The 57,671-nt window shown below is 58.7% G+C and carries 50 protein-coding genes (2 of these 50 cut by a window edge); 21 read left to right on the forward strand and 29 right to left on the reverse strand.

Annotation, left to right across the window (positions count from 1 at the left end; genetic code table 11):
• The 3 genes from xdhB to guaD form a co-directional block, all read left to right on the forward strand.
• A protein-coding gene (gene xdhB, locus JFT91_RS23165; RefSeq protein WP_201233959.1) for a xanthine dehydrogenase molybdopterin binding subunit crosses the window boundary here: on the forward strand, positions 1–1,572 show its 3' portion. 828 nt of this gene lie to the left of the window's left edge; 1,572 of the gene's 2,400 nt are visible here — the last part of the coding sequence; its start codon lies beyond the left edge, outside the window; it ends in the stop codon at positions 1,570–1,572.
• 140 nt (positions 1,573–1,712) lie between these two features.
• Positions 1,713–2,570 carry a xanthine dehydrogenase accessory protein XdhC gene (xdhC, locus tag JFT91_RS23170; protein WP_201233960.1) on the forward strand — a complete coding sequence of 286 codons (858 nt, stop codon included), beginning with the start codon at positions 1,713–1,715 and terminating at the stop codon, positions 2,568–2,570.
• Positions 2,571–2,583: 13 nt separating this feature from the next.
• Complete coding sequence (gene guaD / locus JFT91_RS23175; RefSeq protein ID WP_201233961.1) at positions 2,584–3,888, forward strand: guanine deaminase; 1,305 nt, start codon at positions 2,584–2,586, stop codon at positions 3,886–3,888.
• A 175-nt stretch (positions 3,889–4,063) separates the two neighbouring features.
• Here guaD and JFT91_RS23180 read toward each other — a convergent pair whose 3' ends face one another.
• Entirely contained in the window at positions 4,064–4,828 is a 765-nt protein-coding gene (locus JFT91_RS23180; protein WP_007918375.1) for a GntR family transcriptional regulator, read from the reverse strand.
• Between the two features lie 355 nt (positions 4,829–5,183).
• Between JFT91_RS23180 and JFT91_RS23185 the strand changes: the two genes are divergently transcribed.
• A complete protein-coding gene (locus JFT91_RS23185; RefSeq protein ID WP_201233962.1) occupies positions 5,184–6,380 on the forward strand; it encodes a benzoate/H(+) symporter BenE family transporter in 1,197 nt (398 codons plus the stop codon).
• Between the two features lie 36 nt (positions 6,381–6,416).
• Here the strand turns inward: JFT91_RS23185 and JFT91_RS23190 are convergent, their stop codons facing one another.
• Positions 6,417–6,761 (reverse strand): YggL family protein, encoded by a 345-nt coding sequence (locus JFT91_RS23190; protein WP_007916365.1) that lies wholly within the window; start codon positions 6,759–6,761, stop codon positions 6,417–6,419.
• A gap of 233 nt (positions 6,762–6,994) precedes the next feature.
• On the opposite strand from JFT91_RS23190, the gene dacB reads away from it, so the two are divergent.
• A complete protein-coding gene (dacB, locus tag JFT91_RS23195; RefSeq protein WP_201233963.1) occupies positions 6,995–8,455 on the forward strand; it encodes a D-alanyl-D-alanine carboxypeptidase/D-alanyl-D-alanine endopeptidase in 1,461 nt (486 codons plus the stop codon).
• 119 nt (positions 8,456–8,574) lie between these two features.
• Here the strand turns inward: dacB and JFT91_RS23200 are convergent, their stop codons facing one another.
• Together JFT91_RS23200 and rlmKL are read right to left on the reverse strand one after the other, a co-directional pair.
• The gene (locus tag JFT91_RS23200; RefSeq protein WP_201233964.1) at positions 8,575–10,956 is read right to left on the reverse strand and encodes a sensor domain-containing diguanylate cyclase; all 2,382 of its coding nucleotides are present in this window, start codon (positions 10,954–10,956) and stop codon (positions 8,575–8,577) included.
• A gap of 144 nt (positions 10,957–11,100) precedes the next feature.
• Positions 11,101–13,371: a bifunctional 23S rRNA (guanine(2069)-N(7))-methyltransferase RlmK/23S rRNA (guanine(2445)-N(2))-methyltransferase RlmL gene (gene rlmKL, locus JFT91_RS23205; protein WP_201227255.1), complete on the reverse strand. Its 2,271-nt coding sequence runs from the start codon at positions 13,369–13,371 to the stop codon at positions 11,101–11,103.
• A 531-nt stretch (positions 13,372–13,902) separates the two neighbouring features.
• On the opposite strand from rlmKL, the gene batR reads away from it, so the two are divergent.
• Positions 13,903–14,118, forward strand: coding sequence for a BatR family protein (gene batR / locus JFT91_RS23210; RefSeq protein WP_003223300.1), 216 nt, complete (start codon positions 13,903–13,905; stop codon positions 14,116–14,118).
• A gap of 352 nt (positions 14,119–14,470) precedes the next feature.
• On the opposite strand, the gene JFT91_RS23215 is transcribed toward batR, so the two are convergent.
• The 9 genes from JFT91_RS23215 to ppsA form a co-directional block, all read right to left on the reverse strand.
• Positions 14,471–15,490, reverse strand: coding sequence for a quinone-dependent dihydroorotate dehydrogenase (locus tag JFT91_RS23215; protein ID WP_201148859.1), 1,020 nt, complete (start codon positions 15,488–15,490; stop codon positions 14,471–14,473).
• Between the two features lie 166 nt (positions 15,491–15,656).
• Positions 15,657–16,688: an OmpA family protein gene (locus JFT91_RS23220; RefSeq protein ID WP_201227264.1), complete on the reverse strand. Its 1,032-nt coding sequence runs from the start codon at positions 16,686–16,688 to the stop codon at positions 15,657–15,659.
• A gap of 107 nt (positions 16,689–16,795) precedes the next feature.
• Positions 16,796–17,386 carry an RNA polymerase sigma factor SigX gene (sigX, locus tag JFT91_RS23225; RefSeq protein WP_201149100.1) on the reverse strand — a complete coding sequence of 197 codons (591 nt, stop codon included), beginning with the start codon at positions 17,384–17,386 and terminating at the stop codon, positions 16,796–16,798.
• A gap of 90 nt (positions 17,387–17,476) precedes the next feature.
• Entirely contained in the window at positions 17,477–18,301 is an 825-nt protein-coding gene (locus tag JFT91_RS23230; protein WP_007916401.1) for a mechanosensitive ion channel family protein, read from the reverse strand.
• 2 nt (positions 18,302–18,303) lie between these two features.
• Positions 18,304–18,552: a hypothetical protein gene (locus JFT91_RS23235; protein ID WP_008076827.1), complete on the reverse strand. Its 249-nt coding sequence runs from the start codon at positions 18,550–18,552 to the stop codon at positions 18,304–18,306.
• A gap of 63 nt (positions 18,553–18,615) precedes the next feature.
• Positions 18,616–19,611 (reverse strand): divalent cation transporter CmaX, encoded by a 996-nt coding sequence (gene cmaX / locus JFT91_RS23240; RefSeq protein WP_201227265.1) that lies wholly within the window; start codon positions 19,609–19,611, stop codon positions 18,616–18,618.
• Between the two features lie 22 nt (positions 19,612–19,633).
• The gene (gene rraA / locus JFT91_RS23245; RefSeq protein WP_201233965.1) at positions 19,634–20,125 is read right to left on the reverse strand and encodes a ribonuclease E activity regulator RraA; all 492 of its coding nucleotides are present in this window, start codon (positions 20,123–20,125) and stop codon (positions 19,634–19,636) included.
• Positions 20,126–20,351: 226 nt separating this feature from the next.
• Positions 20,352–21,341: an alpha/beta fold hydrolase gene (locus JFT91_RS23250; RefSeq protein WP_201227267.1), complete on the reverse strand. Its 990-nt coding sequence runs from the start codon at positions 21,339–21,341 to the stop codon at positions 20,352–20,354.
• Between the two features lie 98 nt (positions 21,342–21,439).
• Positions 21,440–23,815 (reverse strand): phosphoenolpyruvate synthase, encoded by a 2,376-nt coding sequence (ppsA, locus tag JFT91_RS23255; protein WP_201227268.1) that lies wholly within the window; start codon positions 23,813–23,815, stop codon positions 21,440–21,442.
• A 174-nt stretch (positions 23,816–23,989) separates the two neighbouring features.
• On the opposite strand from ppsA, the gene ppsR reads away from it, so the two are divergent.
• Entirely contained in the window at positions 23,990–24,808 is an 819-nt protein-coding gene (gene ppsR / locus JFT91_RS23260; protein WP_129391417.1) for a posphoenolpyruvate synthetase regulatory kinase/phosphorylase PpsR, read from the forward strand.
• 122 nt (positions 24,809–24,930) lie between these two features.
• Here the strand turns inward: ppsR and JFT91_RS23265 are convergent, their stop codons facing one another.
• A complete protein-coding gene (locus JFT91_RS23265; RefSeq protein ID WP_201233966.1) occupies positions 24,931–26,340 on the reverse strand; it encodes an aminotransferase-like domain-containing protein in 1,410 nt (469 codons plus the stop codon).
• 90 nt (positions 26,341–26,430) lie between these two features.
• Here JFT91_RS23265 and JFT91_RS23270 point away from each other — a divergent pair, with 90 nt between their 5' ends.
• Positions 26,431–27,351: a DMT family transporter gene (locus JFT91_RS23270; protein WP_201233967.1), complete on the forward strand. Its 921-nt coding sequence runs from the start codon at positions 26,431–26,433 to the stop codon at positions 27,349–27,351.
• 66 nt (positions 27,352–27,417) lie between these two features.
• Positions 27,418–28,146, forward strand: a complete 729-nt coding sequence (locus tag JFT91_RS23275) for an alanyl-tRNA editing protein (protein WP_201233968.1) — start codon at positions 27,418–27,420, stop codon at positions 28,144–28,146.
• 3 nt (positions 28,147–28,149) lie between these two features.
• On the opposite strand, the gene prpD is transcribed toward JFT91_RS23275, so the two are convergent.
• From prpD to JFT91_RS23305, 6 genes are all read right to left on the reverse strand, one after another.
• Positions 28,150–29,634, reverse strand: coding sequence for a 2-methylcitrate dehydratase (prpD, locus tag JFT91_RS23280; protein ID WP_201233969.1), 1,485 nt, complete (start codon positions 29,632–29,634; stop codon positions 28,150–28,152).
• 176 nt (positions 29,635–29,810) lie between these two features.
• On the reverse strand, positions 29,811–31,013 hold the full coding sequence (prpF, locus tag JFT91_RS23285) for a 2-methylaconitate cis-trans isomerase PrpF (protein WP_201233970.1): 1,203 nt from the start codon (positions 31,011–31,013) through the stop codon (positions 29,811–29,813).
• A gap of 54 nt (positions 31,014–31,067) precedes the next feature.
• Positions 31,068–33,662 (reverse strand): Fe/S-dependent 2-methylisocitrate dehydratase AcnD, encoded by a 2,595-nt coding sequence (gene acnD, locus JFT91_RS23290; protein ID WP_201233971.1) that lies wholly within the window; start codon positions 33,660–33,662, stop codon positions 31,068–31,070.
• Between the two features lie 195 nt (positions 33,663–33,857).
• Complete coding sequence (gene prpC, locus JFT91_RS23295; RefSeq protein WP_201233972.1) at positions 33,858–34,985, reverse strand: bifunctional 2-methylcitrate synthase/citrate synthase; 1,128 nt, start codon at positions 34,983–34,985, stop codon at positions 33,858–33,860.
• Positions 34,986–35,134: 149 nt separating this feature from the next.
• Entirely contained in the window at positions 35,135–36,025 is an 891-nt protein-coding gene (gene prpB, locus JFT91_RS23300; protein WP_007916432.1) for a methylisocitrate lyase, read from the reverse strand.
• Positions 36,022–36,744: a GntR family transcriptional regulator gene (locus JFT91_RS23305; protein WP_181429361.1), complete on the reverse strand. Its 723-nt coding sequence runs from the start codon at positions 36,742–36,744 to the stop codon at positions 36,022–36,024. Before JFT91_RS23305 ends, prpB begins: the two co-directional genes overlap by 4 nt.
• Before the next feature lie 291 nt (positions 36,745–37,035).
• Between JFT91_RS23305 and rloA the strand changes: the two genes are divergently transcribed.
• From rloA to pabB, 4 genes are all read left to right on the forward strand, one after another.
• Positions 37,036–37,572 (forward strand): retropepsin-like aspartic peptidase RloA, encoded by a 537-nt coding sequence (gene rloA / locus JFT91_RS23310; protein ID WP_008081000.1) that lies wholly within the window; start codon positions 37,036–37,038, stop codon positions 37,570–37,572.
• A 5-nt stretch (positions 37,573–37,577) separates the two neighbouring features.
• Positions 37,578–39,113, forward strand: a complete 1,536-nt coding sequence (gene rloB, locus JFT91_RS23315; RefSeq protein WP_201227276.1) for an osmotic stress tolerance membrane protein RloB — start codon at positions 37,578–37,580, stop codon at positions 39,111–39,113.
• Positions 39,113–40,099 (forward strand): alpha-L-glutamate ligase-like protein, encoded by a 987-nt coding sequence (locus tag JFT91_RS23320; protein ID WP_201233973.1) that lies wholly within the window; start codon positions 39,113–39,115, stop codon positions 40,097–40,099. The genes rloB and JFT91_RS23320 overlap by 1 nt, the downstream gene beginning before the upstream one ends.
• A 215-nt stretch (positions 40,100–40,314) precedes the next feature.
• Positions 40,315–41,658: an aminodeoxychorismate synthase component I gene (gene pabB, locus JFT91_RS23325; protein ID WP_201233974.1), complete on the forward strand. Its 1,344-nt coding sequence runs from the start codon at positions 40,315–40,317 to the stop codon at positions 41,656–41,658.
• A gap of 87 nt (positions 41,659–41,745) precedes the next feature.
• Here the strand turns inward: pabB and thrH are convergent, their stop codons facing one another.
• Positions 41,746–42,363 (reverse strand): bifunctional phosphoserine phosphatase/homoserine phosphotransferase ThrH, encoded by a 618-nt coding sequence (thrH, locus tag JFT91_RS23330; RefSeq protein ID WP_201233975.1) that lies wholly within the window; start codon positions 42,361–42,363, stop codon positions 41,746–41,748.
• 164 nt (positions 42,364–42,527) lie between these two features.
• On the opposite strand from thrH, the gene JFT91_RS23335 reads away from it, so the two are divergent.
• The 3 genes from JFT91_RS23335 (at position 42,528) to JFT91_RS23345 (ending at position 46,157) form a co-directional block, all read left to right on the forward strand.
• A complete protein-coding gene (locus tag JFT91_RS23335; RefSeq protein WP_201227280.1) occupies positions 42,528–43,262 on the forward strand; it encodes a phosphoadenylyl-sulfate reductase in 735 nt (244 codons plus the stop codon).
• A gap of 573 nt (positions 43,263–43,835) precedes the next feature.
• Positions 43,836–45,374 carry an NCS1 family nucleobase:cation symporter-1 gene (locus JFT91_RS23340; RefSeq protein ID WP_201233976.1) on the forward strand — a complete coding sequence of 513 codons (1,539 nt, stop codon included), beginning with the start codon at positions 43,836–43,838 and terminating at the stop codon, positions 45,372–45,374.
• A 54-nt stretch (positions 45,375–45,428) separates the two neighbouring features.
• The gene (locus tag JFT91_RS23345) at positions 45,429–46,157 is read left to right on the forward strand and encodes an aspartate/glutamate racemase family protein (protein WP_201233977.1); all 729 of its coding nucleotides are present in this window, start codon (positions 45,429–45,431) and stop codon (positions 46,155–46,157) included.
• A 119-nt stretch (positions 46,158–46,276) separates the two neighbouring features.
• Here JFT91_RS23345 and JFT91_RS23350 read toward each other — a convergent pair whose 3' ends face one another.
• Positions 46,277–47,203, reverse strand: coding sequence for a LysR family transcriptional regulator (locus JFT91_RS23350; RefSeq protein WP_201233978.1), 927 nt, complete (start codon positions 47,201–47,203; stop codon positions 46,277–46,279).
• Between the two features lie 126 nt (positions 47,204–47,329).
• Between JFT91_RS23350 and JFT91_RS23355 the strand changes: the two genes are divergently transcribed.
• Entirely contained in the window at positions 47,330–48,076 is a 747-nt protein-coding gene (locus tag JFT91_RS23355) for a 3-oxoacyl-ACP reductase family protein (protein ID WP_201233979.1), read from the forward strand.
• A gap of 81 nt (positions 48,077–48,157) precedes the next feature.
• Here the strand turns inward: JFT91_RS23355 and JFT91_RS23360 are convergent, their stop codons facing one another.
• A complete protein-coding gene (locus JFT91_RS23360) occupies positions 48,158–48,853 on the reverse strand; it encodes an HAD-IA family hydrolase (RefSeq protein ID WP_201233980.1) in 696 nt (231 codons plus the stop codon).
• A gap of 244 nt (positions 48,854–49,097) precedes the next feature.
• Here JFT91_RS23360 and JFT91_RS23365 point away from each other — a divergent pair, with 244 nt between their 5' ends.
• From JFT91_RS23365 to JFT91_RS23375, 3 genes are all read left to right on the forward strand, one after another.
• The gene (locus JFT91_RS23365; RefSeq protein ID WP_201233981.1) at positions 49,098–53,897 is read left to right on the forward strand and encodes an RHS repeat-associated core domain-containing protein; all 4,800 of its coding nucleotides are present in this window, start codon (positions 49,098–49,100) and stop codon (positions 53,895–53,897) included.
• A 2-nt stretch (positions 53,898–53,899) separates the two neighbouring features.
• Positions 53,900–54,295, forward strand: a complete 396-nt coding sequence (locus tag JFT91_RS30305; RefSeq protein WP_201233982.1) for an Imm50 family immunity protein — start codon at positions 53,900–53,902, stop codon at positions 54,293–54,295.
• A gap of 273 nt (positions 54,296–54,568) precedes the next feature.
• Positions 54,569–54,943 (forward strand): UCP019853 family protein, encoded by a 375-nt coding sequence (locus JFT91_RS23375; protein ID WP_201233983.1) that lies wholly within the window; start codon positions 54,569–54,571, stop codon positions 54,941–54,943.
• Between the two features lie 12 nt (positions 54,944–54,955).
• Here the strand turns inward: JFT91_RS23375 and JFT91_RS23380 are convergent, their stop codons facing one another.
• The 5 genes from JFT91_RS23380 to JFT91_RS23400 all read right to left on the reverse strand — a co-directional run bounded on the left by JFT91_RS23380 (position 54,956) and on the right by JFT91_RS23400 (position 56,915).
• Positions 54,956–55,102, reverse strand: a complete 147-nt coding sequence (locus JFT91_RS23380) for a hypothetical protein (protein WP_201233984.1) — start codon at positions 55,100–55,102, stop codon at positions 54,956–54,958.
• A gap of 86 nt (positions 55,103–55,188) precedes the next feature.
• Positions 55,189–55,356, reverse strand: coding sequence for a hypothetical protein (locus JFT91_RS23385; protein ID WP_201202045.1), 168 nt, complete (start codon positions 55,354–55,356; stop codon positions 55,189–55,191).
• A gap of 120 nt (positions 55,357–55,476) precedes the next feature.
• Positions 55,477–55,896 carry a YMGG-like glycine zipper-containing protein gene (locus JFT91_RS23390; RefSeq protein WP_201202043.1) on the reverse strand — a complete coding sequence of 140 codons (420 nt, stop codon included), beginning with the start codon at positions 55,894–55,896 and terminating at the stop codon, positions 55,477–55,479.
• 136 nt (positions 55,897–56,032) lie between these two features.
• Positions 56,033–56,404: a glycine zipper domain-containing protein gene (locus tag JFT91_RS23395; RefSeq protein ID WP_122594861.1), complete on the reverse strand. Its 372-nt coding sequence runs from the start codon at positions 56,402–56,404 to the stop codon at positions 56,033–56,035.
• Between the two features lie 325 nt (positions 56,405–56,729).
• Positions 56,730–56,915: a hypothetical protein gene (locus tag JFT91_RS23400; protein WP_201227290.1), complete on the reverse strand. Its 186-nt coding sequence runs from the start codon at positions 56,913–56,915 to the stop codon at positions 56,730–56,732.
• A gap of 221 nt (positions 56,916–57,136) precedes the next feature.
• Here JFT91_RS23400 and JFT91_RS23405 point away from each other — a divergent pair, with 221 nt between their 5' ends.
• Entirely contained in the window at positions 57,137–57,490 is a 354-nt protein-coding gene (locus JFT91_RS23405) for a YceK/YidQ family lipoprotein (RefSeq protein WP_201233985.1), read from the forward strand.
• Here JFT91_RS23405 and JFT91_RS23410 read toward each other — a convergent pair whose 3' ends face one another.
• Positions 57,491–57,671: the 3' portion of a YbjQ family protein gene (locus JFT91_RS23410; protein WP_201227291.1), read on the reverse strand. The gene runs 140 nt beyond the window's last position; 181 of the gene's 321 nt are visible here — the last part of the coding sequence; its start codon lies beyond the right edge, outside the window; it ends in the stop codon at positions 57,491–57,493.

The following is a 57,671-nucleotide window of genomic DNA, read 5'->3' on the forward strand; positions in this document are numbered from 1 at the left end:
AAGATGCGCCTGCCACGTGTCGAAGACATGCTGATGACCGGCAAGCGTCACCCGTTCTACGTCGAGTACGACGTCGGCTTCGACAGCACCGGGCGCCTGCACGGGATCAACATGGACCTGGCCGGCAACTGCGGCTGCTCGCCGGATTTGTCTGCTTCGATTGTTGACCGGGCGATGTTCCACTCGGACAACTCGTACTACCTGGGCGACGCGACCATCCACGGTCACCGCTGCAAGACCAACACCGCCTCGAACACCGCTTACCGTGGTTTCGGTGGCCCGCAAGGCATGGTCGCAATCGAAGAAGTGATGGACGCGATTGCACGTCACCTGCACCTCGATCCGCTCGCCGTGCGCAAGGCTAACTACTACGGCAAGACCGAGCGCAACGTCACCCATTACTACCAGACCGTCGAGCACAACATGCTCGAAGAAATGACTGCCGAACTGGAAGAAAGCAGCCAGTATCACGAACGCCGCGAAGCGATCCGTCGCTACAACGCCAACAGCCCGATCCTGAAAAAAGGCCTGGCGCTGACGCCGGTAAAATTCGGCATTTCCTTCACCGCGAGTTTCTTGAACCAGGCCGGTGCGCTGATCCACATCTACACCGACGGCAGCATCCACTTGAACCATGGCGGCACGGAAATGGGTCAGGGCCTCAACACCAAAGTTGCGCAGGTCGTGGCCGAAGTGTTCCAGGTGGAAATCGATCGCGTGCAGATCACCGCGACCAACACCGACAAGGTGCCGAACACCTCGCCAACCGCGGCGTCGAGCGGCGCCGACCTCAACGGTAAAGCCGCGCAGAATGCCGCCGAGATCATCAAAAAACGCTTGGTCGAATTCGCCGCACGTCACTACAAAGTCAGTGAAGAAGATGTCGAATTCCACAACGGCCATGTGCGTGTTCGCGACCACATCCTGACCTTTGAAGCGCTGATCCAGCAGGCGTATTTCAATCAGGTGTCGCTGTCGAGTACCGGGTTCTACAAGACCCCGAAAATCTTCTACGACCGCAGCCAGGCGCGCGGTCGTCCGTTCTACTACTTCGCCTTCGGCGCGGCGTGCTGCGAAGTGATCGTCGACACCCTCACCGGCGAGTACAAGATGCTGCGTACCGACATTCTTCATGACGTCGGCGCCTCGCTGAACCCGTCCATCGACATCGGTCAGGTCGAAGGTGGCTTCATCCAGGGCATGGGCTGGCTGACCATGGAAGAGCTGGTCTGGAACAACAAAGGCAAGCTGATGACCAATGGCCCGGCCAGCTACAAGATCCCGGCCGTGGCGGACATGCCGCTCGACCTGCGGGTGAAGCTGGTGGAAAACCGCAAGAACCCGGAAGACACGGTGTTCCATTCCAAGGCTGTCGGTGAACCGCCGTTCATGCTCGGGATTGCGTCGTGGTGCGCGATCAAGGATGCGGTGGCGAGCCTGGGTGATTACAAGCATCAGCCGCAGATTGATGCGCCGGCGACGCCGGAGCGAGTGTTGTGGGGTTGCGAGCAGATGCGTCAGCTCAAGACCGTGAAAGCGGTCGAGGCTGAAACAGAGCTGGCTCCGCTCTAAAGACCGAGGTGCGGCCATTCGCGAGCAGGCTCGCTCCCACAGGGATTTGTGCTAACTGTTGGACTTGTACAAATCCAAATGTGGGAGCGAGCCTGCTCGCGATGAGGCCCGAACAGACAACGATGTTGTAGGGGTGAACTATGTACAACTGGATCGACGCCCTCGCCGACCTGCAGAACCAGGGCGAGCCCTGCGTTCTGGTGACGATCATCGAAGAACTCGGCTCGACGCCACGCAACGCCGGCTCGAAAATGGTCGTCAGCGCCCGCCAGACGTTCGACACCATCGGTGGCGGGCATCTGGAATACAAAGCCATGCAGATCGCTCGCGAGATGCTCGCCAGCGGTAAGCAGGACACGCATCTGGAGCGCTTCAGCCTCGGCGCCAGCCTCGGCCAGTGCTGCGGCGGCGCCACCGTGTTGCTGTTCGAACCGATGGGCCAGGTACAGGCGCAGATTGCCGTATTCGGTGCCGGCCACGTTGGCCGCGCATTGGTGCCGTTGCTCGCCAGCCTGCCCTGCCGCGTGCGCTGGATCGATTCGCGGAAAGAGGAATTCCCCGAACAGATTCCTCACGGCGTGCGTAAAATCGTCGCCGAAGAGCCTGTCGATGAAATCGATGACCTGCCCGCCGGCAGTTACTGCATCGTCATGACCCACAACCATCAGCTTGATCTGGAGCTGACCGCCGCGATTCTCAAGCGCAACGATTTCACCTGGTTCGGCCTGATCGGCTCGAAGACCAAACGCGCCAAATTCGAACACCGTTTGCGTGATCGCGGTTTCGACGCCAGCGTCGTGCAACGCATGCGCTGCCCGATGGGCATCAGCGAAGTCAAAGGCAAATTGCCTGTGGAAATCGCCATCTCCATCGCCGGCGAAATCATCGCCACCTATAACGCCAATTTCGGCCAGCACACCGCCAGCGCCGAACCGATTGCCAAACTGTTGCCGCTTTCCCGGCGCAGTCAGGCCGCCAAACTCAAAGCCTCAAACTGATTAGAGAACCCTCATGCCTCTGACTCGCAAAGCCTACCGCGCCGCCATCCTGCACAGCATCGCCGACCCCGCCGAGGTCGGGATCGAAGCCTCCTACGAATATTTCGAGGATGGCCTGCTGGTGGTCGATGGCGGCAAGATCAGCGCCCTCGGCCACGCCAGCGATCTGCTGCCAACCCTGCCGGCGGACATTGAAATCGAGCACTACAAAGACGCCCTGATCACCCCAGGCTTCATCGACACGCACATCCACCTGCCGCAAACCGGCATGGTCGGTGCCTACGGCGAGCAACTGCTCGACTGGCTGAACACCTACACCTTCCCTTGCGAAAGCCAGTTCGGCGACAAGGCTCACGCCGATGAAGTGGCGGACATTTTCATCAAGGAACTGCTGCGTAACGGCACCACCACGGCGCTGGTATTCGGCAGCGTGCACCCGCAATCGGTAAACTCGTTCTTCGAAGCGGCCGAGAAGCTCGACCTGCGGATGATCGCCGGCAAGGTGATGATGGATCGCAACGCGCCGGACTATCTGACCGACACCGCCGAATCCAGCTACGTCGAGAGCAAAGTGCTGATCGAACGCTGGCACGGCAAGGGCCGCTTGCACTATGCGGTCACGCCACGTTTCGCACCGACCAGCACCCCGGAACAGCTGACCCTCGCCGGCCAATTGCTGACTGAATACCCGGATCTGTACATGCAGACCCACATCAGCGAGAACCTCAAGGAAATCGAGTGGGTCAAGGAACTGTTCCCGGAGCGCAAAGGCTATCTGGACGTTTACGATCACTACCAACTGCTCGGCGAGCGCTCCGTATTCGCCCACGGCGTTCACCTGTGCGACGACGAGTGCGCGCGCCTGGCGCAAACCGGCTCGGCCGTTTCGTTCTGCCCGACGTCGAACCTGTTCCTGGGCAGCGGCTTGTTCAACTTGCCGATGGCCGAGAAGCACAAGCTCAATGTAGGCCTGGGCACTGATGTGGGCGGCGGCACCAGTTTCTCGTTGCTGCAAACGCTGAACGAAGCCTACAAGGTGATGCAACTGCAAGGTGCGCGGTTGAGTCCGTTCAAGTCGCTGTATCTGGCGACTTTGGGCGGTGCGCGGGCGCTGCGTCTGGAAGACCGGATCGGCAACCTGCAACCGGGTTCCGACGCCGACTTCCTGGTGCTGGACTACAACGCCACGCCACTGTTGAGCTATCGCTTGAAGCAGGCCAACAACATTGCCGAGACGCTGTTTGTGTTGATGACGCTGGGGGATGACCGCACGGTGCAGCAGACGTACGCGGCGGGTGCGTTGGTGCATCAGCGCTAAGTTTTCACAGGCACAAAAAAATCCCCCGGTGGTGTTCACCCCGGGGGATTTTTTGTTGCCCGTCAGATCGCCTTCGCGAGCAGGCTCGCCCCCACAGTTAACCTCATTTCCTCTGACAGAATGCGGTTGAATGTGGGAGCGAGCCTGCTCGCGAAGGGGTCGACTCGGTATCAGCTTAGAGCTTGGCCGCAGGGCGACCCGGCTTCTTGGTCTGCAACAAATGCGAGAACACCGCATGCAGATCGTCCGAAGCGCCTTCTTCATCGAGGTTGAGCTTGCTGTCGATGTGATCCATGTGATGCATCATCAGGTTCACTGCCAGCTCGCCGTCGCGCTTTTCGATGGCGTCGATCAACTGGGTGTGTTCGTCATAGGAACAGTGCGAACGGTTGCCGCTTTCATATTGGGCAATGATCAGCGAGGTTTGCGACACCAGGCTGCGCTGGAAGCTGATCAACGGTGCATTCATCGCCGCTTCGGCCAGTTTCAGGTGAAACTCGCCCGACAGACGAATACCGGCGCCGCGATCACCGCGCGAGAAGCTGTCGCGCTCGTCGTTGACCATCTGGCGCAACTCGGCGATTTGCTCGGCGGTAGCGTGCTGCACAGCCAGTTCGGTAATCGCACGCTCGACCAGACGGCGGGCGAGGAACACCTGACGCGCTTCTTCGACGCTCGGGCTGGCGACTACGGCGCCACGGTTCGGCCGCAACAGCACGACGCCTTCATGGGCCAGACGCGACAACGCGCGGCGAATGATGGTGCGGCTGACCCCAAAAATCTCCCCCAGCGCTTCTTCGCTCAACTTGGTGCCTGGCGCCAGACGCTGTTCGAGGATGGCCTCGAAGATATGCGCGTAGACAATATCGTCCTGGGTTCCGCTGCGGCCGGCTTTGCCTGCTCGCGGTTGTTTCTTGAGGGGTTGCAACTGTTCGTTCATGGGCACTCGAGTCGGGAGAACTGCGGCGAATAGACCGTGACTGTAATACGGCACAGTAGGTCGCTGGCAAGTATCGCGTAAAAAACACCGCGATTGTACACAATGGATGGTGGCAACACGACTGTATGGCTGTTTGTGACCGCGGCTGTATTGCAACGATCCGTTACGATTGAGTTTAGGCTTGATCGCAGAATCCGCCTTCAGCGCACAACCCCTGTAGGAGTGAGCCTGCTCGCGATGGCGGTGTGTCATTCGAATTATTGTTGAATGACACACCGCCATCGCGAGCAGGCTCACTCCTACAAGGGTTTGCGTCAAAGGGGACATCTTCATTGGTATAAGGAACACCGCCGTCATGAATGACGCTACGCACACTCAACTGCGTCCCTTTTCCGACACATCGCCTTCGGCCATCGTCGCCGGGTTCATTGCGATGATGACCGGCTATACCAGTTCGCTGGTGCTGATGTTCCAGGCCGGGCAAGCGGCGGGCCTGAGCAGTGGGCAGATTTCTTCGTGGATCTGGGCGATTTCGATTGGTATGGCAGTGTGTTCGATTGGCCTGTCGCTGCGCTATCGCACGCCGATCACCATCGCCTGGTCGACACCCGGCGCGGCGTTGCTGATCACCAGCCTGGGCGGTGTCAGCTACGGTGAGGCCATCGGCGCCTACGTCACTTGCGCGGTACTGGTGACCATTTGCGGCCTGACCGGCAGCTTCGAACGGCTGGTGAAAAAGATTCCGGCGTCGCTGGCGGCAGCATTGCTGGCGGGCATTCTGTTCAAGATCGGCAGCGAGATTTTCGTCGCCGCGCAACACCGTACCGGTCTGGTGCTGGGCATGTTCTTCACTTATCTGGTGGTCAAGCGCCTGTCGCCACGCTATGCGGTGCTCGCGGCCCTGCTGATCGGCACTGCGCTGTCGGGCTTCATGGGACTGTTGGACTTCAGCGGCTTTCATCTGGAAGTGGCGACACCCGTGTGGACCACTCCGCACTTCTCGCTCGCCGCGACCATCAGCATCGGCATTCCGTTGTTCGTGGTGGCGATGACTTCGCAGAACATGCCTGGCATCGCCGTATTACGCGCTGACGGCTACAACGTCCCGGCCTCGCCGCTGATTACCACCACCGGTATCGCCTCGCTGCTGCTGGCGCCATTTGGCTCGCACGGGATCAACCTCGCGGCGATCAGCGCGGCGATCTGCACCGGGCCGCACGCCCATGAAGATCGCAACAAGCGCTATACGGCAGCCGTGTGGTGCGGGATTTTTTACGGGATTGCCGGAGTGTTCGGCGCCACGCTGGCCGCATTGTTCGCAGCGCTGCCGAAGGAACTGGTGCTGTCGATTGCGGCATTGGCGTTGTTTGGCTCGATCATCAATGGCTTGAGCATTGCCATGACGGAAGTGAAGGAGCGTGAGGCGGCGTTGATAACCTTTATGGTGACGGCGTCGGGGCTGACGCTGTTTTCCATTGGTTCGGCGTTTTGGGGGATTGTTGCGGGGGTGTTGACGTTGGTGATTTTGAATTGGCGCAAAGCGCAGGCATAAAAAAACGGCGACCCGAAGGTCGCCGTTTTTTCAGTATCACTTAGCCGCGTTGATCGGCTTTTCCGGATACCAAACGTCCAGCAGCGGGCTGACTTCATACTTGGTCAGCTCGGAGCGGGTTTTCAGCCAGGCTTCAACGGCAGCACGCTGCTCTTCGTTGACCGAGCCACGCTTCTGCAGGCAAACCAGACCGAAGTCATCGCCGCCAACATAACCCAGACCATTGGCTTCCATGGCTTCTTTGATGAAGGCTTCGAGGAAAGCGTCAATGGCTTCTTCGGACAAGTCTTCTTTGAAGTCCAGGTTCAGCTCGAAACCCAGCTCTTGAAATTCATCAACGCACAGTTTTTTGCGCAGACGCTGGGAACGGTTAGTCGCCATTGGAACAATCCTCTTAAGTAAATACGGCCGGCACTTTACCAGTTTAAGCAATCGATTGCCCGACTCTCTGGACATACAGCCCGACCGCCTGTAAAAAATCAGCGAATCGCCACCCCGGGGAAGGCACAATCGGTTACACCTTGGGGCATAATGCCGACACTTTCGTGACCACTGAGGGCTTTTTCATCCATGTCCTCGTCTTTTTCCCCCTCGGCTGTAGGGTTTTATTTCATATGATCAAATCGTTGCGTCCACTGTTTCTCGCCGGCCTTCTTCTGCCTCTGGCGCTGCCTGTTTCTGCTGCCACCATCAATACTTCCCTGACCCCCAACGTCGAAAAGGCCCTCAAGGCGAGCAAATTGCAGCCTAATGCCCTGTCGCTGGTGATGATCCCGCTGGACGGCCCGGGCACGCCAACCGTGTTCAACGCCGACGTCTCGGTCAACCCGGCCTCGACCATGAAGCTGGTCACCACTTACGCGGCGCTGGAAATGCTCGGCCCCAATCACCAGTGGAAAACCGAGTTCTACACCGACGGCGACCTGAATGGCGGCATCCTCAACGGCAACCTCTACCTCAAGGGTGGTGGCGATCCGAAACTGAACATGGAAAAACTCTGGCTGCTGATGCGCGACCTGCGCGCCAACGGCGTCACCCAGATCACTGGCGACCTGATCCTCGACCGCAACTTCTTCGTGCAGCCGCAGTTGCCGGAGTTCAACGATGACGGCAACGACGAGAACAAGCCGTTTCTGGTCAAACCCGACTCGTTGCTGGTCAACCTCAAGGCCCTGCGCTTTGTCGCCCGCAACGATAATGGCCGGGTGCTGATTTCGGTGGAGCCACCGATTGCCAGCGTGCGCATTGAAAACACCGTTAAAGCCCTGCCCTCCAAACAATGCACCGGCGGCGTGCGCTACAACCCGGTGCCAGAGGCTGATGGCAGCGTGACCGTGACCGTGGCCGGCCAGTTGGGCGAAGGTTGCAGCTCGCAGACTTATCTCTCGCTGCTCGACCACGCCACCTACACCGCCGGCGCCGTGCGGGCGATCTGGAAAGAACTCGGCGGCAGCATCCAGGGCAAGGATCGTCTGGCCGCAACCCCAAGCAACGCCAAACTGCTGGCGCGTGCTTATTCGCCGGATCTGGCGGAAATCATCCGCGACATCAACAAATACAGTAACAACACCATGGCTCAGCAACTGTTCCTGAGCCTCGGACAAAAATTTCGCAACGACGCCGATGGTGACGACGCCAAGGCAGCGCAGCGCGTGGTGCGTCAGTGGCTGGCGAAGAAAGGCATCACCGCGCCGCACCTGGTGATGGAGAACGGTTCCGGCCTGTCCCGTGCCGAACGCGTCAGCGCGCGTGAAATGGCCGGCATGCTGCAGGCCGCCTGGCACAGCCCGTACGCCGCCGAATACATCAGCTCGCTGCCGATTGCCGGCACCGACGGCACCATGCGTAAACGCCTGAAGACCACCGCGATGCGCGGCGAAGCCCACGTCAAGACCGGCACTTTGAATACCGTACGCGCGATTGCCGGCTTCAGCCGCGATGTGAATGGCAATACCTGGGCGGTGGTGGCGATCCTCAACGACAAGGCGCCGTTTGGTGCATCGTCGGTGCTGGATCAAGTACTGCTGGATCTCTACAAACAGCCGAAGACAGCACAAACCGCTTCGGTCCTCTGATCACCGCTACCCTGTAGGAGTGAGCCTGCTCGCGATTGCGTCAGTTCAGATGAATCAATTTGACTGACACACCGCAATCGCGAGCAGGCTCACTCCTACAGGGGGAATAGCGTCGCGGTTTAGCTCATCTGCTCGACGCGATCACGACCGTGCTGCTTCGCTGCGTAGACGCCTGAGTCCGCGCGCAACAGCAACGCATCTGCGCCCTCCCCCGGCCGCCAACTGGCGATGCCAAAACTTGCCGTGACCACGCCCACCACATCCACCGGTGAACTGCGCAAACCCTGCCAGAGTTCGACCGCCAGCATGTATGCGTGCTCGCCATCGATGTCCGGGCACAGCACCATGAATTCCTCACCGCCCAAGCGGCAGAACACATCAGTGCGCCGCAGACGATGGCCAATGCGCTCGCACACCGCTTGCAGCACCCGGTCGCCCACTGCATGGCCGTGCTGATCGTTGATCCGTTTGAAATGGTCGATGTCGAGCATGATCACCGACAACTCGCCACCGCCGCGCTCGACCCGGGCCATTTCGGTGGTCAGACGCTCCTGAAAATAGCGTCGGTTGTGAATTCCCGTCAGTGAGTCGGTCACCGACAGGGCCCGCAATTCTTCCTCCACACGCTTCAGATCGGAAATATCCGAGATATAGCCGTGCCACAGCACGCCGCCGCCCGGCAACTCTTCCGGCGACGCTGCGCCACGCACCCAGCGCAAACCGCGCTGGGGCAGTAGCACCCGGTATTCTTCGCGCCATGCGCTGAGATTGTCCGCCGAGGCACGAATCGAGGTGCGCACGCGCGTGATGTCTTGCGGATGGATGCGGGTGAAAATGGCTTCGGCGTCGAGCAGCAGTACATCGGGCTCCAGCTCGTAGATCTCGCGAATGCCATCGCTGGCGTAGATCACGCTGAAGCGACCGTTGAATTCCATCTTGAATTGATAGATGCCGCCCGGCACGTGCGCGCTGAGTTTCTTCAGCAGCACATCGCGCGCGGCCAGCACTTCGTGCACGCGCTTGCGTTCAGTGATGTCGATACAGATCGCCAGATGCCCGACCCACAAACCCTGTTCGTCGAGCACCGGGGTGGCGAGCATGTTCACCGGAATATGGCTGCCATCGCTGCGCACCAGCGTCCATTCGCGCGCTTCGTGACCGCCGACTTCGCCGCCCTCGACCAACATCGCATGGCACGTCGGGATACTTTTGCCGTAACGCGCGCTCAGTTCTGCCGAACGCGCGGTCAACTCACGGGGCAGGTGCAGGTTTTCCAGGGTCATGCGGCCGACCACGTCGGCGCTGCTGTAGCCGAGCATCTGCTCGGCGCCGGGGTTGAAGGTGTTGATCACGCCACGCAAGTCCGTGGCAATGATCGCGACTTGGGTCGCAGCGTTCAGCACCCCGCGCAATTGGCCGTGGGTGCCGCGCAACTCCTTTTCACGCTCGTGCAACTCCTGAGTACGCAACTCGACCAGACGCAAGGCGCGCTGGCGTTGACTCACCAACACATAGAGCAACGCACTGAGCAGCAGGCTGAGCAACCCACCGAGGATGACCACGCTGCCGACCGACGAATGATTGGCCTGCATAAAGGCCTCGCTGGGCAGAATATCGACCTGATAATCGTGATCGGCCATGCGCAGCAAACGCGTGGCTGACAGATCACTCGGCACCGGCTCGTTGGCCGATTCGAACAACACCTCGTGCTGATCATTGGTCGACAGATCGAGAATGCTCACCGATAGATAGTCGTGAAACGCATCCGGCAAGCCGTCCGCCAGCAACTGACGCATGCTGATTACCGCCATCACGTAACCGAACGGACGCGACTGGGCATCGCGGCTCACCGGCGCCACCAAGAGCACGCCACGCGCATAGGATGGCTCGATGCTGACCAGATGCATCGGTTGCGACACGGCCAGCCCGCGTAGTTTATCGGCGCGCTGCAGGGTGTCGCGACGCAACGGTTGCGCCAGCAGGTCATAGCCCAGTGGCGAGCCGAGACGACTTTGGGTCTGGCTGTACAGCACCGGTACGTACTCATCGCGAGGCGCAGCCAGTTGCAGTTCGCCTTGCGCATTCAGTTCACGGATGGTGAAGGTGCTCAATCCCTCGTCACGCACGCGTTGCTCGAATGCGGCGCGCTCGGCACCACTGACTCGTACGGCATAGGAATAGGCTTGGGTACGCAGTAATAAAGGTTGGGTGTAACCGTCGAATTCGGCGCGGGACACCGATTCTGAGTTGGCGAAGAAGCGGCGCAGACCGTCGAGGCGTTGCTCCTGATCCTGAAAGCGCTCTTCGATGCGACTGTAGCGTTCGTTGGCCAGCAGTTGAAAGCGCTGACGCAACTGTTGCTGAAACTGATTGAGGGTAGCCCAGGCGAGCAGCCCCGTGAGAATCCCGCCGGCGAGCAATACCAGCAGCGCGACCAGCCAGGCCGAGACTTCTTCGCTGATAAAACCCAGGATCTTTGGGCGCACGGGGTGCAACGACATAAAGGCAACTCACTACGCCAGTGTTCCGGGGAAGCCCCATTGGCCATGAGTGAGTTATAGCTATTAGCCATTAATTTGGCTAGCACTGAACGGATCCAAGAGCCGTTAAAAATCAAGGCTCTGTGGATCCAGTGCTGTGCAGTGTCAACGAGCCGTGATTTTCCAGGCGCGGTGGATCTTGGTATTGCGGGCAAAATCCGGATCAATGGTCTGCGCGCTGATTTCCTCGACCGCGTACCGCTCGGCCAAGTTTTCTTCCAACTGGAACTTGCGGAAGTTGTTGGAGAAGTACAACACGCCCCCCGGTGCCAGGCGGGCCATGGCCAGGTCGATCAACTGCACCTGATCACGCTGCACGTCGAAGATGCCTTCCATGCGCTTGGAGTTGGAGAAGGTTGGCGGATCGATGAAGATCAGGTCGTACTCTTCACGGCAGCTTTCCAGCCACACCATCACATCGCCCTGCTCCAGACGGTTCTTGTCCGAAAAACCGTTCAGCGACAGGTTGCGACGCGCCCAGTCGAGGTAGGTTTTCGACAGGTCGACGCTGGTGGTGCTGCGCGCGCCACCCTTGGCCGCGTGCACGCTGGCGGTCGCGGTGTAGCAATACAGATTGAGGAAACGCTTGCCCTCGGCCTCTTTCTGAATGCGCATGCGCATCGGACGGTGATCGAGGAACAGGCCGGTGTCGAGGTAGTCGGTGAGGTTGACCAGCAACTTCACGCCGCCCTCGCTGACTTCGTTGAACTTGCCCTGCGCGGCCTGACGCTCGTACTGCTTGGTGCCGCTCTGACGCTCGCGGCGCTTGACCACCACGCGGCTCTTGTCGACGTTCAGCGCCTGCGGAATGGCTGCCAGCGCATCGAACATGCGCGCCGAGGCCTTTTCCGGGTCGATGGACTTCGGCGCGGCGTATTCCTGAACGTGCACCCAGTCGTGGTACAGATCGATAGCCATCGCGTATTCAGGCATGTCGGCATCGTAGACGCGGTAGCAATCAATGCCTTCGCGCTTGACCCACTTGCCCATGGCCTTGAGGTTCTTTTGCAGACGGTTGGCAAACATCTGCCCGCCTTCGCTCAAGCGTGGCTGCTCGATCACCGGTGCCGGGGCTGGCGTCGGTTTGATCGGGTTGCCGTTCTTGTTGAACTTGCGCTCTTGCGGCTCGTCCGGGGTCTGATCGTAAGCCGCTTGCTCGCGCTCGGCCTGACGCTGCTCAGGTGTGCGACGTTCGCCGGTGACGAACTGATCCGGCAGCACTTTGATCAACAGCAGCTTGCACGGCAACGCGCCGTTCCAGAACGAATACTGTTTGTGGCTGCGAATGCCCATGCGCTTGCCCAGATCCGGCGCGCCAGTGAATACCGCCGCTTCCCAGTTCAGACAGGCCTGACGCAGACGCTCGCCAAGGTTCTGATAGAGGTACAGCAAGCTGGCTTCATCGCCGAGACGCTCGCCGTACGGCGGGTTGCAGATGACCAAGCCTTTCTGGTTCTGATCCGGGCGCGGCTCGAAGGTCGCGACTTCGCCCTGATAGATCTTGATCCACTCGCTCAGGCCCGCACGCTCAACGTTGTTGCGGCCCGGCTGAATCAGGCGTGGATCGGCTTCGTAACCGCGAATCCACAGCGGCGGCTTGGCCAGACCGGCAGCGGCACGTTCAACGGCTTCTTCGTGAAGTTTTTTCCACAGCGCCGGCACGTGACCGAGCCACGCGGTAAAACCCCACTGCTCACGACGCAGGTTCGGCGCCATGTCGGCGGCGATCATCGCAGCTTCGACGAGGAACGTACCGACACCGCACATCGGGTCAGCCAGCGCGCCGCCTTCAGCGGCAATACGTGGCCAGCCGGAACGGATCAGGATGGCGGCTGCGAGGTTTTCCTTCAGCGGCGCTGCGCCCTGCTGCAAGCGATAGCCGCGCTGGTGCAGGCTGTGGCCAGAGAGATCGAGGGAGAGAATCGCTTCGCCGCGATCCAGGCGCAGGTGAATGCGCAGGTCCGGATTGAGTTTGTCGATCGACGGACGGTCGCCTTGCGGGGTACGCAGTTTGTCGACGATGGCATCTTTGACTTTCAGGGCGCCAAAGTGCGTGTTGTCGATGCCCGAGCCATGGCCGCTGAATTCAACGGCAAGGGTGCCGTCGTTGAGCATGTGATCTTGCCATTCGATGTCGAGCACGCCGTGGTACAGGTCTTCGGCGTCTTTCATCGGGAAACGCTTGAGCACCAGCAGCACTCGGTTGGCCAGACGCGACCAGAGGCATAGGCGATAAGCAGTTTCCATGGTCGCCATGCCACGCACAGCGGAAGTGTGCTCGCGCGCTTCTTCAAGGCCAAGCCCGACGGCTTCCTCGATGAGCAGGCCTTCAAGGCCTTTAGGGCAAGTGAGGAAGAGTTCAAAACGGTCGGACATGGTATTTCCAGAGCCTTTGGCTAGTGAATCGGCAACGCATTGCCGATCCGGTTTTCAATCAGGCGCTTTTCTTAAAGAGCGCCCGCGTGGCACGAAGGTGTGCCGTTCCATCCCCGCTGCTCGGGTTAAAAGAGCTTAGATGCAAGGACAGATAAAAAAGTTGATGAAACAAAAAGTCTTAAAGCGACCCTTCGTCGCTTAGTACCCCAGCGTAAACGTGGGTCATTCTCACTAAAGAATTAAACCCATCATCCAGCGCGGGGCCGATCATACCGGGGTTTGCTGAAAAAACACTCATGAAACCCTCAGTTACTTATGGCTGTAGCACTACTTTCGTTACGTCCTTATGACAAAACGATCATTCCCTCGGTGTGACTCATTGGTTAGAACTGAACACAGGTTGACGTCGCAACGGCGTCAACACCTTGGCTCGCCACGCCGGCAGCGAGCCGCAGCACGGCAGGTTTTTTCTGCCAGACCTCGATTGAGGTCGACGCGACACAAACAGTCAACAAGTGAGGGAAACACCCTATGAGAAGACTTAAGCGTGATCCGTTGGAAAGAGCATTTTTGCGCGGATATCAATATGGCGTTGGTGGCAAATCCCGTGAGCTTTGCCCATTTACTCTACCGTCGGTACGCCAAGCCTGGATTAACGGCTGGCGAGAAGGACGCGGCGACAACTGGGACGGTATGACCGGCACTGCGGGAATCCACAGACTCAACGAACTTCACGCCGTCGGCTGACACAGGGCATTTATTCCGACACGACAATCTGAATTTGTAACGACTTACCATGCACGTCCTTCCCGGACGGCGGGCTGCGGCCCAGGGGCTCCTTCGAGGAGCCCTTTTTTATGCCTGAAAATACCGGAGCATGCAGATTATTGTGATTACTGGATTTTCAGAAATTACTGGATCCTGTGGCGAGGGGATTCATCCCCGTTGGGCTGCGAAGCAGCCCCAAAACCTTCCACCTCAGTGTGTCAGGTAGATTGAGGATTCTGACTTTACGACTGCTGCGCAGCCGAACGGGGATAAATCCCCTCGCCACAAAGCCCTCTCCACAAAGCCCCTCACAACAAGCCTTCGGCAAGCCTCAGCGCAGGGCGGCGATGGCGTCTACCGATTCGCGGATCAGTGCCGGGCCTTTGTAGATGAAACCAGAGTAAATCTGCACCAGGCTCGCACCGGCGAGGATTTTCTCGGCCGCGTGTTTGCCTTCGGTGATGCCGCCAGCCGCGATGATCGGCAGACGACCAGCCAGTTCGCCCGCCAGCACCTTCACGGTATTCGTGCTCTTCTCACGCACAGGCGCGCCCGACAGACCGCCCGCCTCGTCACCATGCTCCATGCCTTCAACACCGACACGGCTCAGGGTGGTATTGGTTGCGATCACCGCGTCCATGCCCGTTTCGATCAACGCCTGAGCCACTTGCGCGGTTTCTTCGTCGGTCATGTCCGGGGCAATCTTGATTGCCAGCGGCACATGTTTGCCATGACGCAAGGCCAGTTCAGCGCGGCGCGTGGCCAGATCGGCCAGCAACTGCTTGAGCGAATCACCGAACTGCAAACTGCGCAGACCCGGGGTGTTCGGCGAGCTGACGTTGACCGTAATGTAGCTGGCGTGGGCGTAGACCTTGTCCAGGCAGATCAGGTAATCGTCGACGGCGCGCTCGACCGGCGTATCGAAGTTCTTGCCGATGTTGATACCCAGCACGCCTTGGTATTTCGCCGCAGCGACCCGCGCCAGCAGGTTATCGACACCGAGGTTGTTGAAACCCATGCGGTTGATGATCGCCTCGGCTTCCGGCAAGCGGAAGATCCGTGGTTTCGGGTTGCCCGGCTGTGGACGCGGGGTCACGGTGCCGATTTCGACAAAACCGAAACCCAGTTGCGCGAAACCGTCGATGGCCGCGCCGTTCTTGTCCAGACCCGCAGCCAGACCCACAGGGTTAGGGAATTCCAGGCCCATGACCGTCACCGGCACACTTGCCGGTTTCTTGCACAGCAAGCCGTTGAGGCCCAAACGCCCACCCGCGCCGATCAGATCCAGCGACAGATCGTGGGAGGTTTCCGGGGAAAGTTTGAACAACAGCTGACGGGCCAGGGTGTACATGGGCGGCGATGACTCGGGCGGCGAAAAGAGGCGGCGATTATAGCCGGGCATGGGCCTGCGGCGCGAGGCGCACGCGTAAATCGACGCAAAACCGAATGTCCATTTACCAAATCGCAGACAAAGAAAAGCCCGGCCTAAGCCGGGCTTTTCTCGGAGCGGCAGCTAATTACTTAGCTTGAGCTTCAACCTGCGCTTCTACGCGACGGTTAACAGCACGGCCAGCTTCAGTTTTGTTGTCAGCAACTGGGCGGGATTCGCCGTAGCCAACAGACTGAACGCGGGACGATTCAACACCGTACTGGTTGGTCAGAACTTGTTTAACGGCGTTTGCACGACGCTCAGACAGTTTCTGGTTGTAAGCGTCAGGACCGACGGAGTCAGTGTGACCTTCAACAGTAGTGGTGGTGGATGGGTACTGCTTCATGAAGTCAGCCAGGTTTTTGATGTCGCCGTAGCTGTTTGGCTTCACAACCGACTTGTCGAAGTCGAACTTAACGTCCAGCTCAACACGAACAACTTCAGCAACTGCTGGGCAGCCGTCAGCGTCAACAGTTACGTTGGCTGGGGTGTCTGGGCACTTGTCAACGTTGTCGCATACGCCGTCGTTGTCGCTGTCGGAGCAGACTTCAGCTGGTGCTGGAACTGGAGCAGCAGCAGGCTTGGAGCCGCCACCGAAGTTCACACCGATACCAACGCTAGGAGCCCACTCGGTGTCGCCCTGGTCGATGTTGTACTGAGCTTCAACGCCAGCACGGGCGTAGAAGTTGTCGGTGAAGTACAGCTTGGCACCAGCGCCAACGTTGGCGAAGGTGGAGCGGTTACGACCGGACTCGTTCTGACCGATGCTTTGATCGGAGAAACCAGCCGACACGTATGGACGCAGCATGTCGCCCGGGTTGTTGAAGTGGTACAGAGCGTCCAGAGCGGTGTTGGCGCCCTTGATGTTACGGCCGTTGTCGGCACGCACGTTGTGCACTTCGTCGTAGCCCAGACGCAGTTCAACGTCGTCGGTCAGGAAGTAACCGATCGAACCGCCGAACAGGTTGCCGTTGTTCTTGAAGTTACGAGCGCTGTCGAATTGTTCTTTCTTTGCGAAGCCTTCGATTTCAACTGCGCCTTGGCCTTGTGCCAGAGCGCCGAACGAAGTGGCGGCAATCAGAGAACCAATGGCCAAGCCCAAGGTGTTTTTCAGTTTCATCCGTTAAATCCCCATCTGGTGATTGTGAAGCAGTCCCGCAAACCGGGGGACAACTCGGCGGCAAGTCTATCAGAACTTGCCTACACGTAAGAGATATTTGCGCTGAACTAAGTTTCAGCAATGCCTGCAAATTTCTCACGCAATTTATCTAGAGCACGTTTGTAACGCATTTTTGTCGCACTCAAACCCATGTGCATGATGTCTGCGATCTCTTGAAATTCCAGCTCTGCGACAAATCGTAGCACCAGAATTTCGCGGTCGATCGGGTTCACATACACCAGCCAGCGATCAAGTCCGCCCTTCTCTTCGGGTTTTGGCGTCTTTTCTTCGGACGCTTCCTCAAGAGGGTCAAGACTCAATGCGTCCATCAAGCGACGCTTTCGCCGTTCCTTCCGATACTGCGTAATACATTCGTTGTACGTGATGCTGTACAGCCACGTTTTGAACTTCGATTTCCCCTCAAAGTTCTTCAGGCCATACAGCACCTTCAACATGACTTCCTGACAGACATCGTCTGCGTCGCGATCGTTCCCAAGATATCTCGCACAAACGTTAAATAATGTTCGCTGGTAACGCCGCATCAGTTCTTCATAGGCGCGCGTTACGTGAAAAAGCTCGGTATGCGAGCGCGCGACCAACTCCTCATCAGAGAGCTCGCGGGGGTCGTAGCGCGTGGATAGCGTATGGGCTTTATTCAAAACAAGTCGTGCCGACAGTCAGGTCAATGTCCGCCGCAACCAGCATCAGCTGGCATTTTGCGGCGGCATACATTAGCAGGGTTTGCCGGATTAGCGGCTACTCACATGCTGTTCCAGCAGGATCCGATTGGAGAGTGAGACTAGCTCACCCTCATCGGTCAGCAATGTGGTTTTAACCGTGCCGATCTCTTCGATCTGGCCTTCGACCTCGCCAACACGCACTTGTTGCCCAACCTGATACAACTCACGCACATAGATTCCCGCAAGAATCTGACCGGCAATTTCCCGGCTTCCCAAACCCATGGCCAGCGCAACGGCCAGACCAACGGTAATCAAAACAATGACGATCACATGGTTCAGCAGGTCGGTCTTGACCTCAAGCTGACTGATCGCAACCGAGATGCTGATGATGATCACCAGCCCCTGGGCAATCCGCCCAAGTCCCGAAGCGTAGTCCAGGCCTACACCTTCTGCCGCCCCGCGCACCAGCCCATTGGCCAGCTGTGCGAGCAAAACCCCTACCAGCAACACCAGCGCGGCGCCGAATACTTTCGGCAAATAGAGCGCCAACATATCGAGCGTAGCTGAAACTCGCTCAAGGCCAAGGGATTCTGCTGCAGAAACCAGAAAAATCAGAAGAACGAACCAGTAGACGATCTTGCCGATCAGGGTCGAGATCGGCACTTGCAGCCCTGCACGCGACATCAACTTGGTCAGTCCGGTGCCGCCCATCAGGCGATCGAGGCCCAGTTTGGCGAGCAATTTGGACAGCAAGGTATCGAGCAGCTTGGCCACGACAAAACCCAACAGCAGCACCACCAGTGCGCCGAACAGGTTCGGAATGAAATTAGCGACTTTGGTCCACAACGCAGTCATTGCAGTGACGAGGCTCTGAGTCCAGAGATCAAGTTCCATATTCAATCAGCCTTATCAGCAGTGCGAGCAGTAGGTTTACGAAGGCGGGAAACCGGCGAGACGTGGGCCGAGCCGTTATTCAGGGCGATCATCAGCGCGGGCAGCCAGCGGCCCAGCAGGCTGAACAGATCGCCGGCGCCAACCTGGCGGTTGGCGGTTTTGAGCACGCGGCCCAAACACGCATCGTCGTCGCGGCTGGACGGCGAAGCGTTGAGCATGTCGCGCAAAGACTGTTCAAACGGATCGTGCATACGCACCTCTCGTGATGTCTGTGAAAGACGCGGGCAAATTTGGTCGGGTCACATGCGCCATGTTCACACCCAGCGCAAACGACGGAATAACCACCACTGACCGAAGGCCAGAGCGAGCACCGTCAAGCAGGCGATCAGGAAACCGTAAGGGCTGCTGGAGAAGGGAATACCGCCAACGTTGATGCCCAGCAGGCCGGTGATAAAACTCATCGGTAAAAAGATGCAGGTGATGATCCCGAAGCGGTACATCGTGCGATTCATGCGCTCGCTCAAACGCCGGTCTTCAGCCTCCAGCACAAGCCCCACGCGCTCTCGGGTCAATTCGAGCTCTTCGAGGTAACGGGTCAGGCTGTTATTCAATTCGTTCCAGTAGTCGGCGTCATCGTCGACAAACCACGGCAGTTTTATCCTTGTCAGTTGTCCGAAAATATCCCGTTGCGGAGCCAGGAAACGTTTCAGTCCGGCAGCCCTTCGCCGGATGTGCAAAATGGCGCCATGCTCGGGGGTATACCGTTCGTCGGCATCCATCTTTTCTTCTTCCTCATCGGCGATTTCCGAGAGGCAAGTGACCAGATCCTGCACCTTGTTGGTGAGGAACTGCGCCAGATAAAGGATGAGTTCGGATGCCGTTTTAGGGCCGTTGCCGTCCGCCAATTGCACCAACAATTCATCGGTGGCACGCAATGGGCGCAAACGCAGAGAGATCACGCGCTGGGCAGAGGCAAAAATCCGTACCGAGACCATGTCTTCCGGCTCGGCACCTGGATTAAGGTTGACCCCGCGCAAAAACAGCAGCAACTCGCAATCCGGCAACGGCAACAGGCGCGGACGAGTGTTCTCTTCCAGCAGCAGATCGCAGGTGAATTCGTTGAGTCCGCTGGATTTGCGCAGCCAGGTCTGGGTCTGCGGATGGCTGCGATCCCAATGCAGCCACAGACTCTCATGCGCCTGCAGTTGCAAATCGTCGAGCTCAGTCCGGGCTATCGAACGCGCACCGCCTCTACCGTCCAGCACCAGGGCATGCACCAGCCCCCATTGCGCGTTTTCTTCCTCGAACATCCGCATCCCTTTGTCGAAATTCTTATTCAGGCATCTTCAGCGGGCTCGGCGAGACGATCACGCCGTTGTTGTCCGCATAAATGTAGTGGCCCGGGTGGAATGTCACACCGGCGAATGTCACCGCGACGTTAAGATCGCCGAGGCCACGTTTTTCAGTCTTCATCGGATGACTGGCCAGCGCTTGCACCCCCAGATCGGTTTGAGCAATGACGTCGACGTCACGGATGCAACCGTAGATCACCAGCCCTTCCCAACCGTTTTTGGCGGCCTTCTCGGCGATCATGTCGCCCAACAGGGCCCGGCGCAGGGAACCGCCGCCATCGACGACCAGGACCTTGCCGTTGCCCTTGAGTTCGGCCTGTTCCTTGACCAGCGAGTTATCTTCGAAGCATTTGATGGTCACGATTTCGCCGCCGAAAGAATCACGGCCGCCGAAATTGCTGAACATCGGTTCCAGCACCTGCACCAGCTCCGGGTAGGCGTCGCACAGGTCAGGTGTAAGGTAATGGTTCATCGAAAAACTCCTGTAACAAGGAAGACGATCAAGGATGACGCATTCTTTTGAGACGAGATCCGGCGGTCGCTGTTTACCTTAGTCCATCCCATGGTCGCTGAACGAACCTGAACAAACCCTGAAACGTAATAGCTAAACAGCCACCAAATATGACCAGAACCGCACAATGCGTCATATCTTAGCCGCAAGCCGTTCCGAACGAAATGCCCTCGTCAGCGCCTGCGGCTCAAACGGCCGCTGCCAGATCCGCCTTCTCGCCCAGTAACGGCGTCTGCTGATCATTCAACCAACGCGCCACCAGCGGCCACACTTCAGTCTGCGCCGCTTTGCTCACCAACATTTCGACATGACCGAAATTGTCGTTGAAACCGTGTTCGCGCCCCAGATTGACGAACTGCTTGTGCTCGGAGCCGATTTGCTCGAAGAGTTTGCGACAGGCCCAGGCCGGATCCTGATGATCTCCCGCTGCGCTGACGGCCAACACCGGCACCTGAACATCGGCCAGCCCTGCCCACCAATCCTTGTCCTTGTCGCCAAAACGACCGAACAAGCCGTACCAGCGCATGCTTTCGATGGCCAGACCGATCGGCTCATCTTCCGGGCCGCGCTTGAGGCGTGAGCCAGACAATTGCGCGAAACGTTTGAGAATGAAGCGCCCGCTCCACTCCACCGGGGGGATTTTCAACGGCCAATAGGTGCGGCTGACTTGTGTGCCGAAAAACGCTGCCGAAGCTACCGCAGGCTCACCCAGGTATTCGCCACCCAAGGCTGCGGCCAAGGTAATGCCGCCCAGCGAATGACCAATCCAGTGCGGCACCTGCCCGCTCTGCTCACGCACGAATGCAGCAATTGCCGGCAAATCATAACGGGCATAGTCGGCAACGCGGTTGCGCCGGTATTCCTCGTTGCGCTGCGACAAGCCATGGCCGCGCATCTCCGGAATCCACACGTCGAAGCCCAGCCGCGTCAGGTACGCGCCGAGCCCCAACCCTTTTGGAGAAAACCAGAAGCGCCGGTTGGAAAAACTGCCGTGCAACAAAATCACCGGCACACCGCGTACGGCCGGTTCATCGGCCATGCCCAGACGGGTGACGGCGATTTCCACGGACCAGTCCGGGCTGTTGCCGGGCTTCAATCGATACACATCTTCGCTCAGATCGCCGCGCCGCTCGGCGCTGATCAGGGCGACAGGAAATAGGTTGCTGCTGCTTTGCATAATGCTCTTGCACAAAAAAGGGCGGCATCCACAGGAGCCCGCCCTACTTCAATCTCAAACCCCGCTCCTACAAGGGGCGTGGGGCGTTCACATACTTGTCAGGCCGGTGCCTGGCCTTCGGCGAGGAAGAACCAGGTTTCCAGTACGGAGTCCGGGTTCAGCGACACGCTTTCGATGCCCTGCTCCATCAGCCACTTGGCCAGATCCGGATGATCCGAAGGGCCCTGACCGCAGATACCGATGTACTTGCCAGCCTTGTTGCACGCGGCAATCGCGTTGGCCAGCAGCTTCTTGACCGCCGGATTACGCTCGTCGAACAGGTGCGCGATGATGCCCGAGTCACGGTCCAGACCCAACGTCAGCTGAGTCAGGTCGTTGGAGCCGATCGAGAAACCGTCGAAGAATTCGAGGAACTCTTCAGCGAGGATCGCGTTGGATGGCAGTTCGCACATCATGATCACGCGCAGACCGTTGTCACCGCGCTTCAAGCCGTTTTCGGCGAGCAGATCGACCACTTGGCTGGCTTCGCCCAAGGTACGCACGAACGGCACCATGATTTCGACGTTGGTCAGGCCCATCTCGTTGCGCACACGCTTCAGCGCACGGCATTCGAGTTCGAAGCAGTCGCGGAACGATTCGCTGATGTAACGCGAAGCGCCACGGAAGCCCAACATCGGGTTTTCTTCTTCCGGCTCGTAGAGCTTGCCGCCGATCAGGTTGGCGTATTCGTTGGACTTGAAGTCCGACAGACGCACGATGACCTTCTTTGGTGCGAAGGCTGCGGCGAGGGTGCTGATGCCTTCAACCAGTTTCTCGACGTAGAAACCGACCGGATCGTCGTAACCGGCGATGCGCTTGTCGACGCTGTCCTTGATTTCCTGCGGCAGACCGTCGTAGTTCAACAGCGCTTTCGGGTGAACGCCGATCATGCGGTTGATGATGAATTCCAGACGGGCCAGGCCCACACCGGCGTTCGGCAACTGGGCGAAGTCGAAAGCGCGGTCCGGGTTGCCGACGTTCATCATGATCTTGAACGGCAATTCCGGCATGGCATCGACGGAGTTCTTCTTGATATCGAAGCCCAGCTCGCCTTCGAAGATGTAACCGGTGTCGCCTTCGGCGCACGAAACGGTCACGCCTTGGCCATCCTTCAACAACTGGGTGGCGTTGCCGCAACCGACGACTGCCGGGATGCCCAGCTCACGAGCGATGATCGCCGCGTGGCAGGTACGCCCGCCACGGTTGGTGACGATGGCGCTGGCGCGTTTCATCACCGGTTCCCAATCCGGGTCGGTCATGTCGGACACCAACACGTCGCCCGGCTGGACTTTGTCCATCTCGGAGACGTCTTTGATGATGCGGACCTTGCCGGCGCCAATGCGCTGGCCGATGGCGCGACCTTCAACCAGCACGGTGCCGGTTTCTTTCAACAGGTAACGTTCCATGACGTTGGCCTGGGTGCGGCTCTTCACGGTTTCCGGACGGGCCTGCACGATGTACAGCTTGCCGTCGTCACCGTCCTTGGCCCACTCGATGTCCATCGGGCAGCCGTAGTGCTTCTCGATGATCATCGCTTGCTTGGCCAACTCGCTGACTTCAGCGTCGCTCAGGCAGAAACGCGCACGCTCAGCCTTGTCGACATCGACAGTCTTGACCGAACGACCGGCCTTGGCTTCGTCGCCGTAGATCATCTTGATGGCTTTGCTGCCGAGGTTGCGACGAAGGATCGCCGGACGACCGGCCTCCAGCGTGCCCTTGTGTACGTAGAACTCATCCGGGTTGACCGCGCCTTGAACAACGGTTTCGCCCAGGCCGTAGGCGCCGGTGATGAACACCACGTCACGGAAGCCGGATTCGGTATCGAGGGTGAACATCACACCGGCAGTGCCGGTTTCCGAACGCACCATGCGCTGCACGCCTGCCGACAGGGCGACCAGTTTGTGGTCGAAGCCCTGGTGCACGCGGTAGGAAATCGCACGGTCGTTGAACAGCGAGGCGAACACCTCTTTGGCGGCACGGATAACGTTTTCCACGCCACGGATGTTCAGGAAGGTTTCCTGCTGACCGGCGAACGAGGCGTCCGGCAAGTCTTCGGCGGTGGCGGAAGAACGCACGGCCACAGCCACATCAGGGTTGCCGGCCGACAGCGCGGCGAACGCGGTGCGAATTTCGGCATTGAGTTTTTCAGGGAATTCGGCATCCATGATCCATTGACGGATCTGCGCGCCGGTCTTGGCCAGGGCGTTGACGTCATCGACGTCGAGTGCGTCGAGGGCCTGGTGGATCTGGTCGTTGAGGCCGCTCAGTTCGAGGAAGTCGCGATAGGCCTGCGCGGTGGTGGCAAAGCCGCCAGGGACCGACACACCGGCGCCTGCCAGGTTGCTGATCATCTCGCCCAGGGATGCGTTCTTGCCCCCCACATGCTCAACATCGTGTTTGCCGAGCTTATCGAGGGAAACTACGTACTCTACCAAGGTGATCTCTCCACTAACTGTGTTGGAAAAGCTCAGAAACCGGCAGCTCGGGGGAGCGTTGGCCGGTTGTATGGCCTGGACCTGGAAAATAAGTGAGAATGCGGGCCAATGGCGGCCAACAAATCGCGCCTATCATATCCAAGATTGATGACTAGCTTAAGGCCCAAGGTGCAAATGAAACGATCTGCTTTCTTTATCTCCGATGGCACCGGCATCACTGCCGAAACCCTGGGTCAAAGCCTCTTGGCGCAGTTCGAAAACATTACCTTCAGCAAATTCACGCGCCCGTACATCGACAGCGTGGAAAAAGCGCGGGCCATGGTACAACAAATCAACAAAGCCGCCGAAACCGACGGCTTTCGCCCGATCATCTTCGACACCATCGTCAATCAGGACATCCGTGAGATTCTCGCGACGTCCAATGGTTTCATGATCGACATTTTCTCGACCTTCCTCGCCCCGCTGGAGCAGGAACTGACCGAGCATTCTTCCTACACCGTCGGCAAATCGCATTCCATCGGGCACAACTCCAATTACATGGAGCGCATCGAGGCGGTGAACTTCGCCCTCGACAACGACGACGGCGCGCGTACGCACTATTACGACAAAGCCGACCTGATACTAGTGGGCGTGTCGCGATGCGGCAAAACGCCGACGTGTCTGTACATGGCCATGCAATTCGGCATCCGCGCGGCCAACTATCCGCTGACCGAAGACGACATGGAGCGCCTGACCCTGCCTGCCGCCCTGCGCGCGCATCAGCACAAGCTGTTCGGCCTGACCATCGACCCCGACCGCCTCACCGCAATCCGCAACGAGCGCAAGCCAAACAGCCGTTATTCGAGCTATGCCCAGTGCGAATTCGAAGTGCGCGAGGTGGAAAACCTGTTCCGCCGCGAGAACATCCCGCACATCAACTCCACGCATTTTTCGGTGGAAGAGATTTCGGCGAAGATCCTGGTCGAGAAAGGTGTGGAGCGGCGTTTCAAATAACTTGCGGTGCTTGGCCTGACGCCATCGCGAGCAGGCTCACTCCTACAGTTGATCTCCAGTGGACACAGATCACGTGTACGACAGAGATCCATTGTAGGAGTGAGCCTGCTCGCGATGAACGATCACACGGTCTCTGTCAGTGCGCGGTTTAAAGCCTCAAACCCCGCCAGCAACAAGCCGTCATCCCCGACCGAATTACACACACTCACCCGAATGAACTGCGGCACCGCCGCATGCCCCACCGCAAACGATTCAGCGGTCGCCACCAGATAATTATCTTCCTTCAACTCCGCCGCGATCTGCGACGCCCGCCACAACGCCGGCACTTCCACCCAGAAATGCGGACTGTGGCTGTGAGTCCTGTAGTTCAAACCGTCCAGAGCAGGCGAAACCAGAGCCTTGCGTCGTCCTATCTCACTGATTTGCTCGTCCAGCAAACGCTGGGCCATACCGTTTTCGATCCACTGGCTGGCCACTTCCATTGCCAACGGATTGGCCATCCAGCACGTTGCGCGAATCGCTGCACTCAAGCGCCCGATCAGCGCTTGCGGCGCATGCAGGTAACCCACACGCAGTCCCGCCGAAACGGCCTTGCTCAGGCTGCCGATCAATACCGAACGCTGCGGCGCGAAATAACTCAGCGGTAATGGGCGCTGGCGGTCCAGCACCGCATGAGCTTCGTCTTCGATGATCAGCAGATTGTGCTGACGACAGACCTCGGCAATCGCCTCTCGCCGTGGGATCGACATCACCGCAGCCGTAGGATTCTGGATGGTCGGTGTGCAATACAGCGCCGACACCCGGTGCTGGCGGCAAATGTCGTCCAACGCTGACGGCAACAGCCCTTCGTCATCCATGGCGGCACCGATCAGTTTTATCCCGAGTTGGCGTGCGACGCCGATCAATCCTGGGTAGGACAAATGCTCGGTGACTACGGTATCGCCAGCTTTGAGCAAACCCGTCAACGCGCACAACAGACCATGCTGCCCGCCGTTGACGCACAGCACCTGCTCGGCGCTCGGCACAAACTGCTGATGACGCAACCACTGCGCACCCGCCGCCCGATGCCGGGCCAGCCCCGCCTCGGCGGTGTACCCGGTCAATTCTTGCAAGGTCCGCGAATCCTGCGCCAGCGCTAGCAGGCTCTGACTCATGAACGCTGTTTCCTGCCCCGGAATCGGCTGATTACGGCTCATGTCAAAGCTCGCCTGCGGCTCATCGCTGACGTTGCGAAAGCCGCTGTCTTGCGGTCGTTCCATCCCGCGCTGACGCACATAAGTGCCGTCGCCTACACGCGCAACGACCAACCCCACACGCTCCAACTCGCCATAGGCACGACTGATGGTGCCGATGGTCACGCCCAGGCTATCCGCCAACAACCGGTGCGGCGGCAGCTTGCATCCGGCCTCGATGACACCGGCGGCGATGGCCTTCTCGACGGCATCGGCGAGGCGTTTGTATTTCACGCCAACACCCCCGCTGAGTCCTTCACGCAGGATTGACACCATGGCAATACTTACTTTGACAGTCATTCTCGCCCCGAATAGCGTGTTGAAAACAGGTTCAATCAGCAATAAGCCTTTTCACAGAACAGGTCAATTGCATCGTAAGGAGCTGCAATCATGTCGACCGCCATCAGCGAGCCATTGAGCAATGCCAAACCCTGGCTCGCCGGGCTGATCACCAGCATCTTGTTTCTGATCGTTTGCCTGAGCTGGGGCACGACTTGGCTGGGGATCAAGATTGCGGTCGAAAGCGTGCCGCCGCTGACCGCTGCAGGCTTGCGATTCCTCATCGCGTTTCCGCTGTTTCTGAGTTTTGCGCTGCTGCGCAAGGAACCGCTGCTGTTCCCGCGCGAGAGCCGTTGGTTCTTCGTGTTCGTCACGCTGTCGTACTTCAGCCTGCCGTACTACCTGCTCAACTACGGCGAGATGCACGTTTCATCAGGCCTCACCGCCCTGCTGTTCAGCTGCATGCCGGTGTTCATCCTGATTTTTTCTGCAGCGTTTCTGCGCGAGAAAATCTACCCGTCGCAAATGCTGGGCATCGCCATCGGCTTCGGCAGTCTGTTCATGATTATTCGTGGCCAGGGCCTGCATCTGGATCAGGCTGAATGGTTTGGCGTGCTGGCCATTCTTTGCGCGGCAGTGATGCATGCGCTGTGCTACGTGGTGACCAAAAAACACGGCAGTGCAATCAGCGTAATCACCTACAACACCCTGCCGATCGGTATCGCCGGTTTGCTGTTGTTCGTTGTCGGCACAGGCGTTGAGGCACCGACTTTCGCCGGCATCACCGCACGCTCATGGGGCGCCCTGCTCTACCTCGGCCTGGTCGCATCGGTAGGCGGGTTCATCGTGTATTTCATGCTACTCAAACGCCTGAGCCCGGTGCTGCTGTCGTTTGTGTTCATCATTTTCCCGGTATTCGCGGTGATCATCGGTGCCTGGTACGAAGGCACGCAAATCACTCGAGACCTGATGCTTTATTCGGCGACGCTGCTCGCCGGTTTCGCGATTACCAAATTGCCGCACAAGCGCTGAGTCCTCAACGTGAGCACGCGCGCTCACTGTTTTTTGCAAACCTGCTTTTGAACATCGGAGGTTCAAATGTCTGTCCACACAATGGAAACCCTCACCCTGTTTAACAACGAACCCTATCGGCGTGCCTTCAGCGCCATGGTGATCGCGGTGGTGGATAACGCCGTCGTCCTCGAACACACCTTGTTCTACCCCACCGGTGGCGGACAACCGGGGGATACCGGGCACTTCACGCTCGCGGATGGCACCCGGATCGAGGTGATTGGTACGGTTCGCGATCCGTTGCTGCCGTCGATCATCTGGCACCAGGTGCAGCACTGCCCGCCGCACCTGTGCACCGGCGCCATGATCAATGCCCAACTGGATTGGGAGCGGCGCTATCAACACATGAAGATGCACACCTGCCTGCACTTGTTGGGCGCGATCATTGATGCACCGGTGACCGGTTGCAGCATCAGCGCCGACAAGGGCCGGCTGGACTTCGACCTGCCAGAAATGACCCTCGACAAGGACAGCGTGACCCGTGATCTCAACGCGCTGATTGAGCAGGCCATTCCCGTCACGACCTTGTCGATGCCAGCCTCGGAGTACCCTGCGCTGCTGGAAACCACCGGCAGCAAAACCGATAAAGCACCGGCAATTCAGGGTGAGCTGCGGATGGTTGAAGTCATCGGCATCGACATCCAGCCCTGTGGCGGCACGCATGTGCAAAACACCCGGGAAATCGGCCGGGTGTTTTGCGACAAAATCGAGAAGAAGAGCAGGACCAACCGCCGGGTGATCCTGCGTTTTGAATAAACCTCAGATCACCAACAGATCGACAAAACGGTTCACCGGGGTCGCCTCAAGCTGCGCCTGATCCTTGCACAGCGCGAAGATCTCGCCGCTGCGTTGCCCGGTGAATCGCGTTGTCAGATTTGCCTTGAACTTGTCTTCGAGCAACGGAATGCCCTCGGCACGGCGGCGACGATGGCCGATCGGGTATTCCACCACCACGTTGTCGGTGCTGGAGCCATCCTTGAAAAACACCTGCACCGCGTTGGCGATCGAACGTTTGTCGGCCTCCAGGTATTCGCGAGTGAAACGCGGCTCTTCAACGATGACCATTTTCTCGCGCAGCACATCGATGATCGGATGGGCCTTGTGGAAATCGTCTTCGTACTGCTCGGCCACCAGATTACCGAACGCCAACGGCACAGCCGTCATGTATTGAATGCAATGGTCGCGGTCGGCGGCGTTGGCCAGCGGCCCGACTTTGGAAATGATGCGGATGGCCGATTGGTGGGTGGTGATGACGATTTTGTCGATTTCGTGCAGGCGATTACGCACCTGCGGATGCAAAGTTACCGCCGCTTCGCAAGCGGTTTGCGCATGGAATTCGGCAGGAAAACTGATCTTGAACAGGACGTTTTCCATCACGTAACTGCCAAAGGGTCGCGAGAAACTGAAGGCGCGTTTGTCTTGCGGTTTCAACGCCAGGTCGTTGTTGGTGTGGCTGAACAGGACATCATAGAAGCCCCACTGCCTGGCGGTGAGAACCCCGGGAATGCCCATTTCGCCGCGCATGGCAATGTCCGCCAGACGCACGCCACGACTCGACGCATCACCTGCCGCCCAGGATTTCCGCGAGCCGGCATTCGGTGCATGGCGATAGGTTCGCAGCGCCTGACCATCGGCAAACGCATGGGACAGCGCCGACAACAGTTGCTCGCGATTGGCGCCCATCAGTTTGGCGGTCACCGCGGTGGAGGCGACTTTGACCAGAATGACGTGGTCGAGCCCTACGCGGTTGAAGGAGTTTTCCAGGGCGATCACGCCTTGAATTTCATGGGCCATGACCATCGCGTCCAACACATCACGAACGATCAACGGCGCTTCGCCGTTGGCCAGGCGTTTTTGCGACAGATGATCAGCCACCGCGAGAATCGCGCCGAGGTTGTCCGACGGATGCCCCCATTCGGCGGCGAGCCAGGTGTCGTTGTAATCCAGCCAGCGGACGATGCAGCCAATGTCCCACGCGGCTTTGACCGGATCGAGCCGGTAGGAGGTGCCGGGGACGCGTGCGCCAAACGGCACAACAGTGCCTTCGACAATCGGGCCCAAATGCTTGGTGCACTCAGGGAAACGCAACGCCAGCAGGCCGCAGCCCAGAGTATCCATCAGGCAATTGCGGGCGGTATTCAGCGCTTCGGCAGAAGTAACGTTGAAGGTCAGGACGTAATCGGCGATGTCCTGCAGGACAGGGTCGTAGTCGGGGCGGTTGTTCAGGTCGACGTTGGCGCTCATGTTCGATTCACTCTTGAAGTGGTTCGTTGATGGGACCTCGGTTCAGGCGGGCAGATTTTTATAATTGAAATGCAATCCCTGTAGGAGCTGCCGAAGGCTGCGATCTGTTGATCTTGATCTAAAAAAGATCAACAGATCGCAGCCTTCGGCAGCTCCTACAGGGGGTTATTGGTTGATCAGAACGAATCGCCGGGGACGCGCACGTAGCCTTCCATCAGCACCCGTGCGCTGCGGCTCATGACGGCTTTTTTCACCACCCACTCGCCATTTTCCAGACTGGCTTCAGCGCCGACGCGCAGGGTCCCTGACGGATGGCCGAAGCGCACGGCATTACGTTCGATGCCGCCCGCCGCGAGGTTTACCAGCGTGCCGGAAATGGCCGCAGCGGTACCAATCGCCACCGCCGCGGTGCCCATCATCGCGTGGTGCAACTTGCCCATCGAGAGCGCACGCACCAGCAGATCAACGTCATCCGCCACAATCGCTTTACCGCTCGACGCCACGTAACCCGCAGGCCTGGCCACGAACGCAACCTTGGGTGTGTGCTGACGCTTGGCCGCCTCGTCCAGACTGGAAATCAGGCCCATGCGCAGCGCGCCGTAAGCACGAATGGTCTCGAACATCTGCAAGGCTTTTGCATCACTGTTGATCGCGCTTTGCAGCTCGGTGCCGGTGTAGCCGATGTCTTCAGCGTTGATGAAAATCGTCGGGATCCCGGCATTGATCATGGTTGCCTTGAAGGTGCCGACACCCGGCACTTCCAGCTCATCGATCAGGTTGCCGGTAGGGAACATCGAGCCACCGCCGCCCTCTTCTTCCGCCGCCGGGTCCATGAATTCGACTTGTACTTCAGCGGCCGGAAAGGTCACGCCGTCGAGTTCGAAATCACCGGTTTCCTGCACTTCGCCGTTGGTGATCGGCACGTGGGCGATGATGGTCTTGCCGATGTTGGCCTGCCATACGCGCACCACCGCGACACCGTTGTGCGGAATGCGGCTGGAGTCGACCAGACCGTTGCTGATGGCAAACGAACCGACCGCCGCCGAGAGGTTGCCGCAGTTGCCGCTCCAGTCCACGAACGGCTTGTCGATGGAAACCTGACCAAACAGGTAATCGACGTCGTGATCAGCCTTGAGGCTTTTCGACAGGATCACGGTTTTGCTGGTGCTTGAAGTGGCGCCGCCCATGCCGTCGATCTGCTTGTCGTACGGGTCGGGACTGCCGATTACCCGCAGCAACAACGCGTCGCGGATCGGGCCGGGAACCTGAGCTGCTTCGGGCAGATCCTTGAGGCTGAAAAACACGCCTTTGCTGGTGCCGCCACGCATATAGGTGGCGGGGATTTTGATCTGCGGTGCGAAATGAGTTGCGTGAGCCATGGTGCTCCTTAACGAAGGCATGGGACTTCAAGTCTCATGCCCACATCAGTTGATTTAAACGGCAACCGCCGACTCTTCAAGGAAGTCCTGAGCGAAGCGCTGCAACACGCCACCGGCCTCGTAGATCGATACTTCTTCAGCGGTATCGAGACGGCAAGTCACCGGCACGTCAACGCGCTCGCCATTCTTGCGATGGATCACCAGCGTCAGATCCGCGCGCGGCCTGCGCTCACCGATCACGTCGTAGGTTTCACTGCCATCGATGGCCAGCGTGTGACGGTCGGTGCCCGCTTTGAACTCCAGCGGCAACACGCCCATGCCCACCAGGTTGGTGCGGTGAATGCGCTCGAAACCTTCGGCGGCGATTGCTTCGACACCCGCCAATCGCACGCCTTTGGCCGCCCAGTCACGGGACGAACCCTGACCGTAATCGGCGCCGGCAATAATGATCAGCGGCTGCTTGCGTTCCATGTAGGTTTCGATGGCTTCCCACATGCGCATGACTTTGCCTTCCGGCTCGACCCGCGCCAGCGAACCCTGTTTGACCTTGCCGTTTTCCACGACCATTTCGTTGAACAGTTTCGGGTTGGCAAACGTTGCGCGCTGCGCGGTCAGGTGGTCACCACGGTGGGTGGCGTAAGAGTTGAAGTCCTCTTCCGGCAGGCCCATTTTCGCCAGGTATTCGCCGGCGGCGCTGTCGAGCATGATCGCGTTGGAAGGCGACAGGTGATCGGTGGTGATGTTGTCCGGCAGCACTGCCAGCGGGCGCATGCCCTTCAGCGGACGCGCGCCGGCCAGTGCGCCTTCCCAGTACGGCGGACGGCGAATGTAGGTGCTCATCTCGCGCCAGTCGTACAGCGGCGTGACTTTCGGGCCGGTGTCGTCGTGGACGGCGAACATCGGAATGTAGACCTGACGGAACTGCTCAGGCTTGACCGAAGATTTCACCACGGCGTCGATTTCTTCGTCGCTCGGCCAGATGTCTTTCAGGCGAATTTCCTTGCCGTCGACCACGCCCAAGACATCCTTCTCGATGTCGAAGCGGATGGTCCCGGCGATGGCGTAAGCGACTACCAGCGGCGGCGAAGCAAGGAACGCTTGCTTGGCGTATGGGTGAATGCGCCCGTCGAAGTTGCGGTTGCCCGAGAGCACTGCGGTGGCGTACAGATCGCGGTCGATGATCTCTTGCTGGATCAGCGGATCGAGCGCGCCGGACATGCCGTTGCAGGTCGTGCAGGCGAAGGCGACGACGCCGAAACCGAGCTGCTCCAGCTCAGTGGTCAGCCCCGCTTCGTCGAGGTACAGCGCGACGGTTTTCGAACCCGGCGCCAGCGACGATTTGACCCACGGTTTGCGGGTCAGACCGAGCTTGTTGGCGTTGCGCGCGATCAGGCCGGCGGCGATGACGTTGCGCGGGTTGCTGGTGTTGGTGCAACTGGTGATGGCGGCGATGATCACTGCGCCGTCCGGCATTTGCCCAGGGACTTCTTCCCACTGACCGGAGATGCCTTTGGCCGCCAGATCCGAAGTCGCGACGCGAGCGTGCGGGTTGCTCGGGCCAGCCATGTTGCGCACCACCGAGGACAGGTCGAAGCTCAGACCGCGCTCGTATTGCGCACCTTTCAGGCTGTCCGCCCACAGGCCGGTCAGCTTGGCGTACTGCTCCACGAGCTGCACTTGCTGGTCTTCACGGCCGGTCAGTTTCAGGTAATCGATAGTCTGTTGATCGATGTAGAACATCGCTGCGGTGGCGCCGTATTCCGGGGCCATGTTGGAGATCGTCGCGCGGTCGCCGAGGGTCAGCGCCGCCGCGCCTTCGCCGAAGAACTCCAGCCACGCGCCAACGACTTTCTGTTTGCGCAGGTATTCGGTCAGCGCCAGCACCATGTCGGTGGCGGTGATGCCCGGTTGCAGCTTGCCGGTCAGTTCGACGCCGACGCTTTCCGGCAGACGCATCCACGACGCACGGCCGAGCATCACGCTTTCAGCTTCCAGACCACCGACGCCGATGGCGATCACGCCCAGCGCATCGACGTGCGGGGTGTGGCTGTCGGTGCCGACGCAAGTGTCGGGAAACGCCACGCCGTCGCGCACCTGAATCACCGGAGACATTTTCTCCAGGTTGATCTGGTGCATGATGCCGTTGCCCGGCGGGATCACATCAACGTTCTTGAAGGCCTTTTTGGTCCAGTTGATGAAGTGGAAACGGTCTTCGTTGCGCCGGTCTTCGATGGCGCGATTTTTCTCGAACGCTTGCGCATCGAAACCGCCCGCCTCGACGGCCAGCGAGTGGTCGACGATCAGCTGCGTCGGCACCACCGGGTTGACTTGCGCCGGGTCACCGCCCTGCAACGCAATGGCGTCGCGCAGGCCAGCGAGGTCGACCAGCGCGGTCTGGCCAAGGATGTCGTGGCAAACCACACGCGCCGGGAACCATGGGAAGTCGAGGTCGCGTTTGCGCTCGATCAATTGCTTGAGGGAATCGGTGAGCGTGGCCGGATCGCAGCGACGCACGAGGTTTTCCGCCAGCACGCGAGAGGTGTACGGCAGGGTGGCGTAGCTGCCGGGCTGGATCGCCTCGACAGCCGCATGGGCGTCGAAATAATCCAGAGGACTGCCGGGCAGGGTTTTGCGGAATTCTGTGTTCATCAGTCGGACTCGGGTCACGGTAATTTCAAAGGGTGGCTAACACAGTCCCGAGTTACACACTGCCTCTGTGGGAGCGAGCCTGCTCGCGAAAGCGGTAGATCAGTCGACATCCAGGGTGAATGTCGGTCCGTCTTCGCGAGCAGGCTCGCTCCCACAGGGTCTTGCGGTGTTCTCTGGTTCCGGTCAACTCACCATTCAGCGACGTTCGATTGGCACGAACTTGCGCTGTTCGACGCCGATGTACTCGGCGCTTGGGCGGATGATGCGGTTGTTGGCACGTTGTTCGAACACGTGCGCGGCCCAGCCGGTCAGGCGCGAGCAGACGAAGATCGGCGTGAACAGCTTGGTCGGGATGCCCATGAAGTGGTACGCCGAGGCATGGTAGAAGTCGGCGTTGGGGAACAGTTTCTTCTGCTCCCACATGGTCTTGTCGATGGCTTCGGAAACCGCGAACAACACCTTGTCGCCGACTTCATCAGCAAGCTTCTTCGCCCAGCCCTTGATCACTTCGTTGCGCGGATCGCTGTCCTTATAGATCGCATGGCCGAAGCCCATGATCTTGTCCTTGCGCTCGAGCATGCCGAGGGTGCCTTTGATCGCCTCTTCCGGCGACGAGAAGCGTTCGATCATTTCCATCGCCGCTTCGTTGGCGCCGCCGTGCAATGGGCCGCGCAGTGAACCGATGGCTGCGGTGACGCAGGAATACAGATCGGACAGGGTCGAGGCGCAAACGCGGGCGGTGAACGTCGAGGCGTTGAATTCGTGCTCGGCGTACAGAATCAGCGAAACGTTCATGACTTTGACGTGCAGTTCGCTAGGCTTCTTGTCGTGCAGCAGGTGCAGGAAGTGGCCGCCGATGGTCGGCTCATCGCTCACGCAGTCGATGCGTTTGCCGTCGTGGCTGAAGCGATACCAGTAGCACATGATCGCCGGGAACGCTGACAGCAAGCGGTCAGTCTTGTCGCGCTGCTCGGAGAAGTCTTTCTCCGGCTCGAGGTTGCCAAGGAACGAGCAACCGGTGCGCATCACGTCCATCGGGTGGGCGTCGGCAGGGATGCGTTCCAGCACTTCTTTCAGCGCTTGCGGCAGGTCGCGCAACTTGCTCAGTTTGCCTTGGTATTCGTCGAGTTGCGCCTGGGTTGGCAGCTCGCCGTAGAGCAGCAGGTACGCGACTTCTTCAAATTGTGCGTCGGCTGCCAGTTCGCGAACGTCGTAGCCGCGATAGGTCAGCCCGGCACCGGCCTGGCCCACGGTGGACAGTGCGGTTTGCCCGGCAACCTGGCCACGGAGCCCGGCGCCACTGAGTACTTTTGCTTCGGCCATTGTGTTCTCCATTTTTCTTGAATTTGTAGGGGAATCTGCAATTTCGGTGGTGTTCGCAAAAGATCGCAGCCTTCGGCAGCTCCTACATCGACCGCGTTCCTGTAGGAGCTGTCGAGTGAAACGAGGCTGCGATCTTTTGATCTTCGCCTTTATTTTTTCGCTGCAAACAACGCATCGAGCTTCTGCTCGAACGTGTGGTAATCGATGCGATCGTAAAGCTCCATGCGAGTCTGCATGGTGTCGATGACATTCTGCTGCGTACCGTCGCGACGGATCGCGGTGTAAACGTTTTCGGCAGCCTTGTTCATCGCGCGAAACGCCGACAGAGGGTAGAGCACCAGCGACACGTCGGCGCCGGCCAGTTGCTCGGTGGTGTACAGCGGCGTCGAGCCGAACTCGGTGATGTTGGCCAGGATCGGCGCTTTCACGCGGTTGGCGAACAGCTTGTACATTTCCAGCTCGGTAATGGCTTCCGGGAAGATCATGTCGGCGCCAGCCTCGATGCACGCCGCCGCGCGATCCAGTGCCGACTCCAGGCCTTCCACCGCCAGCGCATCGGTACGCGCCATGATCACGAAACTGTCATCGGTACGCGCATCGACCGCAGCCTTGATGCGGTCGACCATTTCCTGCTGGCTGACGATTTCTTTATTAGGGCGGTGGCCGCAGCGCTTGGCGCCCACCTGATCTTCAATGTGAATCGCCGCCGCGCCGAACTTGATCATCGACTTGACCGTGCGCGCCACATTGAACGCCGACGAGCCGAAACCGGTGTCGACGTCGACCAGCAGTGGCAGATCGCAAACGTCGGTGATGCGCCGTACGTCGGTCAGCACGTCATCCAGACCGGTGATGCCCAGATCCGGCACGCCGAGCGAACCAGCGGCCACACCGCCACCGGACAGGTAGATCGCCTTGAAACCGGCGCGCTTGGCCAGCAGCGCGTGGTTGGCGTTGATCGCGCCAACTACCTGCAATGGATGCTCGCTGGCGACCGCATCGCGGAAACGCTGGCCTGGAGTGCTGTGCTTGGAACTCATGACTCACCTCGTTCAGTGGCTGTCTTATTGTGGGCGCCGTCCTGGTAATGACGGGCGATGTTGCGTTTCGAGGCGCCGATGTGACGGCGCATCAACAATTCCGCGAGCTCGCCGTCACGGTCAGCGATGGCATCGAGAATCCGGTGGTGTTCGGCAAAGGCCTGGCGCGGGCGGTTTGGCGTGGTGGAAAACTGGATGCGGTACATGCGCACCAATTGATAGAGCTCGCCGCAGAGCATTTGCGTGAGGGTGCGATTACCGCTGCCCTGAATGATCCGGTAGTGGAAGTCGAAATCGCCTTCCTGCTGGTAATAGCCGACGCCGGCCTGAAACGCGGCGTCGCGTTCGTGGGTTTCCAGCACTCGGCGCAGTTCGTCGATTTCTTCGACGCTCATGCGTTCAGCCGCCAGACGGCAGGCCATGCCTTCGAGGGATTCACGGATTTCGTAGAGTTCGAGCAGTTCGGCGTGGCTGAGTGAGACCACCCGCGCACCGACGTGCGGCACGCGCACCAGCAGGCGCTGACCTTCCAGCCGATGAATCGCTTCACGCAGTGGCCCACGGCTGATGCCATAGGTGCGAGCCAACTCCGGCTCGGAGATCTTGCTGCCCGGAGCGATCTCGCCTTTGACAATGGCCGCCTGAATGCGTCGGAAGACGTTTTCCGAGAGCGTCTCGGAATCGTCGCCGTTGATGACCGGGGGATCGAGTTGATCCAGCATGATTGTCGACACCTTTAAATCCAATGCGGCAAAAACTAGCCAATTAGACCGCATCAGTCAAAGGATAAATGGGTATTGTCGACAATCGTCTAATAACCCTCTTCAACAGCCCCAAGGGTCATAGACCCGCTCGGGCGCTGGCGCCATAAACCCACCGTGCTAGAATGCCGCCCGCATTTGCTGGCCATTTGTACGGCTTGTCATAAAAAGCTGATAGGCACACGAAGGGCCTTGCGCAAGTTTTGCCAGGGACCTGAACCGACAACGGAACGCTGCGCACCAGGATTTATGAGACTCAAGCCTTTTCCCACATTCTTTGCTCTGTTTTGCCTGCCCGGCCTTGCCGCCGCGGGGGAAAAAACTGTGTACGGCCTCAACGAGTACGCCTCGCTTGACGGCATCAATCTCGAAGTTGCGGCCAAACTCGACACCGGCGCGAAAACCGCCTCGCTGAGTGCCCGCGACATCAAACGCTTTAAACGCAACGGCGAGTCCTGGGTACGTTTCTACCTGGCGATCGATGCTGCGCATTCGCACCCGATCGAACGGCCGTTGGCGCGGGTCAGCAAGATCAAGCGCCGCGCCGGCGACTACGACCCGGAAGAAGGCAAGAAGTACACCGCTCGTCCGGTGATCGAGCTGGATATCTGCATGGGCACGGCGCTGCGCAGCATCGAAGTGAACCTGACTGACCGAAGTGCGTTCCAATACCCGCTTTTGATTGGCTCCGAAGCGCTGAAACGCTTCGACGCGCTGGTCGATCCAAGCCTTAAATACGCTGCCGGCAAACCCGCCTGCACCATCGCCGCTCATACCGCCGAGTAATTTTCATGCGTTCTCTAACCTTCCACCTGAAAATCCTGATCACCATTCTGGTGCTGCTGGGCGTTTCGGTTACGGCCTATCAGATTTTCGTGCTCGGCATCCCGGTGACCGAAGACGCCACCGACGACTTGTGGAACATCGACGCCAAGGTCGAGTTCGTCGCCAGCACCAAGGATCCGGTAAAGATCCAGATGTTCGTGCCGCCATTGAGCCGCGATTACGTCAGCCTCAACGAAAGCTTCATCTCTAACAACTACGGTGTGGCGGTGAACCGTGTCGACGGCAACCGCAAGGTCACCTGGTCGGCGCGCCGGGCCAAGGGCAACCAGACGCTGTATTACCGTCTGGTGCTGACCAAGCGTTACACCGCTGAAAAAACCAAGATCAAAGGCCCGACCTTTCGCGACAGCATGGCCATCGAAGGCCCGGAAAAAATCGCCGCCGAAGCCCTGCTTGCACCGATTCGCCAACACTCGGCCGACGTTGAAACCTTCATCGGCGAAGCGATCAAACGCGTCAACAACCTAAACGACGACAACGTGAAACTGCTGCTGGCCGGCGATCCGTCCACCGCGCACAAAGCCAAGATCGTCGAGCTGCTGCTGTCCATCGCCCACGTGCCGGTGGAAAAAGTCCACACCATCCGCCTCGTCGCCGATCAGCCGCAAACCCCGGAACTGTGGCTGCGCAGCTTCAATGGCAACGACTGGCTGTACTTCAACCCGGAAACCGGTGAGCAAGGCCTGCCGACCGACCGCCTGCTGTGGTGGACCGGCGATGAAAACCTGATCACCGTCGACGGTGGCAAGAAAGCCAACGTAACCTTCAGCCTGAACAACAGCGAGATGAATGCGATTCGTCTGGCCAAGCTGACTGACGAAAACACCGACGCCAACTTCCTCGAATACTCGCTGTACGGCCTGCCGCTGCAAACCCAGCAGACCTTCATGATCATGGTGATGATCCCGATCGGGGTGCTGGTGATCCTGATCCTGCGCAACCTGATCGGCCTGCAGACTCTGGGCACATTCACGCCAGTACTGATCGCCCTCGCCTTCCGTGAAACACAACTTGGCTTCGGTATTCTGCTGTTTACCGTGATCACGGCGCTGGGTCTGTCATTACGCTCCTATCTGGAACACTTGAAGCTGCAAATGCTGCCGCGACTGTCGGTGGTGCTGACCTTCGTTGTGGTGCTGATCGCAGCGATCAGCCTGTTCAGCCATAAACTCGGCCTGGAACGTGGCTTGTCGGTCGCACTGTTCCCGATGGTGATTCTGACCATGACCATCGAACGCCTGTCGATCACCTGGGAAGAACGCGGCGCCAGCCATGCGATGAAAGTCGCGATCGGCACGCTGTTCGCCGCCTCGCTGGCGCACTTGATCATGACCGTGCCTGAGCTGGTCTACTTCGTGTTCACCTTCCCGGCGATCCTGCTGATCCTGGTCGGCTTCATGCTGGCAATGGGTCGCTATCGCGGTTATCGCCTGACTGAACTGGTGCGTTTCAAGGCTTTCCTGAAGAAGGCTGACGCCTGATGTTCGGTTTCTGGAAGACCTGGAAGGCTCTGGAGGCGCGGGGCATCATGGGCATCAATCGGCGTAACGCCGACTATGTGCTCAAGTACAACAAGCGCAGCCTGTACCCGATTGTCGATGACAAGATCATCACCAAGGAGCGCGCCATCGAGGCCGGCATTCATGTGCCGGAGCTGTTTGGCGTGATCTCCACCGAGAAGGAAATCGACAAGCTCGGCGAGATCATCGGCGGGCGCAGCGACTTCGTGATCAAACCGGCCCAGGGCGCCGGCGGTGACGGCATCATCGTCGTCGCTGACCGTTTCGAAGGCCGCTATCGCACGGTGTCGGGCAAGATCATTGACCACGAAGAGCTTGAGCATCACATCTCGAGCATCCTCACCGGCCTGTATTCGCTGGGCGGTCATCGCGACCGCGCGCTGATCGAATACCGCGTGACCCCGGACCATATCTTCAAAAGCATCAGCTACGAAGGCGTGCCGGATATCCGCATCATCGTGCTGATGGGCTACCCGGTGATGGCGATGCTGCGCCTGCCGACCCGCCAGTCCGGCGGCAAGGCCAACCTGCACCAGGGCGCCATCGGCGTCGGTGTCGACCTGGCCACAGGGCTGACGTTGCGTGGCACCTGGCTGAACAACATCATCACCAAACACCCCGACACCACCAACGCGGTGGACGGCGTGCAACTGCCCTACTGGGACGGTTTCATGAAACTCGCCGCCGGTTGCTTTGAGCTGTGCGGTTTGGGTTACATCGGTGTCGACATGGTGCTGGATCAGGAGAAAGGCCCGCTGATTCTTGAACTCAATGCACGGCCGGGGCTGAATATTCAGATTGCCAACGACTGCGGACTGACCTTGCGCACCCACGCAGTAGAAGCGCGGCTGGAAGAGCTGAAGGCGCGTGGAGTGACGGAGACGGCTGAGGAGCGCGTGGCGTTTACCCAGGAAATGTTTGGGCATATTCCAGCGGTCGAGGGCTGATCCAAGACCGCGTCACGGCCATCGCGAGCAGGCTCACTCCTACAGGGGGAATGCGTTCCATATGTAGGAGTGAGCCTGCTCGCGATGGCTCATTCACAGCCACCACAAGACTTGACCCTGCCGCCAATCTGCCAATCCCCGACATCCCCTCTAGGAGCATTCTCCCCAGAGGACTACAATCCCCACCCCGCCTCAATGGCCGATCTGCCCCGCCCATGTTGACCTGTTCCGTTCACCCGCTGCCCTACCGCGCCAATCCCGCCGACTACTTCGCGGCCATCCGCCACGCGCCCGGCGCCGTGCTGCTCGACAGCGGCCGGCCGAGCGCCGACCGTGGCCGTTATGACCTGCTCAGCGCCTGGCCGCTAGAGCAACTGGCGGTGTTGCCGGAGGAAAGCGGCGCTCATTTCCTGCAACGTCTGCGAGATCACCTGAACGGTTTGGGCGAAGCGCAATTGCCTGCGGCTTATCAATTACCGTTTGCCGGCGGTTTGATCGGTTATCTGAGCTACGACTTCGGCCGGCATCTGGAAAATCTGCCACACCAGGCCCGCGATGATCTGCAATTGCCGGATGCGCGTTTTGGCCTGTACGACTGGGCGTTGATCAGCGATCACCAAGCGGCCACCAGCCAATTGGTCTTTCACCCGTCCGTGATCGACAGCGAGAAACAACGGCTGATCGCGCTGTTCAGCCAGCCACAGGCAGACGCGCTGACAGCGTTCAAACTGAACAACCCGATGACTGCAGACCTGTCGGCCGACGATTACCGTCAGGCGTTCGAACGCATTCAGCAGTACATTCAGGCCGGCGACTGCTATCAGGTCAATTTCGCTCAGCGCTTCCGAGCTCAATGCCAGGGCGATCCGTGGCTGGCTTACTGCAAGTTGCGCGAAGCCTGTCCGACGCCGTTTTCCGGCTTCCAGAGTCTGCCCGAGGGTGGCGCCGTGCTGAGCCTGTCGCCGGAGCGTTTCGTCAAAGTCAGCCAGCGCCAAGTGGAAACCCGGCCGATCAAAGGCACTCGCCCGCGTGGCCGAACGCCCGCGGAAGACGCTGCCAACGCCGCCGAGCTGCTGGCCAGCCCCAAGGACCGCGCGGAAAACCTGATGATCGTCGACCTGCTGCGCAACGACCTCGGCCGCACCTGCCGCATCGGCTCGGTAAGCGTGCCGGAATTGTTCAGCCTGGAAAGCTATCCGAACGTGCATCACTTGGTCAGCAGCGTGACCGGTGAATTGGCCGATGATCGCGACGCACTCGACCTGATCGCCGGCAGCTTTCCCGGCGGCTCAATCACTGGCGCACCGAAGATTCGTGCGATGCAGATCATCGATGAGCTGGAGCCGACCCGACGCGGATTGTATTGCGGCTCGTTGCTGTATCTGGATGTGCGCGGCGAGATGGACAGTTCCATCGCGATTCGCAGTCTATTGGTCAAGGATGGGCAGGTGTGCTGCTGGGGCGGCGGCGGGATTGTCGCCGATTCGGACTGGCAGGCCGAGTATCAGGAGTCGATCACTAAAGTGAAGATCCTCCTGGAAACCCTGCAGAACCTTTAAAAGCTATCGCGAGCAGGCTCACTCCTACATTTGGAATGCGTTCCCTTGTAGGAGTGAGCCTGCTCGCGATGGCGTCTTTTCAGACGACTACAAACTCAACTCTCTACTAGAAGCTTTGAGGAATTCCTGCTTCAACTCGGCAAAGGTGTGTACGGCGGGGAACTGTGGGAACTCGCGAATCACATTGTCCGGCGCATGGAACAGAATCCCCGCGTCCGCTTCGCCCAGCATTGTCGTGTCGTTGTACGAATCGCCCGCCGCAATTACCCGGTAGTAAAGACTCTTGAACGCCAGCACCGACTGGCGCTTCGGATCTTTCTGGCGCAGTTGATAGCTGGTCACTCGACCGCTGTCGTCGGTAATCAGACGATGGCAAAGCAACGTCGGGAAACCCAGTTGGCGCATCAACGGTTGGGAAAACTCGTAGAACGTGTCCGAGAGAATCACCACCTGAAAGCGCTCACGCAGCCAGTTGACGAACTCCACTGCGCCGTCCAGCGGCTTGAGCGTGGCGATCACTTCCTGAATATCAGACAGCTTCAAGCCATGCTCATCGAGGATGCGCAAACGCTGCTTCATCAGCACGTCGTAGTCGGGAATGTCCCGGGTCGTAGCCTTGAGGGATTCGATTCCGGTTTTTTCGGCGAAGGCGATCCAGATTTCCGGCACCAACACCCCTTCAAGATCCAGGCAAGCAATTTCCACAAGACACTCCCGTTTGTATTGATTATTTGAGTCGAGCGAGGCCGAACTCTAGCGACTCAACCTCAAGCGCGCAACGCAGAGGACACCCCGAGCGCCGCAGCTTTTTGTTACCATCAGCCCCATATAGAGCGCCCAGCGCCACCGACCTGTAGGAAGCCGCCCTGATGAGTGCAACGTTCGACGTCGTGGAACTCGCCACGACCTATGCCAATAAATCCGCGCAAGACATCCTCAAACTCGCGTTTGCCGAGTTCGGCGATGACTTGTGGATATCTTTCAGCGGCGCCGAGGATGTGGTGCTGGTGGACATGGCCTGGAAGCTCAACAAGAACGTCAAGGTGTTCAGCCTCGACACCGGCCGTCTGCACCCGGAAACCTACCGTTTCATCGATCAGGTGCGTGAACACTACAAGATCGACATCGAACTGGTTTCACCGGACTACACGAAACTGGAACCGTTCGTGAAGGAAAAAGGCCTGTTCAGCTTCTATAAGGACGGCCACGGCGAATGCTGCGGCATCCGCAAGATCGAGCCGCTGCGCCGCAAGCTCTCCGACGTCAAGGCCTGGGCCACCGGCCAGCGCCGCGATCAGAGCCCCGGCACGCGCAGCGCAGTGGCAGCGATGGAAATCGACACCGCGTTCTCCACGCCGGAGCGCACCCTGTACAAGTTCAACCCGTTAGCGCAGATGACCAGCGAAGAGATATGGGGTTATATCCGCATGCTTGAGCTGCCGTACAACAGCCTGCATGAACGTGGCTTCATCAGCATTGGTTGCGAACCGTGCACCCGTCCGGTACTGCCCAACCAGCACGAGCGCGAGGGCCGCTGGTGGTGGGAAGAAGCGACGCAGAAAGAATGCGGGTTGCACGCCGGGAATATCATCAGCAAGGCGTAATTTCCCAATCGAGTGATCCCCTGTGGGAGCGAGCCTGCTCGCGATCACGGTGTATCAGCCAAAAAATTCATCGACTGATACTCCGCTATCGCGAGCAGGCTCACTCCTGCACTGGCTTCTAGCGACCCGAAAAATGTGTACACAGGAATGTCACCATCGGTGCCATTTATGTGTGCACTTTTTTGTTTCCGCGCCCTGAAAAGTTACATCCCACGAAAAAAAGCGCCGTCCTTGCCCACCCTCAAAATCCCCCGCCAAAAATAAATACCTGTTCAACCGGTCAAATTTTAACCACTTATTTTCAAATACTTAGCGCGCTTCGATAACTTTTCGAAATGAGCACGGCTGCGCATAGATCGGCAACTGGCACAAATCTGGCTTTAGTGCATACATGTTTTGTATACAAAACTGCAGAACATACACACTTTCGATCCGCAAGCCTGAAGCGCCCTATCCCGTACAGGCTGCAGATGCCCCGTAACCAGTGATGCTTTCACTGCCGCGACGAAGATTTGTCGAGCCCGACGGCTTATGCACAGTCATCGCGGCCCTGAACATCAGGAGCCTGCCGGAATGCGTACAAGTCTCTCCAATAACATCGCGCTGAATCTGCCCGCCTCTGCCCTTGATCAACCGTTGCCCCACGACGGTCTGACCGAGCCGTTACAACTCAGCCCCCGCCTGCACAACAGCGACCTGGCACCCACCAAGGCGCAAGGCCGACGCTGGGGCAAGTACAGCATCTTCGCCCTGTGGACGAACGACGTGCACAACATTGCCAACTATTCCTTCGCCATCGGCTTGTACGCCTTGGGCCTGGGTGGCTGGCAGATTCTGTTGTCGCTGGGGATCGGCGCGGCACTGGTGTATTTCTTCATGAACCTGTCCGGTTACATGGGGCAGAAAACCGGCGTGCCGTTTCCCGTTATCAGCCGGATCAGTTTCGGCATCCATGGTGCGCAAATTCCTGCGCTGATCCGTGCAGTTATCGCCATCGCCTGGTTCGGCATTCAGACATATCTGGCGTCAGTGGTTTTCCGCGTGCTGCTTACCGCGGTTCATCCGGGCTTCGCCGAATACGATCACAACTCGATCCTTGGCCTGTCGACCCTGGGCTGGGTGTGCTTCGTGGCGATCTGGTTCGTGCAACTGGCCATTCTCGCCTATGGCATGGAAATGGTTCGTCGCTACGAAGCGTTTGCCGGACCGGTGATTCTGCTGACTGTCGCCGCCCTCGCCGCCTGGATGTACACGCAAGCCAACGCGACCATCGCCTGGTCGATCCGCGAACCGCTGAGCGGTGGCGAGATGTGGCGCAACATCTTTGCCGGCGGCGCGTTGTGGCTGGCGATCTACGGCACGCTGATCCTCAATTTCTGCGACTTCGCTCGCTCTTCGCCTTGCCGCAAGACCATCAAGGTAGGAAATTTCTGGGGTTTGCCGGTGAATATTCTGGTGTTCGCTGCGATTACTGTTCTGCTCTGTGGCGCGCAATTTCAAATCAATGGGCGGATCATTGAAAGCCCGACCGAGATCATCGCCTCGATTCCCAACACCTTCTTCCTGGTGCTCGGTTGCCTCGCGTTCCTGATCGTCACCGTGGCGGTGAACATCATGGCCAACTTCGTCGCTCCGGCATTCGTCCTCAGCAACCTGGCGCCGAAATACCTGACCTTCCGCCGTGCCGGGTTGATCAGCGCGACCATTGCCGTGCTGATCCTGCCGTGGAATCTCTACAACAGCCCGCTGGTCATCGTGTATTTCCTGTCCGGTCTCGGTGCCCTGCTCGGCCCGTTGTACGGCGTGATCATGGTCGACTACTGGATGATCCGCAAAGGCCAGGTCAACGTTCCGCAGCTCTACAGCGAAGACCCCAACGGCGCTTATTACTACAGTCGCGGCGTCAATTTCCGCGCGGTGGCGGCGTTTATTCCTGCCGCACTGATCGCCATTGTTCTGGCACTGGTGCCGGGTTTCCACAGCGTCTCACCCTTCTCCTGGCTGATCGGTGCCGGTATCGCCGGAATGCTCTACCTGATCATCGCCAAGCGTCAGCCGCACTACGCCGACATCAGCGGCGAATCCATCGCTGTCGACAACGTCTGCCATTAATCCCCTCGCGGCCCGGACTTCGGGCCGCAGAACTGCCCGCTATAAGGACTTCCCATGCGTATTCTCGTGGTCAACGTCAACACCACCGAGTCCATCACCCAAGCCATCGCGCGCTCGGCGCAGGCTGTTGCCTCACCCGGTACCGAAATCGTTGGCCTGACGCCGTTTTTCGGCGCGGACTCGATTGAAGGCAACTTTGAAAGCTACCTCGCCGCGATCGCCGTGATGGATCGGGTGATGGCCTACGATCAGCCGTTCGACGCGGTGATACAGGCCGGTTACGGCGAACATGGCCGTGAAGGTTTGCAGGAATTGCTCAATGTGCCGGTGGTGGACATCACCGATGCAGCGGCGAGTACCGCGATGTTCCTCGGGCACGCCTATTCGGTGGTGACCACACTGGATCGCACCGTGCCGCTGATCGAGAACCGACTGAAATTGTCCGGTCTGTGGGATCGCTGTGCCTCAGTGCGCGCCAGTGGTCTGGCCGTGCTCGAACTGGAACATGAACCGCAACGCGCGCTGGAAGCCATCGTGCATCAGGCGGAGTTGGCGGTCACACAAGACAAGGCAGAAGTGATTTGCCTGGGTTGCGGCGGCATGGCCGGGCTGGATGAGCAGATTCGTCGGCGCACGGGTGTGCCGGTGGTGGATGGCGTCACCGCAGCGGTGACCATCGCTGAATCGCTGGTGCGGCTGGGGTTGTCGACGTCCAAGGTGCGGACTTATGCCACGCCACGGCCGAAAAAAATCATTGGCTGGGCGGAGCGATTTGCACGCTGAGGTCATTAGCGGAAATCGGGTCGCCCCATTCGCGAGCAGGCTCGCTCCCACATTTGGAATGCAATCCCCTGTGGGAGCGGGCTTGCCCGCGATGGCCGCGCCTCGGCCTAAAACCTTGCTCAAATCGCACTGAATCGCCGCGCCAACCCTCTTTCGACAAACTGCTCAATCACGAAATCCACAAACGCCCGCGTCTTGCCGGGCAACAATTTATGCTCGGCATAGTAAATCGAAATATTGCCATCATCGACGAACCACTCCGGCAACACCCGCTGCAACGTCCCCGCGTCCAGATATCCCACCGCAAACGGCATGCTCACCAGCGCAACGCCCAACCCCTGCGCCGCCGTCCTGCAAGCGGCCTCGGAATCGCTCATGGTCATCCGCGCCTTGAGCATCAACGGCCGACAGTTCTGCGGATTGCGCCCGACCAATTGCCAGGAACGCACGCGCCCGGTTTGCGGTGAGCGGATCAGAATACCGTCGTGATGATTGAGGTCGTCCGGCTCGGTGATTTCGGGATTTCTCTGCAAATAATCAGCGGACGCCACCAATACCCGGTGCGCCGGACTCAACTTGCGTGCGATCACGCCTTGCGGCAGTTCGAAACCGCCACCGATGGCCGCGTCAAAGCCCTGCCCGATCAGATCGACCTGGCGATTATCGAAATGCCAGTCCGGATTGATCGCGGGGTAACGCCGCAGGAACTCACCGAGCATCGGCACGATATGCAAGCACCCAAACGCCGCGCCCATGCTGACTTTCAACGTTCCCGCCGGGAGCCCTTCGACACTGGCCAGATTGGCCACGGAATTTTGAATGGTCGTCAGACTGCCACTGACCTGATTCAGAAACAGCTGCCCAGCCTCAGTCAACGTCAGGCTGCGGGTGCTGCGCTGAAAGAGCCGCACACCGAGCCGCCCCTCAAGTTTCGCGACACTTTTGCCGACCGCCGCCGGGGTCAGGCTCAAGCGCCGCGCCGCCTCGGCAAAACTTCCGACTTCGGCGCTACGCACAAAGCATTCGATACTGCTGAAGGTTTCCATGGTCGCCACTATAAACTTCTGGTTTACACAGACTATAGCAATCATGGCCTACACGGTTGTCGATGCGAGGTCGATACTCGGCTCCAACAACAAGGCACTTGCGCCTTGAACTTCTGGAGATCGAATATGACCACTCAACAACTCAGCGGCAAAGTAGCTCTGATTCAAGGTGGATCGCGTGGCATCGGCGCCGCCATCGTCAAACGTCTGGCCGCTGAAGGCGCTGCTGTCGCATTCACCTATGTCAGCTCTACCGCCAAGGCTGAAGAACTGCAAAACAGCATCACCGCAAACGGCGGCAAAGCCTTGGCGATCAAGGCTGACAGCGCCGACGCCGCAGCCATCCGCCACGCCGTCAGCGCCACTGTCGAAGCGTTTGGTCGCCTCGACATTCTGGTCAACAACGCCGGTGTACTGGCCGTAGCACCACTGGAAGACTTCAAACTGGAAGATTTCGACCAGACCGTGGCAATCAACATTCGCAGCGTATTCATCGCCTCCCAGGAAGCCGCCAAACACATGGGCGAAGGCGCACGCATCATCAACATCGGCAGCACCAACGCCGACCGCATGCCCTTCGCCGGTGGCGGTGTGTATGCGATGAGCAAATCAGCACTTGTCGGTTTGACCAAGGGCCTGGCGCGAGACCTTGGCCCACGTGGCATCACCGTCAACAACGTGCAACCTGGCCCGGTTGATACCGATATGAACCCGGCGCACGGTGATTTTGCTGAAAGCCTGATTCCACTGATGGCGGTGGGGCGTTACGGTAAAGCTGAAGAGATCGCCAGTTTCGTCGCTTACCTGGCAGGACCGGAAGCCGGTTACATCACCGGCGCCAGTTTGACCATCGACGGCGGTTTCGGCGCCTGATTGCGGTAAATCCCGAACACAAAAAATGCCGCGCCTCTATTAACAAAGGCGCGGCATTTTTTATGCGAACTTACTGTGCAGTCAGGCCCACTCCAGCGCTGGCAAGCCACAGGCGCTCGGGATAAACGCTTTCAACGTGCGCAGAATCCCGTCAGCGTGCGCGTACTTCTCATCGGCCATCGCAGCATCAGGGATGGCAATGGCAGTCATGCCCGCAGCTTTCGCGGCGGTCACGCCAAACGGTGAGTCTTCGAACACCAGACAATCCTCCGGTGCGACGCCCAGGCGGCGAGCCGCCGTGAGGAAAATATCCGGCGCCGGCTTGGCCGCACCCACTTCTGGATCGTCCGCCGTGACGATGAAATCGAACAACGCAAACCAATCGCGATGCAGCGTGGTTTTCTGCCCGAACGACTGCCGCGATGAGCTGGTGCCCACGGCAATCGGGATGTTGTGCGCCTTGAGATGGCGAATCAGTTCTTCAGCGCCCGGCATCGCTTGGGCGGTGGGAAAACGCTCGCGCATAAGCGGTTCGCGGATCACCAGAAACTCTTCGGCAGTGATCGGTAGCTCAAGCGCTTGTACAACATAATTCGCCAGATCGTTGGCGCCACGGCCAATGATGTTCTGCTTGATACTCCAGTCGAAAGTCCGCCCGTAACGCTCGGCAATCAACGAGGTGACCTCGGTGTAAATCCCTTCGGTGTCCAGCAGCAAACCGTCCATATCGAAAATCACGGCCTTGATCGGGCCGAACGCCTTCAGCAGTGCATTCATCATCGGATCCGTTATCAAAGACATCCCAGGCGGCGGGTGGCCGCTGCTCGGATCTGATTAAAGGGTTCAGCAGCATAACGAGCACAACGGACATTGAGCAACGGCCAATGTCCGTTGAGGCGATGAACTACTCGCAAGCAATTAGCGAAACGCCCTACAAACATTACCTACTTTCCCGGCTTCTTTCCCTTTTGATTCCTCGCAAAGTCCGCGCACCCTTTTTCACATGCGCGAGTGACTGCGAATGCTTCCACCCGATCGGCTTTTGCCCCTTAACAACAGCATCGGCCTGCTGGTGGTTGCCGCACTGAACCCTGAGCACCCGGACTTTGAAAACCTGATCCGGGAATTTCGCCTGAGCCTGAACCAATACGAGGACTGGGCCGAACAGTACTGGACGGGGACGGCGCTCCAGGTCGAGCAGGTATTCAAGGTCGGCAACGACGTTCACCTCAGCGCTCCGGTCAAATCGCGCAAGCCGATCAGTTCATCCGTGGTCATGTGCCCTGCCAGTGGCCCGCTGACCTTGGTGCACATGTTCGAAGCCGCGCGTTTCGTGCCGATCGGCGACACGCCGGTGACCCTCGAACCGGTGATTGCCGACGTTGGTGGAGTGCTGACCTTTGGCGAACCGCTGCGCCATACGATCGGGCCAAGCGGGATTCTGCAAGTGGCTGACTGCGATCGAGGCCAGCGTTATCGCATCACCTTCTTTCCCGATGTTTCCACCAGGCATGTGCAGGCGCTGTTTGCCTCTTATGAGGAGATCCTCAACGGCCTCGAAGGCTGGTTGCGCGATGAGTGGGCCGGATTTCAACCGCTCTGGAAGGAGTTTTCCAGCGTCGGATTTCTGCAACGCTACGGCCAATTGCAACAGGCAGATTGGCGCGGGTTCGAGAAATCCCTGCACAGCGTCTGGGATGACATCAAGCAAGTGTTCGCCCTCCTCGCCGATTTACAGGCGAACAGCGAAAAGCTGCTGGAGTATCTGAGCACCGCCGAACTTGAGGCGCTGCTGCAAGCCTCCGGCGAAGCCATTGCCAATGGTTTGCTGATTCTCAGCGACGAACCGCTGTTATTCATTCATCTGGCGGCGTTCACCAGCTGGCTGAAAATGCTGCCGCCGCAATACCTGGCGGAAGTGGTCGCGGAGGTTCGTGCTGAGCTGCTGATCAGTTTTCTGTTGATGCGGCTGTCTGGCGGCGTCGGTGTGCAGTTGCGCCTGAGCAGCAAGGTACTGGCGAAAATCAAATCGCCGCGGGCACGGGAGTGGCTGGCCGCTTCGGCGTTGCGTCTGGCCGAGCTGAGCTCTGCACCGGAGCTGACCCGACATGCTGGGGCGCTGAAACCGTTGCTGGTCAATGCGCGGGATGTGCAACTGAATCCAGCGCCAGCGATTCCACTGAATATCCGTCAGGCCGACTCAGTGGTGCTGACGGTGCCAAACCCAGCGCCCATTGCGCGAGACAAGTCGCGCGACATGACGCAGTTGCAGCGACATGAACCTCACGACGACGCGCCGGATCAGTCGAAAAATCCTAACGGCGACAGCGCTGACTGTGGCCCGGAGACCTGCACCAACGGCTGCCCGGTGTCGATGGTCACCGGCGAGGAACTGCTGACCCTCACCGATGGCGTCCTTGATGGGTTGTTGCCGTTCGAGTTCACGCGGTTGTATCGCAGCAGTGCTTGTGAAGTCGATATTGGGTTGGGGTCTGGCTGGAGTCATTCGCTGGCGCATCGGCTGGAGTTTGCTGACGACGGCGTTGTCTGGGTTGACCATGAAAACCGCCGTACACAGTTTCCGTTACCGAGTGTTTCGCGTCCGGCGATTCACAACAGTCTGTCGCGGGCGGCGATCTTTCTCGGGGATGAGCCGCAGGAGTTGATCCTCGCGCTGGCCGGGGAAAAATCGCAGTTCTATCACTTTCGAGCCGGACGGCTGACGGCGATCAGCGATGCGTACGACAACCGGTTGCGCCTTGTCCGGGATCGTCAGGATCGTGTTCAACGTCTGGAAAACGGCGCGGGTCGGGCGCTGTTGTTGCGTTACGACCGGGCACATTTGGTTGGCGTCGATTATCAGCGCTTCGATTCGACTCAAAACCTTTCCGAGGCTTGGCGCACCGAGCAGACGCTGGTCAGTTACCGCTACGACGCGCTTCATCGCTTGATCGAAGCCACCAACGCCGTCGGTGAAAGCGAGCGCTACGACTACGACGACCAGCATGTGATCCTGCAGCGCCAACTGACCGGGGGCGCGAGCTTCTTCTGGGAATGGGAACGCGTCGGCAAGGCTGCACGTTGCGTGCGGCATTGGGCGTCGTTTTCGCAGATGGACACCCTGTACGTCTGGAACGATGACGGCAGCGTCGCGGTGCATTACGTCGACGGCACCGAAGAGGTTTACCACCACGACGACCGTGCACGACTGGTGCGCAAGGTCGAAGCCAATGGCGGCGAACACCTCAAGGCCTACGACGCTTGCGGGCGCCTGGTCGCCGAGCAGGATCCGCTCGGGGCCGTCACTCAATACCGCTATGACGACGTCGGACGGCTGATCGCACTGCTTCCGCCGGGCGATGAGGCAACGTCCTACGAGTATCGCAACGGTTTTCTGCACAAGCGTTCTCGGGGCGATGCGACCTGGACCTACCGGCGCAATGCTCAGGGCGATGTCACCGAAGCGGTCGACCCTGAAGGCCATGTCACTCATTACCACTACGACACGCACGGGCAACTGTTGTCGATCCGTTACCCGGACACCAGTCGGCAGGTGCTGGTGTGGAACGACCTCGGTCAACTGATCGAAGAAACCCGGCCTGACGGCGGTGTACGACGCTTTTCCTATGATGCGCTGGGGCGGCGGACGACCACGGTTGACGAACACGGTGCCGTTACCCGTCAGCACTGGGACGCCGTTGGCCGACTGGTTCAGACGACTTTTCCTACCGGCGCCACCCGCGCCTACAGCTACGGCGCTTACGGCCAGGTCACGGCTGAACGCGATGAACTGGGCCGCTTCACCCGCTATGAATACGACGATGACCTGCACCTGGTCTCGCGCAAGATCAACCCCGACGGCACGCGGGTGCAGTATCGCTACGATCATGCGCAGCTGCTGCTCACCGAGATCGAAAACGAGTCTGGCGAAAAATACCTGCTGGACTACACGCCGACCGGATTGATCCGACAGGAAACCGGCTTCGACGGCCGGCGCACGGCGTATGCCTATGACCTCAACGGGCATCTGCTGGAGAAGATCGAGTTCGGCGATGACGGCTCGCAGTTAGTCACCGCTTATGCGCGCGATGCCGCCGGGCGCCTGTTGGTCAAGACCCTGCCGGACGGGGTCAAGATCACCTACCAATACGACCACCTCGGTCTTCTGATGGCGGTCAATGATGGCCAGAAATATCCGCTGGCGTTTGAGTACGACCTGCAGGATCGGTTGGTCGCCGAGCATCAGGGCTGGGGCACCCTGCGTTACACCTACGACGCCTGCGGCCAGCTCAAACGCATGCGCCTGCCGGACAACAGCAAGCTCGATTACCACTACGCCAAGGGCGGCGTGCTGACGGCCATCGACCTCAACGGTTCACAACTGACAGGCCACGTCTATCAATCGGGTCGCGAGCAACAACGCCAGCAAGGCCTGCTGCTCAGCGAATATTCCTACGACGATCAGGGTCGATTGCTGGCTCACGCCGTAGGCCACCGGCGCGACTCCCTCTATCGCCGCGACTACGCCTACAGCGCCAACGGCAATCTGGACTACATCGCCGACACCCGTCACGGCCAACGCACCTACGGCTACGACGCCCTCGACCGTTTGATCCGCGTTCGCCACTCGCGCGACGAACTGCCGGAAACCTTCGGCCACGACCCGGCTGGCAACCTGCTGATGCAGGATAGCCCCGGCCCGACTCGCATCAATGGCAACCGCCTGCTGATGCAGGGCGACCGCCATTACGACTACGACGCCTTCGGCAACCTCATCCGCGAACGCCGTGGCACCGTGCACAAGCTCGTCACCGAATACCGCTACGACTGTCAGCATCGGCTGATCGGTCTGACTCGCCCCGACGGCAAAACCGCTAGCTACCGCTACGATGCCTTCGGCCGGCGCATCAGCAAAACCGTCGACGGCGTCACCACCGAATTCTTCTGGCAGGGCGACCACCTCCTCGCCGAACGCAGCGCGAGCGAATACCGCAGCTACGTCTACGAACCCGGCACCTTCCGCCCACTCGCCCTGCTCGACGGCAAAGGCTCGATAAACACCTGCCCGTTCTACTACCAACTCGACCACCTCGGCACCCCGCTGGAACTGACCGACTACAGCGGCGAAATCGTCTGGTCGGCGCAGTACGACGCCTATGGCAAAACCGCCGCCATCACCCTGGCCGGCAAGGAGTACCTGGACCAGCCGCTGCGTTTTCAGGGGCAGTACTTCGATGCGGAGAGTGGGCTGCATTACAACCGGCATCGGTATTACGACCCGCGGTTGGGACGGTATCTGACGCCGGACCCGATCAAGCTGGCCGGTGGGTTGAATCAGTACCAGTACGTGCCGAATCCGACGGGATGGGTGGATCCGTTGGGGTTGAGCTCGAATTGTCCGCCTAAAGGTCGAAAATCTCTCGGTTGTCCGAAACCTGATGAGGTTGAGCTTCCGGAGGTTTCCAGGCGTGGCGCTTTCAGGCAGGCAAAAGTTGATGCTGGAATTCCAAAAAGACAGCAGCCGGATATACAGATTGATGAGGTTAGTGGCAAACCGAGCCAGTACGCTTACGTCAACATGACGGATAGAAAAGAAAACAACATACTAAACAGTAGCAAAATGCCGATTATAACTAGAGAATATAAATTCACCCGCGAGGATGGTTTCAAACTCATACTTCAAGACCATTCCGCAGGTCACAAGTACGGAGACAAAGACAATAAAGGTGATCAAGGCCCACACATAAATGTTCGACCAGCTGACGACACACGAAATGGCAAGATTGAAAATACAAATGAACATTACCCCTTCAGAAGGTGACCATGAAATATTGGAATGACATAGAAGGCAGCAAATTCTTCAACATCGTATTTAGCACAGACATTGAAATCGGAGAAATAAAGCTTTTCGCCTTAAACGTAGACAACAACCTCTCAAATCTGACGTTAGCATTTGACATTAAAGATCTGCCAGATAGGCCTCCGACAAAATGGCAATCAATAAAATACAACGCTTGCCGCATCGGAATAACGTTCGGTGACATCCAATACTTGACAGTCACAAAAATCCCAGCGAAAGAAAACTTAACACTTAGCATAAATAAAGTTGATGACAAATATTTGATCTCGGCGATATCAAGTACTTCAGAAATAACGTTTACTGCATCATCACTAAGATTGCGGGACCCTAGTGTTTACCTGACAACGACACCTTTCTAGCGAAGTCTTTCTCGAGGGCCTGAAAACCAGGCCCTGAAGATTCGATTTTCAAACTGTCAGAACACTACAAAATAATCACTCACTGCTCGTCTTCTCCATACGCCATATCAGCCTCGTCCGAATCATTCAATGGCATCGTCGCATCACCCATCAGCGACCCTGGATTCTCATTCCTCGAACCATCAATAAAGCAAACACTGCACACCAAAAGTGGGAAAGAATTCTGGCGCACAATAAACGGTGACGGAAAGGACAAAACGGTAAGGCCTGCGCATGACTAAAAAATACTCTGCACATATTATTGCAATCGACCCAATCATCGAAGAATCAGTTCTCCTCAGCGTGCAAGGCCTGACTGTTCGGTGTTTTGTAGGCTTCTGCCCATCAATTATCGAAGTGGGAAAAACTTATGGGACCGAATTCGAAATGGTATTACCTGACGAGTTATACATCTCAAAGATGGATAATGAAGAAAGACGCGTCGAAATGAGCGGAGACGGCTTTTCGTGTAACGTTTGCGGCTATCTAGCCGGAGAAACCCTTCAATCCTTCGTTGATTTTTCAGATCAGGGCATTCACTTCGACTACCCCCATCTCAACGAACAATTCGTGAAAATCACTGCAGAAAGAATTGATGTCTCATTCTGACGAAAACGCCAGTCATTCATTTTTCGGAGGCGCTTCGACTGCCTCATCAATCTCGTCTTCCTCCAACGGCAACTCATCCCGCCGCAAAGGGTTCGTAGGGGAAGGCAACGGATACTCCGGCGTTTCATCACCATCAACGGTCTGCGAATCTCCACTCATTGCGCACCTCCCAAAGGGCCTGCACAAACACAGGCCCTGAAGAATCAGACTTCAAGCCGTCGGCACGTATAACCAAAAACATCGAGTCACTGCTCCCCCTCATCCTCCTCATACTCCATATCCGCTTCATCAGAATCATTCAACGGCACCGTCGCGTCATCCATCAGCGACCCCGGATCCTCGTTCCCCGGATCATTGATAAACGGCAGCCCACTCGGACCTTTCTCTTCCTTGCCTTCGGTTTCGGGAGTCATGGCGAACCTCATCAATTAGGTAAGTGTATGACGTTCGAAAAGCCCTGCTGCCAATCGTTCCAGCGTCTGACCAGCAAATACGAAAAACCCGGCGCGAAGCCGGGTTTGTTGCGTCTGCCATTAATGATGCCGGTTCTTATGTTTGTTCTTATGTTTGTGACCGCCACCCGAGTGAGACCCGCCATCGCCGCCCAGGTTGTTGCCGACCGCGCCACCCGCCGCGCCACCCAATCCTGCGCCGACGGCCGAACCGGTTGATCCGCCGAGGCTATTACCGACCACTGAGCCACCCGCGGCGCCGAGGCCTCCGCCAATAGCGGCTTCTGTACGGTTGCGTTTATTCGCCCCGACCGCACCGCCGGCCGCGCCACCCACGCCGGCGCCGACCGCCGCACCGGTGCTACCGCCGAGTTGCCCGCCGACCACGTTGCCCAGTACCCCACCGAGTCCGCCGCCCACAGCTGCCGAACCATCACCGGCCGCCATCGCGCCTTGCGCCACCAGCAATCCGAAAAACAGTGCAGACAATGACAATCGCATATGAACCTCACAATTCCCGAATCGGGACAGTCCGCCCAGGCAAGGGCCTATGTGAGATTGGAGACACCGACGGGGAAAACGTTCAGCAACGAAAAAGCCCGGCATCGAGCCGGGCTTTCCTTGAAGACGGTCAGTCTCAGTGACGCTTGTGACCTTTGGACAGGTTGCTGCCCACTGCACCACCCGCTGCGCCGCCCAGGCCTGCACCGATGGTAGCGCCGGTTCTACCGCCGAGGCTGTTGCCGATCACCGAACCACCGGCTGCACCGACACCACCGCCGATGGCCGCTTTGGTGCGGCTACCCTTGCGAGCCGTCAATGCACTGCCCGCCGCTCCCGCGACGCCGGCACCCACTGCGGCACCGGTGCTACCGCCCATTTTCTGACCGAGCACATTACCCAGCGCACCACCCAGACCACCGCCCAGCGCAGCGGTGCCATCACCGGCGGCCATTGCACCTTGAGCAACCAGAAGGCCCAGAACCAGAGCAGGCAGAGTTAAACGCATGAAGAAAACCTCAAAAATTGGGATGACAAAAAGGGCCGGGATTTAATGCTCTCGGGGCGCAAAAGTCCAGATGAAATCAGGGACCTGCGCGCACTCAGCGCCGATTGGACAGCGATTCTGCAAAAGGTTTTATGGCGGGCAAAAAAAAGCCCGCTGGGGAGACGGGCTGGAGACTTGCTTTCTAACGGATGGCTTCACCCTACTTTGGCTGACGTGAAAAGTTTGTGAAAAGAACTGCGCCCGCGCAACCGACTGTAGGACATTTCCATGCAACCCTATTGAGCATAAAAAACCCCGTTCATTGACGGGGTTGTTCATTGAAAGCTTATTTTCTGGCTCGAGCGAGCTTGGGGAGAAATTTCGCCTTCGGCCCTTTCGGTGCCGCGGACTTGATCTTGCCGGTCTGCACCGGATCCTCGCCAAAACCTGCCTGGTACTCGGTCTGGCCGCACCGTACGCAATTGTTGAAGGAAAATTCAGCACCATCGTCTTCGATATACGGATCAGTCATACCTTCGCCCCTTCAAATCGGATCGACACCGGCAAAACCCTTTTGCCTGAAAAAATATCGACCTCCAAGACTTTTGAGACTAGCCGGTCATTCCTGGACTTGTTATTCAGATCGTCTGACGCCCGACGAATGGCCTACGAAAACTAAACAAAATCCAGGGGCGCCTATCTTACAAACCGGGCTAATCTGCACTTCCGTTTCATTGCGAAGGAATCGCGAACATGGCCCTGAAAACCAGCGCCCTACTCCTTTCAGCTCTTATGATCAGTGGCTGCGGAACCATCAGCAGTGTTTTTCAGGAGGACACCGTTGCAGGCAATGACCTGAAAACGCGCCAAACCTATTGCGACTCGATTTCCCGGATCTACAGCGGTATCGGCTACGACTTCTGCGTACTCCATGCATCTGAATTACCGATGAAAGCCTTCGGAACAGGCCGACCTGCGGCGCCGCTGGTTCTGCTCGATCTGGCGGTATCCGGCGTAACGGATACTTTGGTATTGCCTTACACCGCCTATCAACAGGTTAAACACGGCAATATCGAAATCTACCAGGCACAAACGTCGAATCAGTGATCAGCGCAACTTCACCGCCGTCCCGGTCGCAAATACCACAACCATCCCGCCCTTGCCGCCAGGCATGCTGATCTCGAAGTCCACTCCGACCACCGCATCCGCCTCCAAAGCCCGCGCCCGCGCCCTGATTTCGTCGGTTGCCTGAATACGTGCCTCCTTCAACGCCCGCTCAAGCGTCTGC

Source organism: Pseudomonas sp. TH08 (assembly GCF_016651275.1).
Taxonomy (GTDB): Bacteria; Pseudomonadota; Gammaproteobacteria; order Pseudomonadales; family Pseudomonadaceae; genus Aquipseudomonas.

Bases quoted from the DNA above. Each gene is read 5' to 3' on its own strand.
- xdhC (WP_201233960.1), top strand. From the start codon at position 1,713: ATGTACAACTGGATCGACGCCCTCGCCGACCTGCAGAACCAGGGCGAG.
- guaD (WP_201233961.1), top strand. From the start codon at position 2,584: ATGCCTCTGACTCGCAAAGCCTACCGCGCCGCCATCCTGCACAGCATC.
- JFT91_RS23180 (WP_007918375.1), bottom strand. From the start codon at position 4,828: ATGAACGAACAGTTGCAACCCCTCAAGAAACAACCGCGAGCAGGCAAA.
- JFT91_RS23185 (WP_201233962.1), top strand. From the start codon at position 5,184: ATGAATGACGCTACGCACACTCAACTGCGTCCCTTTTCCGACACATCG.
- JFT91_RS23190 (WP_007916365.1), bottom strand. From the start codon at position 6,761: ATGGCGACTAACCGTTCCCAGCGTCTGCGCAAAAAACTGTGCGTTGAT.
- dacB (WP_201233963.1), top strand. From the start codon at position 6,995: ATGATCAAATCGTTGCGTCCACTGTTTCTCGCCGGCCTTCTTCTGCCT.
- JFT91_RS23200 (WP_201233964.1), bottom strand. From the start codon at position 10,956: ATGTCGTTGCACCCCGTGCGCCCAAAGATCCTGGGTTTTATCAGCGAA.
- rlmKL (WP_201227255.1), bottom strand. From the start codon at position 13,371: ATGTCCGACCGTTTTGAACTCTTCCTCACTTGCCCTAAAGGCCTTGAA.
- batR (WP_003223300.1), top strand. From the start codon at position 13,903: ATGAGAAGACTTAAGCGTGATCCGTTGGAAAGAGCATTTTTGCGCGGA.
- JFT91_RS23215 (WP_201148859.1), bottom strand. From the start codon at position 15,490: ATGTACACCCTGGCCCGTCAGCTGTTGTTCAAACTTTCCCCGGAAACC.
- JFT91_RS23220 (WP_201227264.1), bottom strand. From the start codon at position 16,688: ATGAAACTGAAAAACACCTTGGGCTTGGCCATTGGTTCTCTGATTGCC.
- JFT91_RS23230 (WP_007916401.1), bottom strand. From the start codon at position 18,301: ATGGAACTTGATCTCTGGACTCAGAGCCTCGTCACTGCAATGACTGCG.
- JFT91_RS23235 (WP_008076827.1), bottom strand. From the start codon at position 18,552: ATGCACGATCCGTTTGAACAGTCTTTGCGCGACATGCTCAACGCTTCG.
- cmaX (WP_201227265.1), bottom strand. From the start codon at position 19,611: ATGTTCGAGGAAGAAAACGCGCAATGGGGGCTGGTGCATGCCCTGGTG.
- rraA (WP_201233965.1), bottom strand. From the start codon at position 20,125: ATGAACCATTACCTTACACCTGACCTGTGCGACGCCTACCCGGAGCTG.
- JFT91_RS23250 (WP_201227267.1), bottom strand. From the start codon at position 21,341: ATGCAAAGCAGCAGCAACCTATTTCCTGTCGCCCTGATCAGCGCCGAG.
- ppsR (WP_129391417.1), top strand. From the start codon at position 23,990: ATGAAACGATCTGCTTTCTTTATCTCCGATGGCACCGGCATCACTGCC.
- JFT91_RS23265 (WP_201233966.1), bottom strand. From the start codon at position 26,340: ATGACTGTCAAAGTAAGTATTGCCATGGTGTCAATCCTGCGTGAAGGA.
- JFT91_RS23270 (WP_201233967.1), top strand. From the start codon at position 26,431: ATGTCGACCGCCATCAGCGAGCCATTGAGCAATGCCAAACCCTGGCTC.
- JFT91_RS23275 (WP_201233968.1), top strand. From the start codon at position 27,418: ATGTCTGTCCACACAATGGAAACCCTCACCCTGTTTAACAACGAACCC.
- prpD (WP_201233969.1), bottom strand. From the start codon at position 29,634: ATGAGCGCCAACGTCGACCTGAACAACCGCCCCGACTACGACCCTGTC.
- prpF (WP_201233970.1), bottom strand. From the start codon at position 31,013: ATGGCTCACGCAACTCATTTCGCACCGCAGATCAAAATCCCCGCCACC.
- acnD (WP_201233971.1), bottom strand. From the start codon at position 33,662: ATGAACACAGAATTCCGCAAAACCCTGCCCGGCAGTCCTCTGGATTAT.
- prpC (WP_201233972.1), bottom strand. From the start codon at position 34,985: ATGGCCGAAGCAAAAGTACTCAGTGGCGCCGGGCTCCGTGGCCAGGTT.
- prpB (WP_007916432.1), bottom strand. From the start codon at position 36,025: ATGAGTTCCAAGCACAGCACTCCAGGCCAGCGTTTCCGCGATGCGGTC.
- rloA (WP_008081000.1), top strand. From the start codon at position 37,036: ATGAGACTCAAGCCTTTTCCCACATTCTTTGCTCTGTTTTGCCTGCCC.
- rloB (WP_201227276.1), top strand. From the start codon at position 37,578: ATGCGTTCTCTAACCTTCCACCTGAAAATCCTGATCACCATTCTGGTG.
- JFT91_RS23320 (WP_201233973.1), top strand. From the start codon at position 39,113: ATGTTCGGTTTCTGGAAGACCTGGAAGGCTCTGGAGGCGCGGGGCATC.
- pabB (WP_201233974.1), top strand. From the start codon at position 40,315: ATGTTGACCTGTTCCGTTCACCCGCTGCCCTACCGCGCCAATCCCGCC.
- JFT91_RS23335 (WP_201227280.1), top strand. From the start codon at position 42,528: ATGAGTGCAACGTTCGACGTCGTGGAACTCGCCACGACCTATGCCAAT.
- JFT91_RS23340 (WP_201233976.1), top strand. From the start codon at position 43,836: ATGCGTACAAGTCTCTCCAATAACATCGCGCTGAATCTGCCCGCCTCT.
- JFT91_RS23345 (WP_201233977.1), top strand. From the start codon at position 45,429: ATGCGTATTCTCGTGGTCAACGTCAACACCACCGAGTCCATCACCCAA.
- JFT91_RS23350 (WP_201233978.1), bottom strand. From the start codon at position 47,203: ATGGAAACCTTCAGCAGTATCGAATGCTTTGTGCGTAGCGCCGAAGTC.
- JFT91_RS23355 (WP_201233979.1), top strand. From the start codon at position 47,330: ATGACCACTCAACAACTCAGCGGCAAAGTAGCTCTGATTCAAGGTGGA.
- JFT91_RS23360 (WP_201233980.1), bottom strand. From the start codon at position 48,853: ATGAATGCACTGCTGAAGGCGTTCGGCCCGATCAAGGCCGTGATTTTC.
- JFT91_RS23365 (WP_201233981.1), top strand. From the start codon at position 49,098: ATGCTTCCACCCGATCGGCTTTTGCCCCTTAACAACAGCATCGGCCTG.
- JFT91_RS30305 (WP_201233982.1), top strand. From the start codon at position 53,900: ATGAAATATTGGAATGACATAGAAGGCAGCAAATTCTTCAACATCGTA.
- JFT91_RS23375 (WP_201233983.1), top strand. From the start codon at position 54,569: ATGACTAAAAAATACTCTGCACATATTATTGCAATCGACCCAATCATC.
- JFT91_RS23380 (WP_201233984.1), bottom strand. From the start codon at position 55,102: ATGAGTGGAGATTCGCAGACCGTTGATGGTGATGAAACGCCGGAGTAT.
- JFT91_RS23385 (WP_201202045.1), bottom strand. From the start codon at position 55,356: ATGACTCCCGAAACCGAAGGCAAGGAAGAGAAAGGTCCGAGTGGGCTG.
- JFT91_RS23390 (WP_201202043.1), bottom strand. From the start codon at position 55,896: ATGCGATTGTCATTGTCTGCACTGTTTTTCGGATTGCTGGTGGCGCAA.
- JFT91_RS23395 (WP_122594861.1), bottom strand. From the start codon at position 56,404: ATGCGTTTAACTCTGCCTGCTCTGGTTCTGGGCCTTCTGGTTGCTCAA.
- JFT91_RS23400 (WP_201227290.1), bottom strand. From the start codon at position 56,915: ATGACTGATCCGTATATCGAAGACGATGGTGCTGAATTTTCCTTCAAC.
- JFT91_RS23405 (WP_201233985.1), top strand. From the start codon at position 57,137: ATGGCCCTGAAAACCAGCGCCCTACTCCTTTCAGCTCTTATGATCAGT.